53 protein-coding genes (1 of these 53 cut by a window edge) are annotated in these 57671 nt (G+C 51.5%); 34 read left to right on the forward strand and 19 right to left on the reverse strand.

What is annotated here, in order from left to right:
* The 3 genes from DFR42_RS09335 to dnaA form a co-directional block, all read right to left on the reverse strand.
* Window positions 1–2368 (reverse strand): DNA gyrase subunit B (locus DFR42_RS09335; protein ID WP_110254681.1); only part of this gene is annotated, 2368 nt, incomplete at its 3' end.
* A gap of 242 nt (window positions 2369–2610) precedes the next feature.
* Window positions 2611–3717 carry a DNA polymerase III subunit beta gene (gene dnaN, locus DFR42_RS09340; protein WP_110254682.1) on the reverse strand — a complete coding sequence of 369 codons (1107 nt, stop codon included), beginning with the start codon at window positions 3715–3717 and terminating at the stop codon, window positions 2611–2613.
* 311 nt (window positions 3718–4028) lie between these two features.
* Entirely contained in the window at window positions 4029–5423 is a 1395-nt protein-coding gene (dnaA, locus tag DFR42_RS09345; RefSeq protein WP_110254683.1) for a chromosomal replication initiator protein DnaA, read from the reverse strand.
* Window positions 5424–5902: 479 nt separating this feature from the next.
* Between dnaA and rpmH the strand changes: the two genes are divergently transcribed.
* The 6 genes from rpmH to DFR42_RS09375 all read left to right on the forward strand — a co-directional run bounded on the left by rpmH (window position 5903) and on the right by DFR42_RS09375 (window position 11069).
* On the forward strand, window positions 5903–6037 hold the full coding sequence (gene rpmH / locus DFR42_RS09350; RefSeq protein ID WP_061535510.1) for a 50S ribosomal protein L34: 135 nt from the start codon (window positions 5903–5905) through the stop codon (window positions 6035–6037).
* Between the two features lie 38 nt (window positions 6038–6075).
* Entirely contained in the window at window positions 6076–6522 is a 447-nt protein-coding gene (gene rnpA / locus DFR42_RS09355; RefSeq protein WP_110254684.1) for a ribonuclease P protein component, read from the forward strand.
* A 16-nt stretch (window positions 6523–6538) separates the two neighbouring features.
* Window positions 6539–6835, forward strand: coding sequence for a membrane protein insertion efficiency factor YidD (gene yidD / locus DFR42_RS09360; RefSeq protein WP_110254685.1), 297 nt, complete (start codon window positions 6539–6541; stop codon window positions 6833–6835).
* Window positions 6836–6844: 9 nt separating this feature from the next.
* A complete protein-coding gene (gene yidC / locus DFR42_RS09365; RefSeq protein WP_110254686.1) occupies window positions 6845–8506 on the forward strand; it encodes a membrane protein insertase YidC in 1662 nt (553 codons plus the stop codon).
* 314 nt (window positions 8507–8820) lie between these two features.
* A complete protein-coding gene (mnmE, locus tag DFR42_RS09370) occupies window positions 8821–10227 on the forward strand; it encodes a tRNA uridine-5-carboxymethylaminomethyl(34) synthesis GTPase MnmE (RefSeq protein ID WP_110254687.1) in 1407 nt (468 codons plus the stop codon).
* 11 nt (window positions 10228–10238) lie between these two features.
* Window positions 10239–11069 (forward strand): AraC family transcriptional regulator, encoded by an 831-nt coding sequence (locus tag DFR42_RS09375; protein WP_110254688.1) that lies wholly within the window; start codon window positions 10239–10241, stop codon window positions 11067–11069.
* A gap of 11 nt (window positions 11070–11080) precedes the next feature.
* Here the strand turns inward: DFR42_RS09375 and DFR42_RS09380 are convergent, their stop codons facing one another.
* The 4 genes from DFR42_RS09380 to DFR42_RS09395 all read right to left on the reverse strand — a co-directional run bounded on the left by DFR42_RS09380 (window position 11081) and on the right by DFR42_RS09395 (window position 14038).
* Entirely contained in the window at window positions 11081–11671 is a 591-nt protein-coding gene (locus DFR42_RS09380) for a LysE family translocator (RefSeq protein WP_110254689.1), read from the reverse strand.
* Between the two features lie 84 nt (window positions 11672–11755).
* Window positions 11756–12469: a DUF6058 family natural product biosynthesis protein gene (locus DFR42_RS09385; RefSeq protein WP_110254690.1), complete on the reverse strand. Its 714-nt coding sequence runs from the start codon at window positions 12467–12469 to the stop codon at window positions 11756–11758.
* Window positions 12470–12491: 22 nt separating this feature from the next.
* Window positions 12492–12836 carry an antibiotic biosynthesis monooxygenase family protein gene (locus DFR42_RS09390; RefSeq protein ID WP_110254691.1) on the reverse strand — a complete coding sequence of 115 codons (345 nt, stop codon included), beginning with the start codon at window positions 12834–12836 and terminating at the stop codon, window positions 12492–12494.
* A complete protein-coding gene (locus tag DFR42_RS09395) occupies window positions 12833–14038 on the reverse strand; it encodes a cytochrome P450 (RefSeq protein WP_110254692.1) in 1206 nt (401 codons plus the stop codon). The genes DFR42_RS09390 and DFR42_RS09395 overlap by 4 nt, the downstream gene beginning before the upstream one ends.
* A gap of 86 nt (window positions 14039–14124) precedes the next feature.
* Here DFR42_RS09395 and DFR42_RS09400 point away from each other — a divergent pair, with 86 nt between their 5' ends.
* Window positions 14125–14841 (forward strand): ArsR/SmtB family transcription factor, encoded by a 717-nt coding sequence (locus tag DFR42_RS09400; RefSeq protein WP_110254693.1) that lies wholly within the window; start codon window positions 14125–14127, stop codon window positions 14839–14841.
* 78 nt (window positions 14842–14919) lie between these two features.
* Here DFR42_RS09400 and DFR42_RS09405 read toward each other — a convergent pair whose 3' ends face one another.
* Both DFR42_RS09405 and DFR42_RS09410 read right to left on the reverse strand, forming a co-directional pair.
* A complete protein-coding gene (locus DFR42_RS09405; protein ID WP_110254694.1) occupies window positions 14920–15255 on the reverse strand; it encodes a hypothetical protein in 336 nt (111 codons plus the stop codon).
* 125 nt (window positions 15256–15380) lie between these two features.
* Complete coding sequence (locus tag DFR42_RS09410) at window positions 15381–15677, reverse strand: YciI family protein (protein WP_110254695.1); 297 nt, start codon at window positions 15675–15677, stop codon at window positions 15381–15383.
* Between the two features lie 89 nt (window positions 15678–15766).
* Between DFR42_RS09410 and DFR42_RS09415 the strand changes: the two genes are divergently transcribed.
* Together DFR42_RS09415 and DFR42_RS09420 are read left to right on the forward strand one after the other, a co-directional pair.
* The gene (locus tag DFR42_RS09415; RefSeq protein WP_110254696.1) at window positions 15767–16558 is read left to right on the forward strand and encodes a class II glutamine amidotransferase; all 792 of its coding nucleotides are present in this window, start codon (window positions 15767–15769) and stop codon (window positions 16556–16558) included.
* A complete protein-coding gene (locus DFR42_RS09420) occupies window positions 16555–17481 on the forward strand; it encodes a LysR family transcriptional regulator (protein WP_211324215.1) in 927 nt (308 codons plus the stop codon). The genes DFR42_RS09415 and DFR42_RS09420 overlap by 4 nt, the downstream gene beginning before the upstream one ends.
* Window positions 17482–17552: 71 nt before the next feature.
* Here the strand turns inward: DFR42_RS09420 and DFR42_RS09425 are convergent, their stop codons facing one another.
* The 6 genes from DFR42_RS09425 to DFR42_RS28975 all read right to left on the reverse strand — a co-directional run bounded on the left by DFR42_RS09425 (window position 17553) and on the right by DFR42_RS28975 (window position 24046).
* Entirely contained in the window at window positions 17553–18044 is a 492-nt protein-coding gene (locus tag DFR42_RS09425) for a GNAT family N-acetyltransferase (RefSeq protein WP_110254697.1), read from the reverse strand.
* 155 nt (window positions 18045–18199) lie between these two features.
* Window positions 18200–19357, reverse strand: a complete 1158-nt coding sequence (locus DFR42_RS09430) for a BMP family ABC transporter substrate-binding protein (RefSeq protein WP_110254698.1) — start codon at window positions 19355–19357, stop codon at window positions 18200–18202.
* A 69-nt stretch (window positions 19358–19426) separates the two neighbouring features.
* Window positions 19427–20347 carry an ABC transporter permease gene (locus DFR42_RS09435; RefSeq protein WP_110254699.1) on the reverse strand — a complete coding sequence of 307 codons (921 nt, stop codon included), beginning with the start codon at window positions 20345–20347 and terminating at the stop codon, window positions 19427–19429.
* A 6-nt stretch (window positions 20348–20353) separates the two neighbouring features.
* Entirely contained in the window at window positions 20354–21421 is a 1068-nt protein-coding gene (locus tag DFR42_RS09440) for an ABC transporter permease (protein WP_110254700.1), read from the reverse strand.
* Window positions 21414–23030, reverse strand: coding sequence for an ABC transporter ATP-binding protein (locus DFR42_RS09445; RefSeq protein ID WP_245936902.1), 1617 nt, complete (start codon window positions 23028–23030; stop codon window positions 21414–21416). Before DFR42_RS09445 ends, DFR42_RS09440 begins: the two co-directional genes overlap by 8 nt.
* A gap of 482 nt (window positions 23031–23512) precedes the next feature.
* Window positions 23513–24046: a hypothetical protein gene (locus DFR42_RS28975; protein ID WP_146218812.1), complete on the reverse strand. Its 534-nt coding sequence runs from the start codon at window positions 24044–24046 to the stop codon at window positions 23513–23515.
* A gap of 154 nt (window positions 24047–24200) precedes the next feature.
* On the opposite strand from DFR42_RS28975, the gene DFR42_RS09455 reads away from it, so the two are divergent.
* The 9 genes from DFR42_RS09455 to DFR42_RS09500 all read left to right on the forward strand — a co-directional run bounded on the left by DFR42_RS09455 (window position 24201) and on the right by DFR42_RS09500 (window position 35119).
* Window positions 24201–25028, forward strand: a complete 828-nt coding sequence (locus tag DFR42_RS09455; protein ID WP_110254702.1) for an AraC family transcriptional regulator — start codon at window positions 24201–24203, stop codon at window positions 25026–25028.
* A 600-nt stretch (window positions 25029–25628) separates the two neighbouring features.
* Complete coding sequence (locus DFR42_RS09460; RefSeq protein WP_110254703.1) at window positions 25629–26366, forward strand: AzlC family ABC transporter permease; 738 nt, start codon at window positions 25629–25631, stop codon at window positions 26364–26366.
* The gene (locus tag DFR42_RS09465) at window positions 26363–26683 is read left to right on the forward strand and encodes an AzlD domain-containing protein (protein WP_110254704.1); all 321 of its coding nucleotides are present in this window, start codon (window positions 26363–26365) and stop codon (window positions 26681–26683) included. Before DFR42_RS09460 ends, DFR42_RS09465 begins: the two co-directional genes overlap by 4 nt.
* Window positions 26684–26729: 46 nt before the next feature.
* Window positions 26730–27908 carry a serine hydrolase domain-containing protein gene (locus DFR42_RS09470; protein WP_211324217.1) on the forward strand — a complete coding sequence of 393 codons (1179 nt, stop codon included), beginning with the start codon at window positions 26730–26732 and terminating at the stop codon, window positions 27906–27908.
* A 15-nt stretch (window positions 27909–27923) separates the two neighbouring features.
* Window positions 27924–29339 (forward strand): metallophosphoesterase, encoded by a 1416-nt coding sequence (locus tag DFR42_RS09475; protein ID WP_170133465.1) that lies wholly within the window; start codon window positions 27924–27926, stop codon window positions 29337–29339.
* A 436-nt stretch (window positions 29340–29775) separates the two neighbouring features.
* The gene (locus tag DFR42_RS09485; protein WP_110254707.1) at window positions 29776–30969 is read left to right on the forward strand and encodes a hypothetical protein; all 1194 of its coding nucleotides are present in this window, start codon (window positions 29776–29778) and stop codon (window positions 30967–30969) included.
* A gap of 54 nt (window positions 30970–31023) precedes the next feature.
* Window positions 31024–31395 carry a type 2 periplasmic-binding domain-containing protein gene (locus DFR42_RS09490; RefSeq protein WP_425450877.1) on the forward strand — a complete coding sequence of 124 codons (372 nt, stop codon included), beginning with the start codon at window positions 31024–31026 and terminating at the stop codon, window positions 31393–31395.
* Between the two features lie 201 nt (window positions 31396–31596).
* Window positions 31597–33309, forward strand: coding sequence for a methyl-accepting chemotaxis protein (locus DFR42_RS09495; protein WP_110254709.1), 1713 nt, complete (start codon window positions 31597–31599; stop codon window positions 33307–33309).
* A 91-nt stretch (window positions 33310–33400) separates the two neighbouring features.
* Window positions 33401–35119, forward strand: coding sequence for a methyl-accepting chemotaxis protein (locus DFR42_RS09500; protein WP_110254710.1), 1719 nt, complete (start codon window positions 33401–33403; stop codon window positions 35117–35119).
* Between the two features lie 118 nt (window positions 35120–35237).
* On the opposite strand, the gene DFR42_RS09505 is transcribed toward DFR42_RS09500, so the two are convergent.
* The 3 genes from DFR42_RS09505 to DFR42_RS09520 form a co-directional block, all read right to left on the reverse strand.
* Window positions 35238–35849 (reverse strand): ATP-dependent Clp protease proteolytic subunit, encoded by a 612-nt coding sequence (locus DFR42_RS09505; RefSeq protein ID WP_281275154.1) that lies wholly within the window; start codon window positions 35847–35849, stop codon window positions 35238–35240.
* A gap of 65 nt (window positions 35850–35914) precedes the next feature.
* Entirely contained in the window at window positions 35915–37111 is a 1197-nt protein-coding gene (locus DFR42_RS09510) for a M20 aminoacylase family protein (RefSeq protein WP_110254712.1), read from the reverse strand.
* 259 nt (window positions 37112–37370) lie between these two features.
* Window positions 37371–37835 (reverse strand): hypothetical protein, encoded by a 465-nt coding sequence (locus DFR42_RS09520; RefSeq protein WP_110254714.1) that lies wholly within the window; start codon window positions 37833–37835, stop codon window positions 37371–37373.
* Window positions 37836–38072: 237 nt separating this feature from the next.
* Between DFR42_RS09520 and DFR42_RS09530 the strand changes: the two genes are divergently transcribed.
* From DFR42_RS09530 to DFR42_RS09555, 6 genes are all read left to right on the forward strand, one after another.
* The gene (locus DFR42_RS09530; RefSeq protein ID WP_110254716.1) at window positions 38073–39050 is read left to right on the forward strand and encodes an ABC transporter permease; all 978 of its coding nucleotides are present in this window, start codon (window positions 38073–38075) and stop codon (window positions 39048–39050) included.
* A 5-nt stretch (window positions 39051–39055) separates the two neighbouring features.
* On the forward strand, window positions 39056–39967 hold the full coding sequence (locus DFR42_RS09535) for an ABC transporter permease (RefSeq protein WP_110255003.1): 912 nt from the start codon (window positions 39056–39058) through the stop codon (window positions 39965–39967).
* A gap of 14 nt (window positions 39968–39981) precedes the next feature.
* Window positions 39982–40968, forward strand: coding sequence for an ABC transporter ATP-binding protein (locus DFR42_RS09540; protein ID WP_110254717.1), 987 nt, complete (start codon window positions 39982–39984; stop codon window positions 40966–40968).
* Window positions 40961–41965 carry an ABC transporter ATP-binding protein gene (locus tag DFR42_RS09545; RefSeq protein ID WP_110254718.1) on the forward strand — a complete coding sequence of 335 codons (1005 nt, stop codon included), beginning with the start codon at window positions 40961–40963 and terminating at the stop codon, window positions 41963–41965. The genes DFR42_RS09540 and DFR42_RS09545 overlap by 8 nt, the downstream gene beginning before the upstream one ends.
* Before the next feature lie 40 nt (window positions 41966–42005).
* Complete coding sequence (locus DFR42_RS09550; protein ID WP_170133466.1) at window positions 42006–43100, forward strand: DUF418 domain-containing protein; 1095 nt, start codon at window positions 42006–42008, stop codon at window positions 43098–43100.
* 564 nt (window positions 43101–43664) lie between these two features.
* Window positions 43665–44165 (forward strand): hypothetical protein, encoded by a 501-nt coding sequence (locus DFR42_RS09555; RefSeq protein WP_110254720.1) that lies wholly within the window; start codon window positions 43665–43667, stop codon window positions 44163–44165.
* Between the two features lie 318 nt (window positions 44166–44483).
* Here the strand turns inward: DFR42_RS09555 and DFR42_RS09560 are convergent, their stop codons facing one another.
* Entirely contained in the window at window positions 44484–45329 is an 846-nt protein-coding gene (locus tag DFR42_RS09560) for a DUF817 domain-containing protein (RefSeq protein WP_110255004.1), read from the reverse strand.
* Between the two features lie 357 nt (window positions 45330–45686).
* On the opposite strand from DFR42_RS09560, the gene puuE reads away from it, so the two are divergent.
* The 10 genes from puuE to DFR42_RS09610 form a co-directional block, all read left to right on the forward strand.
* Window positions 45687–46640 carry an allantoinase PuuE gene (gene puuE, locus DFR42_RS09565; protein ID WP_110254721.1) on the forward strand — a complete coding sequence of 318 codons (954 nt, stop codon included), beginning with the start codon at window positions 45687–45689 and terminating at the stop codon, window positions 46638–46640.
* Window positions 46641–46769: 129 nt separating this feature from the next.
* Window positions 46770–47861 (forward strand): porin, encoded by a 1092-nt coding sequence (locus DFR42_RS09570; protein ID WP_110255005.1) that lies wholly within the window; start codon window positions 46770–46772, stop codon window positions 47859–47861.
* A 94-nt stretch (window positions 47862–47955) separates the two neighbouring features.
* Window positions 47956–48870 (forward strand): RNA polymerase sigma factor SigJ, encoded by a 915-nt coding sequence (sigJ, locus tag DFR42_RS09575; RefSeq protein WP_245936903.1) that lies wholly within the window; start codon window positions 47956–47958, stop codon window positions 48868–48870.
* Between the two features lie 197 nt (window positions 48871–49067).
* Window positions 49068–49511: a carboxymuconolactone decarboxylase family protein gene (locus DFR42_RS09580; protein ID WP_110254722.1), complete on the forward strand. Its 444-nt coding sequence runs from the start codon at window positions 49068–49070 to the stop codon at window positions 49509–49511.
* Window positions 49512–49641: 130 nt separating this feature from the next.
* Window positions 49642–50538, forward strand: coding sequence for a CPBP family intramembrane glutamic endopeptidase (locus DFR42_RS09585; RefSeq protein ID WP_110254723.1), 897 nt, complete (start codon window positions 49642–49644; stop codon window positions 50536–50538).
* Window positions 50539–50656: 118 nt separating this feature from the next.
* A complete protein-coding gene (locus DFR42_RS09590; RefSeq protein WP_211324219.1) occupies window positions 50657–51136 on the forward strand; it encodes a NuoB/complex I 20 kDa subunit family protein in 480 nt (159 codons plus the stop codon).
* A gap of 460 nt (window positions 51137–51596) precedes the next feature.
* A complete protein-coding gene (locus DFR42_RS09595; RefSeq protein ID WP_211324221.1) occupies window positions 51597–55109 on the forward strand; it encodes a response regulator in 3513 nt (1170 codons plus the stop codon).
* Entirely contained in the window at window positions 55099–55917 is an 819-nt protein-coding gene (locus DFR42_RS09600; RefSeq protein WP_110254725.1) for a CheR family methyltransferase, read from the forward strand. The genes DFR42_RS09595 and DFR42_RS09600 overlap by 11 nt, the downstream gene beginning before the upstream one ends.
* Before the next feature lie 11 nt (window positions 55918–55928).
* Window positions 55929–56510 (forward strand): chemotaxis protein CheB, encoded by a 582-nt coding sequence (locus tag DFR42_RS09605; RefSeq protein WP_110254726.1) that lies wholly within the window; start codon window positions 55929–55931, stop codon window positions 56508–56510.
* Window positions 56507–57671, forward strand: the 5' portion of a protein-coding gene (locus DFR42_RS09610) for a hybrid sensor histidine kinase/response regulator (protein WP_110254727.1). 26 nt of this gene lie beyond the right edge of the window; 1165 of the gene's 1191 nt are visible here — the first part of the coding sequence; it begins with the start codon at window positions 56507–56509; its stop codon lies off the right edge, out of view. Before DFR42_RS09605 ends, DFR42_RS09610 begins: the two co-directional genes overlap by 4 nt.

Raw genomic sequence — 57671 nt, forward strand, 5'->3', positions numbered from 1 at the left:
GCAGGCGGCGGACTGTGGGGTCCATGGTGGTTTCCCAGAGTTGGCTTGGGTTCATTTCGCCCAGACCTTTATAGCGTTGTTTGCTGACGCCGCGTTCGGCTTCGTCGCGTAGCCAGAGCATGGCCTGGTGGAAGTCGTGGACTGCGATTTCCTTGGCTTTTTCGCCTTCGCCGCGGCGGATGAATGCGCCTTCTGTGAGCAGGCCTTTGAAGGTGGTGGCGGCGTTTTCCAGCACTTTGTAGTCTGCGCCATCAACAAAGTCGGCGTCGATACTGCTGACCTTGATGTTGCCGTGGTACAGGCGTTCTATGCGCAGGCTGAAGGCGCCTGAGAGTTCGTCGCTGCGTACCACTGCTTTGACTGCATTGTCGCCAATGGCGGCAGTCAGGGCGATGGCGGATGCTTCTGCGTTTTCTGCGTTATCCAGTTTCAGCGTGACGCCGGTCATGATGGCGGTAAGGGCGGCGCGGTCGATGACGCGGGTCAGGCGCATCATGATGGCGTTAGCCAGGTTGTACTGGCGTACCAGTTCGCCCAGGGCTTCGCCAGTGATGGGGGCTGCGCCTGTGCCTGGCGTCAGGGATGCGCCAGTCAGGGCCACGGTCATCATGTAGGTGGCTTCTTCCGCATCATCTTTCAGATAGCGTTCATCGCGGCCTGCCTTGACTTTGTAGAGTGGTGGCTGGGCGATGTAGATGTGGCCGCGTTCTACCAGTTGTGGCATCTGGCGATAGAACAGGGTCAGCAGCAGGGTGCGGATGTGGGCGCCGTCGACGTCCGCATCGGTCATGATGATGATGCGGTGGTAGCGCAGTTTGTCGGCATTGAATTCGTCCGGGCCTATGCTGGTGCCCAGGGTGGCGATCAGGGTGGTGATCTGCTCACTGGACAGCATTTTTTCAAAGCGGGCTTTTTCTACGTTGAGGACCTTACCGCGCAGTGGCAAGATGGCCTGGAACTTACGGTCGCGGCCTTGCTTGGCTGATCCACCCGCAGAGTCACCTTCGACGATGTACAGTTCGCACAGGGCTGGGTCTTTTTCCTGGCAATCTGCCAGTTTGGAAGACAGGCCCAGACCGTCCATGACGCCTTTGCGTCGTGTCAGTTCGCGGGCTTTACGGGCTGCTTCACGGGCGCGTGCTGCTTCAACGATTTTGCCGCAAATGATCTTGGCGTCGTTGGGTTTTTCCATCAAGAAGTCGGTCAGGGTCTTGGCGACTATCTCTTCTACCGGGCCGCGTACTTCGCTCGATACCAGTTTGTCTTTGGTCTGGGAGCTGAACTTTGGTTCAGGCACTTTGACGGACAAGACGCAGGTCAGGCCTTCGCGCATGTCGTCGCCGCTGACTTCTACCTTGGCTTTTTTGGCGAACTCGTGTTCTTCAATATACTTGTTGATGACGCGTGTCATCGCGGCGCGCAGACCGGTCAGATGGGTGCCACCATCGCGCTGCGGGATGTTATTGGTGAAGCACAATACCTGTTCATTGTAGGCGTCGTTCCATTGCATGGAGACGTCGACAGTGATGGTGGTGTTCTGATCAGACTGGCGCTCGCCTGTGGCCTGGAATATCGTTGGGTTGAGTATGCTTTTGTTTTTGTTGATGTATTCAACAAAGCCGCGAGTACCGCCCTCGAAGGCAAACAATTCTTCTTTGCCGGTGCGGTGGTCGTTGAGCTTGATGCGCACGCCATTATTCAGGAAAGACAATTCGCGTATGCGCTTGGCCAGGATTTCGTAATGGAATTCTACGTGGGTGAAGATTTCTTCATCAGCCCAGAAGTGGACTTCGGTGCCGCGCTTGTCTGTGTCGCCGACGACCTTGATTGGTGAAGTGAGCACGCCATCAACGGTTTCGAGTTCGCGGTTTTGCACTACACCCTTGGCAAATTCCATGGTGTGCATTTTGCCATCGCGTCGGATAGTCAGCTTGAGCAATTTGGACAGACCATTCACGCAGGAGACACCCACGCCATGCAGACCGCCGGATACTTTGTATGAGTTTTGATCGAACTTGCCACCTGCATGCAGCTCAGTCATGACGATTTCTGCGGCGCTACGTTTTGGGTCGTGCTTGTCATCCCATTTGATGCCGGTAGGGATGCCGCGGCCATTGTCAGTGATGGAGATGGAGTTGTCGCTATGGATAGTGACATTGATCTCGGTACAGTGACCTGCGAGGGATTCATCAATGGAGTTATCCAGCACTTCAAAGACCAGGTGATGCAGACCGGTGCCGTCCGAGGTGTCACCGATGTACATGCCGGGGCGTTTCCGCACGGCTTCCAGGCCTTCCAGAATCTGGATTGAGGATGCGCCGTATTGACTTGGCTGCGCTGGAGTGTTGTCTTGGGTGTTATCGGACATGGCTACCTTCTAAAAAAACGAACTGTTTTGGACAACTTTGTAAATCGCCCAATGTGAAACATATTCAAGACTGCTTTGTCATTCTGGTACAGGTGGGATCCACTGTCTACGTTGTTGATGCATCAGAGCATAACGACTAACGACACTGGAGCACCAGCCCGGTGGATTCCCGCCTGCGCTGGAATGACGGTATTAAGATCGCCGTGGATATAGTGTCCACGGCATCTGTCGATATCTACAACTTATATCCGCATCGGCATGACGACATATTTAAAGTCGGTGTTGTCGGGGATAGTGATCAGTGCGGATGAATTGGAGTCGCCCAAAGAAACCGATATCTGGTCGCATTTGAGGTTATTCAATACATCAAGCAGATAGCTGACATTGAAGCCGATGTCGACGCTGTCGCCACCGTAGTCGATTTCGATTTCTTCTATCGCTTCTTCCTGGTCGGCATTGGTAGACAAAATCTGCATGAGGCCAGGGGTAATGACGCAACGCACGCCCTTGAACTTGTCCGACGTCATGATCGCGGCACGCTGCAAAGAACGCAGCAATTGCTCGCGGCCCAAAGTGAAGCTGTTTTTATAGCCTTTGGGGATGACGCGGTTAAAGTCAGGGAACTTGCCTTCAACCAGTTTGGAAATCAGTTCGATATCGGCAAAAGTCAGTTTGACCTGGTTGTTGGCGATGTCGATTTGTACCGGGTCTTCTTTATCTTCCAGCAGGCGCTGCATCTCTATGATGGTTTTGCGCGGGATGATGACTTCATGGCGCGGGAACTCTTGCTCTACTTCGACCTGGCAAAACGCCAGACGGTGACCATCAGTTGCCACGGCGATGACGTTCTTGCCATCGACAACCAGCAGCAAGCCATTCAGGTAATAACGAATGTCTTGTTGGGCCATCGAGAAATGCACCATGTTGAACAGGTGCTTCAGGGTTTTTTGCGGCAGGTTGACGCTGGCATTGAAATGCTCGGCCTGGGCAACGGTAGGGAATTCTTCTGCTGCCAGGGTTTGCAAAGAGAAGCGTGATTTGCCTGACTGCACGCTCATCTTTTTGTTTTCAAGCTTGAGGACCACATCATTGTCATCTGGCAGGGCGCGCAAAATATCCAGCAATTTGCGGGCTGCGACTGTCGTGGCTATGCTGTCGCCGCCAGAACCTATGGCTGCCTTGGTCGTGATCTGCACTTCTATGTCTGTCGACAGGAACGACACCTGTTCACCGTCTTTGCGAATGAGGATATTGGCCAGAATCGGCAATGTATGCCGACGCTCGACAATACCACTCACAATTTGCAAAGGCCGGAGCAGGGTGTCCCGGTGGGTTTTAACCAATTGCATTTGAATATCCTCACTAAATTATGGTGACAAGGAACTTAAGTATTTCTTGCTGCTTTTATAGATTGCTTCACATATTTACTGCGGTCATGCTTGTTACTTTGGTGCGCATGGCGCACTTTACAAATTTGTTCGTCGATCTGGGCAAACGGCTCTTGCGCAAATGGATCCCAGCCTTCGCTGGGATGACGTTAATAATGTTCGTGCTGCTTTACACTGCTAGCTGCTTCAATTCGGGTCGAGTTCTCAAAACCCTGCTCATCTGCATACTACAAATTACACTTCCAATTGCACATCCTACAACATCCTACCCATCAACCCTTGAGCGTTTGCTCTAATACATGCAGTTCATGGTTGCATTCTGGGTTTTTGGTGCGGTCTGCCGCGATCTTGCGTACTGCGTGCAAGACCGTGGTGTGGTCGCGGCCGCCAAAGAGTTCGCCGATTTCTGGCAGGCTCTTTTGCGTGAGTTCCTTGGCCAGGTACATCGCAATCTGGCGTGGTCTGGCGATATTGGCCGGACGTTTTTTTGAATACATGTCGGCGACCTTGATGTTGAAAAAGTCGGCGACTGTCTTCTGTATATTCTCTACGGATATCTGGCGGTTTTGTACCGACAGCAAATCCTTCAGGGCTTCCTTGACCACGTCGATGGTGATCTCTTTACCGTGGAAGCGTGAGTAAGCCAGAATCTTGCGCAAGGCACCTTCAAGTTCGCGCACGTTGGAACGTAAATGCTTGGCGACGAAGAAGGCGACGTCATCGGAAATATTCACGCCTTCTGAATAAGCTTTCTTGAGCAAGATCGCTACGCGCATTTCCAGCTCTGGCGGTTCAATCGCGACGGTCAGGCCAGAGTCAAAGCGGGAAATCAGGCGGTCATCCATGCCGGTGATTTCTTTGGGATAAGTATCACTGGTGATGATGATTTGCTTCTTGGCGGCGATCAGTGCTTCAAAGGCATAAAAGAATTCTTCTTGCGTGCGGCTCTTGCCACCAAAGAATTGGATATCATCGATCAGCAACAAATCCAGCGAATGATAATAACGCTTGAATTCATCAAAGCCCTTGCGCTGGTAAGCGGTCACTACGTCACGCACATATTGTTCAGCGTGGATGTAGCGTATCTTGGCGTTAGGGTTATCAACCAGGATCTGGTTACCGATGGCGTGGATCAAGTGAGTCTTGCCCAGGCCTACGCCGCCATACAGGAATAGTGGGTTATAGGAAACGCCAGGATTATTTGCTACCTGAATGGCAGCAGCGCGAGCCAGCTGGTTGGCCTTACCGGTAACGAAGCTGTCAAAAGTCAGGTCGGAATTAATACGGCTTTGCTCGCGGCGCGGTGATACTTCTGGCGCGGCGGGTTCAGACATCATTTCTGGCACGCTGCCCTGGGCATCGAGGTCGGCATTCAAACCCTGCGGGCGAGGTGCGGCCGCTGCTGCGGGAGCAGTTTTTCTGTTACCACGCGGATCAAGCACGAACTGTACTTCTACGTCTTCATCCCAGTACTGGTTAGCCAGGTCGGTGATGCGGCTGGCGAACTGGGCTTTTACCCAGTCCAGTTTGAAACGGTTAGGCGCAGCGATACGCAGCTTGCCGTTTTCAAAGTCAAGCGGTACTAGCGGTTTGATCCAGGCGCTATATTGCTGTGGTGGAAGCTCTTGCTCAAGTTGGGAAGAACAGGCCTGCCAGAAATTTTCCATGTATGACTTTAATTATTAAATGCAAATGCGCGGTGCCGAATTAAATTCTACCTTCCCGATATTTAGTAAGAATTACTAAGAGGCTTGTAGCCCTATCGCTTGGTAAGTTGTCTGAAAGACATAAAACGGTGCCGCGCTAATCCGCTATTTTAACCCCGCTTGACCGAGTTATCCACAGGTTTGGGTTTAAATTTATTCTTTGCATTGCACCAATGGATGTGCCCTGATTGATTAATTTTTGCGCTAAGTGATTGACACGCAAAGCAAAAATGGTGTCTAATTCAGGGTTCCCTACCCCTCTTTTATTGGTGCGGCTTTAATTATCGGTTTTTTGATGGATTGATGCGCAACACCATGAGCAGCGGTTTTGGGGCAGTAAAGGCGAAAGGCCTGACGAAAATGTGCAAGCCGAAGTCGCACCCAAGACAGCCTTTATCCGTAATTCCGATTTTTTTTATTGCTCAATTAGCGAGACCAACATGAAACGTACTTACCAACCTTCCGTCGTTCGCCGCAAGCGCACTCACGGTTTCCGCGCACGCATGGCAACCCGCGGTGGCCGCGCTGTTCTGAACGCACGTCGCGCCAAAGGCCGTAAACGCCTGGCAGCTTGATTATCAGTTTTGGTCTGCGCCAGCCTTGCTGAATTCGCATGATCAATCATATAACTGAGCGAGTTCAGGCAGGTGCAGGTGGCGTGGATTTTGCCCGCGTTCGACGCATCATTAAAACGGATGAGTTTTCATCCGTTTTTCGTTTGCGTCCCGTGCAAAAAACCGCGCATTTTGTGCTCTACACCAGAACCAATGATTTGCCGCATGCCCGTCTGGGTGTGGTGGCCGCTAAACGGTTTGCGCCACGTGCTGTGACGCGCAATACCATCAAGCGTGTCACCCGCGAGATTTTCCGTCATTCAGCATTGCTGAATGTGGATTGCATCGTGCGGCTGTCCCGTCCTGTTAACAGCAAGGCCGGGCCGGCAACGACTGCCCAGCTCAAGCGTGAGCTGAGGGCGGAAATCCTGCGCCTGTTTGCTGCACCAGCCTGTGCGCTGGCTGGCACACCGGCTCATCATAAGCCGCCTGCTGGCAGTACATAATGATAGGGCCTGTGCGATGAAAACCCTGCTGCTCCTGTTGCTGAGATTTTATAAACTGGCAATTAGTCCCATGCTGGGGCAGAACTGTCGTTTTTATCCCAGTTGCTCTGAGTATGCGGCAGAGGCCATCAAGATACATGGTGCCGCCAGGGGTAGCTTGCTGGCAGGCAAACGCCTGTGCAAATGTCACCCATGGCACCCTGGTGGTGTGGATAACGTGCCACCCGCTAGTGAAAAATCGCAAACTGCCCCCACATCTGCCCAGTGCTGCCATGATGGCAAGCACACTGGACATTCTTCTCCCCTTTCCTGACATACACAAATGGATATCAAACGTACCGTCCTGTGGGTAATTTTCTCTTTCTCGCTGCTCATGCTCTGGAATGGTTGGGGGCAATATAACGGCAAGCCGTCTATGTTTGCTCCACCACCACCTGCAAAAATAGCAAGTGCTTCGGCTTCTGCCAGCAATAGTGCTACTGCGGCAACCGCAACATCGGCTAGCGCCACCGCAGCTACTACTGCTGGCGATGCAACTGCAGCCCCGGTGATCAAGAGCGAAACTATTACCATCACTACTGATGTCATCAAGGCTGATATTGATACCATCGGTGGCGAGCTGAAGAAACTGGAATTGCTCAAGCATAAAAATGATACTGATCATACAAAAAATGTATTCTTGTTTGATCAGTCAGCCAAGCGCACTTATCTGGCGCAAACTGGCTTGCTGGGCGGCCCTTTCCCTAACCATAAATCCGGCTTCGTTGCCAAACCAGGTGTACGTACCCTGGAAGGCGGCAATCAGGTGCAACTGGTGCTGGAATCCGAGCAAGGCGGCGTCAAGCTGACCAAGACTTATACCTTCAAAAAAGGTGAGTACCTGATCGATGTGCGCCATGATGTGACCAATACTGGTACGGCAGCAATTACGCCATCCCTGTATCTGCAACTGTTGCATGACGGCACCAAGCCTGAAAGCGGCGGCATGTTCTCTGGCAGTGGTGAATTCTATGCACCTGCTGTGTATACAGAAGCAGAAAAATTCCAGAAACTGGATTTTGAAAAAATCGCCAAGGGTAGCGATAGTCATGCCAAAGCATCGGACAATGGCTGGATAGCAATGCTGCAGCATTTCTTTGTGTCCGCCTTCATTCCGCAAGAAAAAACCAAGCGTGAAATTTTCACGAAACAGGTTGATACCAATCTGTATGCAGTTGGTAATGTCTTGCCTATGGGTACCGTCGCACCAGGTGCAACTGTCACCATGAATGCACACCTGTATTCTGGCCCGCAAGAATCTGCCAAGCTGGAAGCGATTGCACCAGGCTTTGAACTGGTGAAAGACTATGGTGTCTTGACCATCATCGCCAAGCCGCTGTTCTGGGTCATGGAACAAATCCATAAAATGCTGGGTAACTGGGGCTGGACTATCGTGGTCTTCACGATCGCCATCAAACTGGCTTTGTTCCCTTTGTCGGCTGCCGGTTATCGCAGTATGGCAAAAATGAAGGTGGTAACACCGAAGATGCAGGCCGTGCGTGAGCGTTTCAAAAACGATCCGCAAAAAATGAATCAGGCCATGATGGAGTTGTACAAAACCGAGAAAATCAATCCTCTCGGCGGTTGCTTCCCTATCCTGATTCAGATGCCTATCTTCCTGGCGCTGTACTGGGTCTTGCAAGCCAGCGTGGAAATGCGCGGCGCACCATGGGTGGGCTGGATCACGGATCTGACCGCACCTGATCCATGGTATATCTTGCCAGTGATCTATGCGATTTCCATGTATATCACGACCAAGCTGAATCCGGCCCCGGCTGATCCTATGCAGGCAAAGATGATGATGTTCATGCCATTGGCATTCTCGGTCATGTTCTTCTTCTTCCCATCCGGCCTGGTATTGTATTGGGTAGTCAACAATATCTTGTCGATCGGGCAGCAATGGGTCATCAATAATAAGCTGATCCCGCCTGAGCATAAGGTCTGAGGATAGAGCTTAAAAATTGAGCAAATGAGAAAGCCCGCAAGTTTGCTTGCGGGCTTTTTTGTTTTTACAAATAGACGCTCCAACGTAGGTTAGTTAGTTCGTAGGTTGGGCTACGGGGTATCAGCCCAACACTGGGCCTCAACAAACGTATATGTTATTTAAGCGTCGAGTGTTGGGCTGGTAAACCGTAGCCTAGCGAGGCCCGGCCCAACCTACGAGAACAGGTATTCCCGATATACGCTCTGTCGCATTTCCGTCACAAACCAGCAGACTAATTTGCACTCATAGAGTGCAAGCACAGATAGAATTTCAATATGATCTACGAACCCATTCCCATCGCTGCCATTGCCACCGCCCCCGGACGTGGTGGCATAGGGGTAGTGCGCATTTCCGGCAAGGACCTTGCCCCTGTTGTCACTGCCTTGTTTGGCACTACCCAGTTCAAGCCGCGTCATGCCAGTTATCTGCCGTTTACCCAGGCAGATGGCACGGTCATTGATCAGGGCATCGCGATTTATTTCAAGGCACCGCATTCGTATACCGGTGAAGATGTGCTGGAACTGCAAGGCCATGGTGGCCCCGTCGTCATGCAAATGCTGCTGTCGCGCTGCCTCGAAGCGGGCAAGGATGCGGGTTTGCGGCTGGCAGAGCCAGGCGAATTCACCCAGCGCGCCTTTTTAAATGACAAGCTGGATCTGGCGCAGGCTGAAGCGGTATCCGATTTGATCGAGGCATCGACTGAGGCCGCTGCCAAATCGGCATCGCAATCGCTGTCCGGTGCTTTTTCCAAAGTCATTCATGCACTGGTAGAAAAAGTCGTGCACCTGCGCATGCTGGTGGAGGCAACCCTGGATTTCCCGGAAGAAGAAATCGACTTCCTCGAAAAATCCAACGCCCGCGGCCAGTTGGCGACCATACAGACTGCTCTGCAAAAAGTGTTTGAACAGGCGGCCCAGGGTGCCTTGTTACGCGCCGGTTTGAATGTGGTGCTAGCTGGCCAGCCTAACGTCGGCAAATCATCGTTGCTGAATGTACTGGCGGGTGATGATGTCGCCATCGTCACACCTATCGCTGGTACGACCCGTGACAAGGTGACCGAGACCATTCATATAGAAGGCATACCCCTCAACATCATCGACACTGCTGGCATACGTCACGATCATGATGAACCCGAAGAAGGCCAGGTCGCCAATGCGATAGATACAGTAGAGCGCATAGGCATAGAGCGCACTTGGGCAGAAGTGGACAAGGCCGACGTGATTTTGCATTTGCTCGACGCGAGTCGCGGCCCTACACGTGCCGATGAAGCCATCGTCGCCCGTTTCCCCGATGGTGTGCCGGTCATACGCATCTGGAACAAGATAGATTTATCCGGCCATCATGCCAGCGTCGATGAAATGTCAGATGCGACGCATATTTATTTGTCCGCGCATGAACATGTAGGCATAGATCTGCTGCGCAAGGAATTACTGCGCATTGCCGGTTGGGAGCAAACCGGTGAATCACTGTACCTGGCCCGTGAACGTCATTTGATCGCTCTCAAGCATGCGCATGAGCATCTGCAGAACGCTGCTGAATATGCAGCACAAAATGACCAGTCGCTGGATTTGTTTGCAGAAGAACTGCGCCTGACACAAGACCGCCTCAACAGCATCACGGGTGAATTTACATCTGATGATTTGCTGGGTGTGATTTTCTCGCGCTTTTGTATCGGCAAATAGCGGCATCAGACATGGCGCGACTCAAAACTTTGGCAGACACTGTCCCGCGCTTCTGGCGTGATGACAGGCTGCCATTTATCGAGGCGCGTTATCTGGCAGAAGGCCGTTCAGACAGTTATGACAAACATGCACACGAAACTTTTTGCATAGGTGCTATTACTGCTGGGGCCAGCAATTTTGTCATGGCGGGTAAGCAGCATCATGTACATGCAGGCGAGCTGGTGATCATCAATCCGGGGCAGGTGCATATCTGCAGTCCCGACGATGATTTACCATGGGCTTTTTGCATGCTGTACGTTGATGCCAGCTGGTTGGCAGCTTTGCAGACTGAACTGGGGCAACAAAAAAATCCAGAATTTCAGGCCTACACCAGCCCGGTGTCTGACAATGTTTTCCTGTATGAAGGTCTGCTAGCTTTATATCAAAGCCTGACAGATACAGAAACTGAACTGCTTAGCAAACAGGGTAGTGTGATCCAGTATTTTTCTGAAGTGCACAAGCACTTGCAATCTGCTCCGGCAGAACTGCATCTGGAAAATGCCAGGCTGAAACTGGCGGCTGATTTTATCCACGAGCACTGTACGCAAGATCTGAGTCTGGATGATATTTCTGCCCACGCAGGTTTGTCTGCTTCCTATTTATTTCGCGCCTTCAGGAAACAATATGATATGACGCCGCATGCTTATCTCATCAACCGCCGCGTGCAATATGCGCAAGAAAAATTGCGGCAAGGTGCCTCCATAGCCGACGCGGCACTGGAGGCAGGCTTTGCTGACCAGGCACATTTCCAGCGTGTATTCAAACGCCTGCTGGCAGCAACGCCGGGCCAGTATCAGGCATAAAAATCACACTATCAACTCAGCACCAGATACACCGCACTAATCAAAAGCATCACAGCCAGGCTGCGGTTAAAGGCACGCATCAGTGCAGGCTTCTTGAAGAGCTGGCGCAAGGCAGTTCCCGCATAAGCCCAGGCGGCTATCGATGCATAGCAAATGAAGAAATAGATAATGGTGAAATGCCAGACCATGCTGGTATCGCCATTTGCTGCATAGGCACCCATGCCTGCGATGGACGCCAGCCAGGCTTTGGGATTAAGCCATTGCATGAGTGCGCCATACCAGGCAGAAGGCCCCTTGCCATTTTCATCGACATCCAGTCGCCCATTGTCGATAGCCAGTTTATAAGCCAGAAACAACAAGAAAGCGACGCCTGCCCATTGTATGACTTGCGTCAGCGCGGGCATGATGATCAAGAGCTCATGCAGGCCTAGTCCAGTCAGGAATAACAAAACCGTAAACCCTATGGTCGCGCCACTGACATGGGCCAGGCTGGCGCGAAAACCATATTGCGTGCCTGAACGCAAAGCCACAATGTTAACCGGGCCGGGTGAAATGGATGCGGCCAGTGCGAAGGCGGCCATGGAGAGATAGAGATTGAGCATAAACGTGTCCCGTATAAGTGAGTCGGCAGACAGATTTATACGTGAGCACACTGGAGCTGTATTGAAGAAAACTACCCTTGCTATTTATATGGCCGTCAATGCGATTGCTGCTAGCAGGCGTGGCCGCAAATCATCTACCAGACGTTTGCGGCTGGAGCGTGTATATTCTGCTGGTGAAAACCACATCGCAGCTTCTGCAAAGGCATCGACTATTGGGAGTAATTCTTTTGCCTCGGCAGAAGTGAAGTTTTCCTTGCTGCCATTCTCAGTAAGATGGGAAAGTTTTTCCTGCAAAATCTCTTTGCGCACTATCGCTGAGACAGAGACAGGGTGGGCAACACAAAGACCAAAAGTACCCAGCAAAAAGTGTTGCCATGAAAATTCTGCACGTTGCATCAGGCCAGAAACTACAGTCTGGTTGTCGCCAGTAAAACAATCATCCAGACGCCATGTGCTGTGATGCATGTCCGTCAGCGCCGCAATAAAATCCCTGATGAAATTTTCTTTCAGGATAGCTGGTGCAGCATCCCTCCCATGCTGGTCGATAAGCTGTAATGCCAGCGTATGCCAGACGACATTGGCCGGATGAAAATAAGCACCAGCACTGGTATTGTCGGCGTCCATTTCACCAAAAACAGCAGACAGGATTTTTGCATTATCTGTGACTACGTAGGACGGTGCAGCCAGTAACTGTGCCTGTATCAGTCCATCAATATCTGCTTCTGTGCATAGGCAGGCCGCGGCAAACTGTGCTTTGTTGAGGTAGTGTTTTTTCAGGTAAAGATCAAGTGCTGACATTGTGAGTTCCTGGATGAGGTAATTAGCCATGCACCTGGCGGCTGTCTGCCGGTGCCTGTTCACGCTCCAGCAAACCATAGTCACGCACGACAGATGCGATGCGCAAACGATAGCCCGCAAAGACATGGCCGCGTCCCTGCGATTGCGCCGCCCTGTGCTCTTCGGTATTGCGCCAGTTGGCGACTGCAGCTTCATCACGCCAGAATGACAGGGACAAAATCTTCGCCGGATTAATCAGGCTTTGAAAACGTTCTATGGAAATAAAACCATCCATCTCCCTGAGCAAAGGCGCAAGCCCTGCTGCGATATCCAGGTATTCCTGCTTGTTTTCTGCATGGGGTATGACTTCAAAAATCACGGCTATCATGTGTTCTCCTTGTTTTGTCTATTGTGAGTAAATACCGGGATGCGGCCATTCAGCGAAGCTCTGTAAGTCCAGCGTAGTGCAGCAAAATCAAATGTGGGGGCGCTCAGCAGATGGGAAAGACAAGTGGCTGTGATGCGCTCTGCAATGTCCTGGCCAGGGCAGGCGTGCCGACCATGTCCAAAGGTGAACACTTTTCTGTCTGGCCTGTTCAGTTGCAGTATGTCCGGATCAACATTGGCCGCAGCATCACGATTGGCGGCCGCCAGCAGGACGACGATGACATCGCCAGCTTGCAGGGATTGACCAGCAATTTCGCAATGCTGGTTGACGAAGCGTCTGGTGTTTTGTACTGATGCATCATAGCGTGCTACTTCGGCTACGAACTGGCTTAATTTTTGTGGAAGGGCAGCAGTCTCTGCGCGTAAGTCTTGCAGCAAAGTGGAATGAGTTTGCAAGGCAACGAGGCTATTGCCTGCCAGGCCAGCAGTGGCTTCATAAGTTTGCGACAGCAAGCCTATGAGGTTGGACAAGATGCCATCAACATGCTGCCAGCCACATAGCTCAGCTTCGTTTTGCAAGCCTGCCAAAAATCCATGCGGTTTTGCCTGGCTGTCTTGCAGCAGTTGGCGGAAGCTATTTTGCAAAGCCTTGGCTGCCATATGTGCAGTAGCAATTTGTTCCGTTGTACTCAAGGGGGAAAGGCAGCGTACGAAATCTGCCATCCAGTTTGCCAGGGCGGGTAGAGCATCTTCTTCAAATCCCAATACACTGCCCATGACATGAACAGGCAGGGATAACAGATATTGTGTCAGCCCGTTGCCAGTGTTTACATCATATTTGCTCGCAAGTTGAGTGGCGTGCTGCTGTGTATATGCAGCGATGCCAGACAAGTCCGGCTTGCTTAGTGAACCTTGTATTACTTGCCTGGGCAGGGCGTGCTTCGGGCCTTCATTCATGCGTATCAGGTGTGAAAAAATTTCTCCCGCCGGGCCGCTCACAATATTGCGCGGTACTGGTTCTGCCACTGGCCTGACGGTGCAAGCGGGGGATTCCAGCACTTGTTCCACGACTGCGGCGCGGCTGGCTATCCAGCATTTGAGTTCGGCATCAAAAACCAGTGCTGGTCCTGCACGCAAGCTGGCGTAGTAAGGATAAGGGTGTGGATGGCAAGGGGCATTCAGGATAGAGATTTTCTGTGTCATGGCAGGCTTATGCTAAGTTTGGTGGCTAAGTAGTGAAATGCAGTATAGGACTTGTTTGCATTGAACAATTCGTCTACCATCAAACTATGAATGCAGAAAACTCCACCCATATAGAATACGCCGACACCCAGTTAGCCAAGCTGGCAGGTGCCATCGCCGAGCCAGCTCGCGCCCGCATGCTGTGCAGCCTGATGGACGGGCGCGCCCGCACCAGTACCGAGCTGGCTGTCGTGGCCGAGGTCAGCCCCTCCACTGCCAGCGTGCACTTGAGCAAACTGCTGGAGCAACATCTGGTAAATGTGGTGGCGCAGGGCAAGCACCGCTATTACCAACTCGCCAGCAATGAAGTCGCGATTGCGCTTGAATCCCTCTTGTTGATTGCCGGTTTACCCAAATCACGCTTTGTACCCAATACCCCAGACCGCCTGCGCAAGGCGCGTACCTGCTATGACCATATGGCCGGTGAAGTGGCAGTGGGTGTGCATGATTATCTTATGCAGCAAGCCTGGATCAGGCCTGTGGACGGTGAAGAAACAGCCTATGAATTGACAAGCGTCGGCAGCAAGGCATTGGAAGAACTGGGTCTGGATATTGCCACTACCCGCAAGGCCAGGCGGCGTTTTGCCTGCTCATGTCTGGACTGGAGTGAGCGCACACCGCATCTGGGTGGCGCTTTGGGGGCGGCTTTATTGAATTTGCTGATCAACCGTTCCTGGCTGGAGCGTGACCTTGATAGTCGGGCGCTGGCACTGACCGCCAAGGGCAAACGTGAGTTTCAAAAAGTGTTTGCCATCAAAGCCTGAAACGCTAAGCCTGAAACTCTGAGCCTGAGGCTTGAAACCTCAGGCCAAAGCCGGATTAATTCCGGAGTTATTCCGCATTTACTCTTTTACGCCTAGCTTGATCTTGGCAAGCCTGTCTATGATCGCTGGCTTTAATTTGCGGAAGTACACCAGGTCTATCGCAAACATGGAAACCAGGGCCAGGCCAGCAGTCAGCACACAACTGATCCATATCGAATCCGGTGCAGCGATGCGGTTGGACAGATAAACAGCTGCAAATATTGTCAGGCCAGACATAAATTCACGCCAGAAAGGCTTGCGTGTCTTGAATGTTTTCTGCGCTGCCAGCAACACCAGGTCAGGGTAGTGTTTGGGCGCAACATCTTTTAATTCAGGTACTGCCAGTAACAAGGCGTCAGTGCTGAAGCTTTGCATGATTATCCTTTATTCACCCGTAATCAGGTCTTGTGCGAAATATTATCTGCCTCAATACAGGCTTAGTCTACGGTCAAAATGTAAAACATTTACCACAGGCATGTTGTCAGACCTTTAATTCAGGCTCAGATTCCCACCATTGTCTCTGGAAAAGCCTTGGACCATTGCAAAATTTCTACGCTTTCGCGCATGCCGTGGACCCAGAAAGGGTCGGTTTGCCACAGGCTTTCCACTTCTTCCTTGGTTTCGGCTTCAATGATCCATAAAGCACCTATGGGGTGTTCACTGGCATCATGGCGCAGTGATCCCGCCACTTTGATCTGTGCCTGACGCGCTGCCAGCCAGGCTATGTGGGCAGCCATATATTCAGTGCGGACGTGGCGCATCGTTGTTTTGTCGGTAAATCTGACAGCAAATAACATAAGCAAACTAAAAAATCTTATAAAGATGGGAATAATAAGCGGGTTTGCCTATGTTAAGGTATGGTCAAACTGTTTTCACTATATGCATCATGTGTCAATTACTAGGAATGAACTGCAATACCCCAACTGATATAGTCTTCAGTTTTACCGGGTTTGCAACACGCGGCGGTTTGACGGACGAGCACAAGGACGGCTGGGGCATCGCTTTCTTTGAAGGCAGCGGCGTACGCCTGTTTGTTGATCACCAGTCGGCGGTTGATTCGCCAGTGGCTGAGCTCATCAAGCGCTATCCCATCAAATCCAGGAATGTCATTGCCCATATACGCAAGGCTACCCAGGGCCAGGTCAGCCTGGAAAACTGTCACCCCTTTGTGCGTGAATGCTGGGGCCGTTACTGGGTATTTGCCCATAACGGCGATTTGAAAGAATTTGCGCCCGTGCTGGATGGCAGTTTCCAGCCAGTTGGCAATACTGACAGTGAAAGAGCATTTTGCTATCTGCTGCAACGCATGCGCCGTCATTTTGGTGAGCAATTACCATCCGTACAACAACTGGCCCAGTTCATGCATGAAATTACGGCAGAAATCGCCAGCTATGGCACCTTCAATATGATGCTCTCGAATGGCGAAGCCTTGTTCACCCACTGCTCGACCAAGCTCTACTACATCGTGCGTCAGCATCCCTTCACTACCGCCGCCTTGACGGATGAAGACGTGGCCGTGGATTTTTCTCAATTGACCACGCCCGCCGACAAGGTTGCCATCATCGTCACTGAACCCCTGACCACCAATGAAAGCTGGACCCAGTGTGCATCTGGCCAGATGCTGGTATTTGTTGATGGTGATGTATTGCCTCTTTCATTGCCTGGGGCCACAGCATGAGCCAGCGTTTGATGGATCAACTCGACACCAATCTCTTGCGCGTGCTGCATACCCTGCTGACCGAGCGCAGCGTTACCCGCACCGCCATGAAGCTGGGGCAATCGCAACCCGCCATCAGCAATATGCTGAAACGCCTGCGTGAAATCACAGGGGACGCCATCCTGGTACGCGGTAAGAACGGCATGACAGCGACTGAGCGCGGTGAAGAATTATTATTGCTGGCACGCCAGGGATTGAATGTACTGGAAAGTATAGCCAGCCCGGCACCGGCTTTCATGCCTGCCTCAACCCAGCGCATTTTCCACCTCGGCGCACCGGATTACCTGAGCGCCCTGCTGATCCCACTCATCATAGAAAAACTGCGCGAGCAGGCACCCAATGCTGGCCTGACCGTACATGCCCTGAATGCTGGTTTTGATTATGCTGCTGGCCTGGAGAGTGGCGAACTGGATTGCGTCATCGGTAACTGGCCTGACCTGCCACCGCACCTGCATCTGGCACAATTGTTTGAAGATGAAGTAGTGTGCATGGTGAATCGCAAACACCCGGTAGTTAGCAAGGGCTTGTCGATCAAATACTATCTGGAAATGGCTCACCTGGCCCCCACGCCTTACATGATGGGTCACCGCAGCATCATCGACACCGCACTCGCAGAGCAGGGCCTGAAACGTAAAATACAGATGACTATCCCTTACTTTGGCATGGTCCCTTACGTACTCTCAAGAACCGACCTCATCTTCACCACCAGCCGCAGCTTCGCCGTGCAATGCGCCAGAGACTGGCCTATAGAAGTCTTGCCCATGCCGATTACCGTACCCAAGATGAAGTTCTTCATGCTCTGGCATGAAAGGGCGCATGCGGCGGCGGAAGTGCAGTGGTTACGAAGGATAGTGGCGGAGGCTTCGGCCAAGGTGATGGTGTAAGAACCTGTTGACGATCTTGCCGTGCATGCTCGCTACAGATGGTACGCAGGTTTCAAAACAAACCTGCGGATCTATTCGGCATTCATCAAGTTGTCCAGCAACAGGATGAGCTGGGGTCGCACGCGCTCCGGATCACCTTCTATGGGAGCAGTAAGTTCGCCCACTCTGACAGCTCCCATGGACAGGTAGAATTTCTCTGCGTAGGGATCAGCATCTATGGTCATTTTTCGCTGACCCAGGTCACTTGCGTTCTCCATAGCGTGTTGCAACAGACTACGGCCTATTCCTTGTCCCATTGCCTCTGGTAATACAAATAGATCAGCCAGATCGCACTGAGTGTCCGCAGAGCTTAGATGATAAAAACCTAAAATTGCCTGCTCATGTTCTGCAAGCCAGACCGAATTTTCCTCAATGTGTTCTGAGGTGATAGTTAATTGCGCCTCCCATGCCTGTAGCGCGGACGCAGGATATTTCCAATGAGCTTTGGATTGACGCGCTATCAGCGTCAATGCCTGAGCTTCTTGCGGGTGGGCGCGGCGGATAATCAACAATGGCAATGTCATAAAAATGTGCACTCTCTAATATCCCGAAAATACGACCCGGTTCAATCGGGCCGTATTCTCTGAAAGCACAGAATCTACAGCTTTTTTCTGATGTGTAGCAAGGAATTCGAGCGGCATGCCGCTCGCCTGCGTATGGCAGGTAGGTTTTCCTTGAATTAACCCGGCACTTTACCTTCTACGCCTTCCACATAAAACTTGATGTCATGCAGGAACTTGTCATCCGCCACGGCATCCTTGCCCAAAACTTCCTTGCCAGTATTGTCCTTGATAGGGCCTTTCCAGATTGGGCCTGTGCCGTCGATGACGCCCTGGCGTTTGTCGGCGATGAGTTTTTTGACTTCGTCTGACAGGCTGCTGTTGAAGGCTTTCAGGTCTATCATGTTTTCTTTCAGGCCCCACCAGGTGGTTTCTGATTTCCATGTTTTGTTGAGTACTTCATCGACGCGCTTGGTGTAGTACACGCCCCAGTCAATCACGGATGCAGCAAGATGGGCTTTGGCGCCGAACTTGCTCATGTCACTGTCCCAGCCAAAGGCGTAGACGCCTTTTTCTTCGGCGGTTTGCACGACAGCGGCAGAGTCAGTGTTTTGCATGAGCACGTCCACACCCTGGCCTATCAGGGTAGTGGCAGCTTCGCGTTCCTTGCCCGGGTCAAACCATTTATTGACCCAGACTACCTTCGTCGTCGCTTTCGGGTTCACAGAGCGCGCGCCCAGCGTGAAGGAGTTGATATTGCGCAGCACTTCAGGGATAGGGATGGAACCAACCACGCCCAGCTTGCCAGACTTGCTCAGCTTGCCTGCTGCTACGCCAGCGAGGTAAGCGCCTTCATAAGTGCGCACATCATATTGCGCCAGGTTGTCGGCAGTTTTGTAGCCTGTTGCATGTTCAAACTTCACATCAGGAAAATCCTTGGCGACTTTGAGCATGGCTTCCATGTAACCAAAGGTGGTGCCAAAGATGACTTTGTTACCCTGATTGGCGAGGTCGCGGATCACGCGTTCTGCATCTGCTGCACTTTCTGGTACGTTTTCGACAAAAGTAGTTTTTACCTTATCGCCAAACTTGGCTTCCACTGCCTTGCGGCCCGCATCGTGAGCATAAGTCCAGCCTGCATCACCTACCGGGCCTACATAGATGAAGCCGACTTTCAAAGGCTCGGCTGCGGCTGGCGCTGCAGCGCTGCTGGCTGGCGCAGGCGTTGCCGCACTGGCGCTGGCGGATTTGCTTTCTTCTTTCTGGCCACAGCCAGCAAGACCGACAATAGCCAGGGACAGCGCGGCTGCCAGGGTTTTTCTGCGAGAGATTTTCATGGATAGCTTCCTTGGTTTGATTTTCAGTTGTAATCAAAAAAACGCACAGCAAATGACATTGATAGATACTTAAGCAGACCCCGGGCGGAAAGGCTTGCCCAGTGAGGCTGGCATGTTCAGGCGTATCCAGTCAGGGTTACGCGAGATCAGTACCAGCACGATAATCGTCGCCAGATACGGCAGCATGGATAAAATTTCCGATGGAAGGGCTATGCCTATCGCCTGGAAATGGAACTGCAAAATCGTCACGCTGCCAAACAGTAAAGCACCCAGCAAGACCCGTGCCGGACGCCAGGTGGCAAAGGTCGTCAGCGCCAATGCGATCCAGCCACGCCCTGCAACCAGACCTTCCACCCACATCGGTGTGTACACGACAGACAGATAAGCGCCTGCGATACCGCAGCAGGCACCGCTAAACAGCAGCGCCATATAGCGTATCTTGCGTACAGGGTAACCAAGGGCATGGGCAGATTCTGGCGATTCACCCACTGATCTCAAGACCAGGCCAGCGCGGCTGCGGTACAGGAACCAGATGATGCCGCCGCATAGCAAGAGACCAAAATACACGGCCATATGCTGGTCAAACAAGGCTTTGCCAAGGAAGGGGATGTCTGATAAAAACGGGATGCCATGCCGCCCGGCAGGCAGGGACTGGCCCACGAACGACTGCCCTATGAAGGCCGACAGGCCAGCACCAAAGATGGACAAGGCCAGGCCAGTTGCCACCTGGTTGGTCACCAGCACCAGTGCCAGCCAGGCAAACAGGGTCGCCATCAACATGCCAGCAATTGCACCAGCGACAAAACCCAGCCAAGGCATGTGGGTCTGATGGGCCACGGCAAAACCAGTGATGGCAGCCACCAGCATCATGCCTTCGGCACCAAGATTGAGCACGCCTGCACGTTCATTGATCAGCAGGCCGAGCGCCGCGATCAGTAGCGGTGTGCCGGAATTGATGGAGGCGGCGATAAGTGCAGCAAAATTTTCCATGGTCGCTTATTTCTGCCAACGCAGGCGGTAATTGATCAGGGTGTCGCAAGCCAGCAGCAAAAACAGCAGCATGCCCTGGAACAGGCCAGTGATGGCAGAAGGCAGGCCCAGGCGCGATTGCGCCATCTCACCACCGAGATAAAACAGCGACAGCACCAGGCCACCAAAGATGGTGCCTATGGGATTCAGACGACCTATGAAGGCCACAATGATGGCAGCAAAACCATAACCCGGCGAGATGGACGGCAAGACCTGGCCTATCGGCCCGGCCACTTCGAATGCACCCGCCATGCCAGCGAAACCGCCAGATATCAGTAAGGATGTCCACAAGGCGCGGCGGCTGGAGAAGCCCGCATAACGCGCTGCCAGCGGTGCGAGCCCACCTACCGTCAGGCGGTAACCAGCAAAGCTGCGATACACATACACTGCCATCAAACCACTGGCAAGCAGCATGACGATAAAACCTATATGCAGGCGGCTGCCGGAGAACAGGTGTGGCAACAGATAATCACTGGAAAATACCTTGGACTGCGGGAAGTTCATGCCATGCGGGTCTTTCAGTGGGCCATTGACGGCATACATCAGCAGCAATTGCGCGATATAGGTCAGCATCAGCGATACCAGAATTTCATTGGCATTGAAGCGGTCACGCAATAAGGCGGTGATGGATGCCCACAAGCTGCCACCAACTACCCCAGCGCAAGTTGCCAGCAGCAAGACCATGCCGCCCGACAGGCCTGGCGTGCCAGTATCAAAAAATAGTATGGTGCTGCCAGCGGCCAGACCACCGGCGATCAACTGCCCCTCGGCACCGATGTTCCAGACATTGGCGCGGTAACAGACTGACAGCCCCAGCGCACACAAGACCAGCGGCGTGGTCTTCAATAGCAGTTCGGCGATGGCTGCCTTGTTGCGTATCGGTTCTATCAAAAATACCTGCAAGCCAGTCCAGGGGTTTTTGCCCAGTGCCATGAATAACAGGGCACCGAAAAAGATGGTCAGCAATAAAGCCAGTACAGGAGAAAGATAGGCCATGCTGCGCGAGCTGGCGGCACGCAATTCCAGCTTAAGCATGCTCACCCCGCTCGTTGCTGTATGGTTTCTTTTTGCGGCTACCGTTGCTACCGGTTTTACCGAGTGACACGGTTTCTGCCGTTGTCCATTCTTCCCACAAACCACTCATCCACAATCCTATCTTTTCTCTGGTCGCGCTGGCAGTTGCTATTGATGGCGACAAGCGGCCCTTGGCGATCACATGCATGCGGTCACATAATTCAAATAATTCATCCAGTTCTTCCGAGATAACCAGCACCGCACAACCAGCCTGCTTGAGCTTGCGTATCTCATCATGGATTTGCGCTGCCGCTCCCACATCCACGCCCCAGGTCGGCTGGGCGACGATGAAAACTTCCGGCAGGCGCGTGATTTCACGACCCACGATAAATTTTTGCAGATTGCCACCCGACAGGCTGCGCGCCAGTGCCGCAGGCCCGCCAGCCTTGACGCGGAAGCGGGCGATGATATCTGCTGCCGCCTGTATCGTATGACGAAAATTGATCATGCCCCTGTTGACGAAAGGCGCATGCTGATGCGACAACAGCATATTGGCAGTCAGGCTCATTTCTGGCACTGCGCCACGGCCCAGGCGCTCTTCCGGCACCAGGCTCTGGCCCAGCTTGCGCCTGCTCTCAGGGCCACGGTTGCCTACTGGCTTGCCTTTGAGCTCTATCATCTGCGGCGATGCACGCCTGTCTTCACCAGACAGGGCCGCCAGCAATTCTTGCTGGCCATTGCCGGATACACCAGCGATGCCAACAATTTCACCACCAAATAATTCCAGCTGTATGTCTTCGAGCGCCGTAGCAAAGGCATGGGCCTTGGGCAGACTCAATTGATGTATGCGCAAACGCGATTCACCCAGGGTCACTGGCTCGGTATGGGCAGATGGTGGCAAGTCTTCACCTATCATCATGCGCGACAGGCTGGCAGCAGTTTCCTGCGCCGGGTCACAATGCCCGGTGACTTTGCCCGCACGCATGACGGTGGCGCTGTGGCAGAGTTCACGTATTTCATCGAGTTTGTGGCTGATATACAGGATGCTGCAACCCTCAGCGGCAATCTTGCGCAGGGTGACAAACAGTTTTTGTACTGCTTGCGGCGTCAGTACCGAGGTTGGCTCATCAAGGATCAGCAATTGCGGTTTGGTCAGCAGGGCGCGCACGATTTCCACGCGCTGCCTTTCACCGACTGACAAGGTGTGCACATGGCGGTGTGGTTCCAGTTCCAGGCCATAGTTTTCACCAGTCTGGGCGATTTGCTCAGCCAGCTCCAGCATATTCACATTCTGGTCCAGACCCAGGGCAATATTCTCGGCCACGGTCAGGGTATCAAACAAAGAGAAATGCTGGAACACCATGGCGATGCCCAGTTTGCGTGCATCCTGTGGTGTCGCTACTCTGACTTCCTGGCCATTCCACCGCACCGTGCCTGAATCTGGCTTGACGGCACCAAAGATGATTTTCATCAGCGTTGATTTGCCCGCACCATTTTCACCCAGCACTGCATGGATTTCACCGGGCGCCACCTGCAGATTGACACCATCATTGGCGACCACCGCTGGATAGCGTTTGCAGATGTTGTTCAGTTCCAGCCTGGGTACTATGGGCGCATCAGCAGAAGTCACTTTGATTTTTCCATCCGGTATTCAAGATTCTAGAGTAGGGAGTAAGCCTGTTGCTGTACATCACGACAACAACATGGCGGACATACGCCTGACATTATAAGTGGCGGCAGCGCACAATTTCAAAATCTATCTGTCATTTAGTACAAGATGAAATTTGTTCGCCCGATATCAAATTGGAAGAAATCGTTTAAATTTTTCATGTGATGGCTATGCGTTGTTTTCCAGCATCAACAGCATTGCCTGCGCACAAAATTTTGTGGGTGCGCTATTTGGCACCTGCTTGTCAAGGCAAGTGATGCAAACTTAGCTTTAGAGGCTGGCCATATAGGCAGAAGGAAGAAGAGAAACATCCATGCTGATGTTTCTCTTCTGTGCGGCTAACGGGAATGTGTAGCAAACAGGGCGTAAATGCTTGATAGAAGCTGCACTCTGCTTTAAGCCTGCAAACCAGTTTTCGATGCAGTCAGAAGCCTGTTTTTGCTTTATTGCTTGACAAAAACGGGCTGGTCTACCAGGCCTACTCCAGGTGTAAATACAGATGCGGCTGTATTTATCCTCTTGGCAGGCGTGCTGCCATCTGCGCCGGTATTAGGGTTGGGTAAAGGCAATTTAAACTTGTTGCCCAGCAAAGCATAGCCCGTGTATTGAGTAGAACCACCGGAAGTGATATCCAGCGTTTTGTAGGATTCAGTACCAGAAGTCAAATAAATGTCGCCCGTTTTGAAAGTCCCCGTCATGCTGTCATTTTGAATGAAGCCTCCAGTGTTACCGGTAAGGATGGCGCAAGCTTCCTTCTTGCCTGTGATTGTGTTACCTGAGAAAGTAAAAGTTGTACGTGCCTCATACCCGCCACGAAGGTCTAAGCCGCAGGCAGTTCCAGTGGTATGGCTCCCTGTGGAGTAGACCCATGTTCCTTCAAGTTCGGAGACAACTGGAGTTGCCGCAGTGTTAGAAGAAGATGAACCTCCGCCACAGGCGCTAAGACAGGCAAGGAATAGAAGAGAGAATTTTTTCATAGGGCGGGTATAAATACGAAGTGGCAAATGTTAAATAAATTAGCATGCAAAATGTATCATATATCAGCAGAAATGGCGCTGATGCGCGTCAATATTCTTGCTTGGGTATAGAATAATCCTCAATAATCAAAGGATTTACCGTATTTTCTAGCACATGGACAAGCCAGCCACCTTCCGTGACGACGCCCATTTCTGGCGCAGCCCGCTGCTGCCAGACGCTGAGTTGCTGACGGCTGAATACTTTGCCCAAGAGTTTGCCCCGCACTGGCACGAAGGCTTTTCCATCCCCGTCATACAGTCTGGCGCGCAAACTTACCGATATCGCGGCAGCCGTTGCCTGGCCTCGGTTGGCTGCATCGCTGCCATTAATCCCGGCGAAGTGCATACGGGTGAAAGGGCAACCGAGCATGGCTGGGCCTATCGCGCCTTTTACCCCTCAGTAGACTGGATGCAGCAACTAGCCAGCGACATGGCAGGCAGCGCTGTCGGTATCCCCTGGTTACCTGATGGAGTAATCGAGGATGCCGAAGTCTCTGCACAACTAGCCTTTGCACATCGCCTGCTGGAAGCGGGCAGTGATCCGCTCGCTGCCGAAAACGCCCTGACCGCAGGCTTTGCCCTGATGCTGTCACGTTATGCCCGCAGCCGTCCGGCCATACAAAGTATCTTGCCTGATGCGGTCAGGGTAGAAATGATGAAATCGAGACTCAGTGCAGACCTCAGCGCCGCCATCAGCCTGACTGAACTGGCGCAAGAGGTAGGCCTGTCGAGCTTCTACGCTGCGCGTCTATTCTCCCGCACGACAGGTATGCCGCCACATGCATGGCGCAATCAACTGAGGCTGAACCGTGCCCAGAGTCTGCTGCGCCAGAATCTGTCTGTGACCGAGATTGCGACGATGACAGGCTTTGCGGACCAGAGTCATTTCACACGGCATTTTAAGAAGGCGTTTGGGGTGGCGCCGGGGAGATGGCGGGTTTGAATGGATTATCTTTAGATAAGCATTCTTGTAATCATGTGAATATGGGTTGTATTGACGTTGCTGTTGATTTTGACTTTTCGCAGTTCCCATGTGTAGCCGCCGTTTGTGCAGTACAGAAAATGGATTAAGAAGAGCCGCTGTCTGAGCCGCAGGCGAGTTTCGGATCTTCCCATTTTTTGTACTGCACAAACGGGAACCCCTTTAGGGGCGGCTATGCCTGGGTCGCCTTCTTTTGCTTCCTTTTCTTGGCGACGACAAGAAAAGGGAGTAGCCGCCGGGCTACCCCCGGCCTGCAATCTCAAATGACGTGTGCGGGTATTTGAAAATCTAATCCCTTAAGTCTACGATTTTGTATTTAATGGATTGCGCGGCATGCTAAGAACGCCTCTGGAGCGCCAGCCCGGTGGATTCCAGCCAAAATCACGCTGGAATGACGTAACCAGCATTTAGAATCATTTAATTTACTTTCAGCCAGGTGAGGCACGTAAGTAAATTTCTTTTTTTAAATAACGCCCCCAAACCGCAAGAACGTACAAGCCCATTCCCCAATTAACAGGCAAGATCCCATTCAATCGCCATCCGCAATATGGAATCATTCCCATGCCTAGCCCTACAAAACTAAGCCACTTCACCGCCGGCATTCGCGACACCGTCCCCATGTTGATCGGTGCAGCCCCTTTCGGCATGATCTTTGGCACACTGGTCGCCACCGCACAAATGCAAGCCTGGCAGGGGCAGTTGATGTCGCTGGCGGTGTTTGCCGGGTCCAGCCAGTTCATTGCGACTGGCCTCATTGCCAGCCATACTGGCATGCTGGTGATCTGGCTGGCGACTTTCATCGTTAATTTACGGCATATGCTGTATGCGGCTGCCCTGATGCCACATGTACGTCATTTACCAAGGCGCTGGCGCTGGGGGCTGGGGTTTTTGCTGACGGATGAAACCTTTGCCGTGGTAGACCGCTATTACCGCCAGCATCCTCAGGATGCATTGGGGCACTGGTATTTCCTGGGTTCCGGCTTATCCATGTATGTCAACTGGCAAGCCTGGACGCTGATAGGCCTGATGTTCGGGGCGATATTTCCGCAGTTGCAGACCCTGGGTCTGGACTTTGCCATGGTGGCAACCTTTATTGCGATAGTCGTACCGCAATTATTCAAGCGACCCCATTTGCTGGCTGCCATCGTCGCTGGCAGCACTGCCTATGCCTTGCAGCATCTGCCCTACAAGCTGGGTTTGCTGGTCGCGATTGCCTTTGGGGTAGCGACGGGCATGCTGGTGTCGCGCTTTAGTAGACAAGACAATAAAGAAGAACAAATCGTAGTGGAGCAGGCATGAATATCACTTTGACTATCCTGGGCATGGCCGTCATCACTTTTTTGGTCAAGGCCCTGATTTTTATCCTTGGTGACCGCGTGGCATTTTCCGGTAACCTCAAAAAGGCACTGGAGTTTGTGCCGGTGACGGTGCTGACTGCCATCATCGTCCCCATGATCTTGTCGCCGCATGGCAAGGAACTGGAACTGAGCTGGCGCAATCCACAACTGGTGGCAGCGACCGTGGCCGCCTTGCTGTGCGCGGTAACCAGGCATCAACTGACGACTATCATCGTCGGGCTGACGGTGTTCTTTAGCTGGCAATATATGTTGAGCTAAGTCCTTGCGCTAATATGTAGGCTTTGTTGCTTTCAACATTTAGCCAATGACTTACGATTTCAGCGCAGTTAACGCAGCGATGCAAAAATATGTGGACAGGCAAATCCTGTCCGGTGTCTCGACCGCCGTGCTGGTCGGGCGCGAACTGGTGCACCAGCACTGCACAGGCTGGGCCGACCGCGAAAGCCAGACGCCCATGCGTGATGACCACTTGTTCCGCGTGTTTTCGAATACCAAGCTGATCACTTCAGTAGCGGTACTGCTGCTGATGGAAGACGGCAAGCTGGAATTGGATCAGCCTGTCGAAGAATTCCTGCTGCAACTGGCGCACATGCAGGTGCTTAAACCTGGTGCGACGCGCATTGACGATACCGAGCCAGCACGCAGCAAGATCACCATCAGACATCTGCTCTGTCACACAGCCGGTCTCAGTTATGGCCTGCTCGATCATGGCACGGTGATGTACAAGGCCTACAATGAAAAGCGGGTCATGAATGCGTTTACTACCCTGGCCGAGATGATGGATGTGCTGGCCGAGTTGCCGCTGAGTTTTCATCCTGGTGAGGCCTGGGAATATTCTATCGCCACTGATGTACTGGCGCGGCTGGTCGAAGTGGTCAGTGGCATGAGCTTTGACCGCTTCCTGCAATTGCGCATACTCAATCCCCTGGCCATGCATGACACCAGCTTTGTCGTGCCTGAACATAAGCTGGACAGGCTGGCGTCTTACTATGCCGGTACAGACCCGCAAAATATCTTGCAGCGTGGCTTGCGCAAGCTCGACAAATCACCTTATCCCGGCGCTTTCACGACGCCAGTGGCACGCCTGTCCGGCGGTGGTGGCCTGGTATCAAGCATGCAGGACATGCTCTCACTGATGCGCAGTTTCATGCCTGATGGCGATACCTTGCTCAGGCCCGAGACGATCAAGCTGATGATGCAAAATCATTTGCCCGCTGGTACCGGCATTGCCTTCCCTGGTGTGGGTGATGTACCGGGCAAGGGCTTTGGACTAGGTGGTGCGGTGACACTCAAGCCTTCTTCGATAGACCCACCGGCATCGGTGGGTGAATTTGAATGGGGTGGTATTGCTGGCACGCACTGGTGGATATCACCACGCCACAATATCGCTGGCGTATTGATGACACAAAGATTGATGAGCTTCTGGCACCCGTTCTCTTTTGACTTCAAGAGACTGGCCTACGAAACATTGGGATTGAAATAAAGGATGGAGAACAATATGCACACACATAGCTTGCCAGGGCGACGACTGCTTGCTCTTGCTGCCATCAGCGGTCTGCTGGCAGCCTGTAGCAGCCTGCCTACGCAACACGATGCAAAAATTCAGGCTGCCTGGGTCGTGCTTGGGGAAAATGGCCAGGCCATAGCCCGCGCTGTGACGACAGACAATATCTGTCCTTCTCTTGTGCAGGATGGCAACCTGGTCGCAATGAACCACAGGGCAGGACCAAGTACCCTGCCTTTGCGCAAGACAGCCAGCAAACCGGAAGACAGCAAGCCTTCCGATTTTCCTGTGCTGACTTGTGAAGCGCCATTGCTGCCTGCGACCAGGACAGCCAGTGTAGGCGGACGGGATTTACCGATACCAAAACCTGTCGCACAAAAAATCATTGTCATTGGTGATACCGGTTGCCGTTTGAAAGTGGCAGACAATTATTTCCAGTCCTGTAATGACAGCGAGAAATGGGCTTTCCGTGAAATGGTGGAAACGGCAGCGCGCTTCAAGCCTGATCTGGTTGTGCATGTTGGTGATTATCACTATCGCGAAAATGCCTGTCCCGAAGGGAATAAGGAATGCGCAGGCAGCCCCTGGGGTTATGGCTGGGATACCTGGCAGGCAGATTTCTTTTCCCCTGCCACTGCTTTGCTGAAGGCCGCACCCTGGGTAGTCGTGCGCGGCAATCATGAAACCTGTGTACGCGCAGGACAGGGCTGGTGGCGTCTGATGGACCCGCGCCCTTTGAAGAGGGGACGTGACTGTGTCGATGAATCAGATGACCTGCGTGGCGACTATAGCGACCCTTATGCCGTACCGCTGGGGCGTGTAGGCAGCGAGCAGGCGCAACTGATTATCTTTGATTCAGCCAAAGTGCCTATCAAACCACTCGCAAAAACCGATGCTGCTTATCAGCTGTATATGGAGCAGTTCAAGGCCGTCAACAAGCTGGCAGAAAGTGCAGACTTTAATATCTTCATCGACCATCATCCTGTGCTGGCCTTTGCTGCTGAACGTAAAAAAGACGGGCCACTGAATATCTTCCCTGGCAATCTCGCCATGCAAGACATCATGCAAACCTTGAATACCACGCGATTGTTTCCGTCCAAAGTGCAGGCGACACTGGCAGGTCATGTGCATTTGTTCGAGACTTTGACTTTCAGCACAGATCATCCTGTGCAATTCGTTGCTGGCAATGGTGGTTCTTCGCTGGACACTCCTTTGCCGACGCCGCTGGCGGCAAATTCCACGCCCTACACAGAAGCTAAACTCGATTACTTCAGCAACTCCAATGAAGTCGGTTTCATGACCATGGAACGTGAACAGCAAAGCTGGAAAATCCAGGCCTGGAACAAGCAAGGAAAATTGATTACCGAATGTCGTACGCAAGGCAAAAAAACAGATTGCAAGAATATGTAAAGCCTGTTTTTTTATTGCAAACGAAATAGCAGAAAAAATGAAAAACCTGAGTATTTTTACTCAGGTTTTTTTTATTTCATTTAATGAATTTTGCAAAAAACCTGAACCAGCAAAGTGCGCACTGTTTTGGTTCATTCGTTCATTTGAGGTGCAGTTTTATTGTTTTGGTGTCACTGGAACTGTCTGCATTTCGCCACGAAATGTGCAAGAAATGGTGAAATGCCTTTTTGTAAGTCTGCCCATCAACTAATTTGAAAAGGCAGCCCAATATTTATGTTTCCATCAAGCATCTCCCAGTAGGCATTAAAAGAGTCGGTGTTTTATTGTTATCTGTTGAGTTGTCAGTATGTAATTTATAGAGTTGTTTCTCTAAAGAAATAGCTTAACTCTGCCCAAAAAATAAAACTTACAATGAGGAAACTTTCAAGGAGATAGCATGAAATTGAAGCCTTTTATCACACTGTTGGCTATGACATCCGCCGTATCGGCTGCCTGGGCCCAGGATACATCCAATATCACCATCAGCGGATTTGGTACTGCTGCACTTACGCGCAGCAATTCTTCTGACGCAGAATTTGCCCGCCCCAATCAATTGGCTGGCGTCACCAGTGGCGCAAAAACCGGGGTGGATTCCAACCTGGGTTTGCAGGTCACCGCAAAAATGAATGATTGGTTGTCTTTCACTGGTCAGGGTCTGGTGCGTAAAAATGTGACGGACAATTTTGGTGCAGAACTGGCCTGGGCCTTTGCCAAAGCCAAGGTATCTGACAACCTGAACATACGCGTGGGCCGCGTCGGTTTGCCTGTGTATATGATTTCTGATTACCGCAATGTTGGCTATGCCAACACCATGTTGCGCCCACCAGTAGAAATGTACACCCAGGTCACACTGGAAAGCCTGGACGGTGCCGACGTACTGTACCAGACCAATCTTGGTGATACTGCCGTGACTGCACAAGTTGCCTATGGTGTGACTGACTCGGATAACCGCGGTGGCTTTACAGCGAAATTCAAAAAGGTATCGAGTATCAATATCGTTGCTGAAAATGGCCCTTTCACTTTGCGTTTTGGCCGTGTCGATGCAAATGTCACTGTTGATAATTCCACTAACCTCAACACCCTGGTATCCGGCCTGACGAAGTTTGGTTTTGCCTCTGCTGCAAATGCCATCGCGGTGAACGACACCAAGGCATCTTTCACTTCAGTTGGTCTCGGTGTGGACTGGAAGAGCATGGTTGTGCAGGCAGAATATGGCAAACGTAAATCTGCCAGCCTGTCTATAGCTGACACGACATCCTGGTACACCATGTTTGGTTACCGCATGGGCGCCTTCCTGCCGTATTTTGTGCATGCTTCGGCAACACAGGATAGCCCACGCACTGTTGCTGGCTTGCCCAATGCGGGCCCATTGTTACCTTATACCCTGGGGGCAAATGGCCTGGCATCAGCTTCACCTATACAAACCAGCAATAGCATAGGTGTACGTTGGGACTTCCATAAATCAGCCGCATTAAAACTGCAACTCGACAGGATGTCACCAGAAAATGGACCAGGCGTATTTATTAATGCCAAGCCTGGTTTCAAAGGCCCGGTCACGGTGTTTGCGGCGGCAGTTGATTTTGTATTCTGATGGAGGCGCGCGATGAATAAGCATTTAACACACTTATTGCTGGCCGCAACTGTCATGACCAGCGCATCTATAGCCTCTGCTGCAGAGCTGGTTGTTGTCGTCAATACAGCCAACCCGGCAACAGCGATGACATCAGCCCAGGCATCCCAGTTTTTCCTTGGTAAATCGGCGATGTTCACTCCTGTGGATTTGCCTGAAAATTCACCGATTCGTGCAGAGTTCTACAAAAAAGTGGCTGACAAGGATTTATCTGAAGTCAAGACTATCTGGTCCAAACTGGTTTTTACGGGTAAGGGTACTGCACCGAAAGAAATGCATAACTATGCTGAAGTGAAAAAAGCAGTAGCTGCCAACCCTACTGGCATAGGCTATATAGAACGTTCGGCTGTCGACGCAACTGTCAAGGTAGTGACTGTTTTGCCTTGATCTTTTCTTGCTTCGTTGCTCCTGAGAAAGCTGCTCGTCAGCTTTCTTTTTTTTTGTGTGGCTTTTGCTGGATTACTACAAATTTCCAGTAAGAAGTTTGCAATCTGCAACAAATCCATCTAAAACTACATATATAGTCTAAATAAGCTTCTCATTTCCCGCCTCTGCAATTCTGTTGTTCTTTTCTATAAAGGACTTACCATGAAATTGTTCTATAACCTGAGGATTTCAGCCAAGTTGTTTGTGGGCTTTGTTTTGTTGCTGATATTGACAGCTTTTCTGGGTGGTTTTTCTGTCTTTCAATTATCCCGTGTGAATGGTACGGCACTCGAGCTGGGAACCAACTGGATGCCCAGCGTGAATGCGGCCATGGGTATCAAGGAAAGAATTTCGCGCCTGCGCACCCAGGAAATGCAGGTCGTCTTGTCGGCAGGCGATGAAGCCAATTTGAAGAAGTATGAAAAACGCTGGAATGACTATGTCGCAGAGCTCAAGAAATATGAGCAGGACTATTTCAAGCTCATCACCACAGAAGAAGAAAAAAAGATTTTTGCAGACTACAGCAAGGTATGGGAAGCGTATGTAGTCGAAGCAAAAAAACTGACTGCACAAGCCACTGCCGGCAATATGGAAGAAGCACGTACCACCTTGCGTGGCGAATCTTCAAAACTGAATGCCGACTTGCTGGCCCTGGCAGACAAGATGGTGAAGATCAACGCTGATGGCGGTGTTGCTGAATACCGTACTGGCGAACAGATTTACGCCAATTCCAGGACCCTGATACTCAGCCTGATTATCGTCACGATAGCACTTGGTCTGTTGCTGGCATACTGGATAGCCAAGGTAGTCGCTGGCCCCTTGCAAGAAGCTGTCAGGGTTGCCAAGACAGTGGCCTCAGGTGACCTGACCAGTAATATAGAAGTCAAAACCTCGGATGAAACCGGTGAACTCCTGCAAGCCCTGAAGGAGATGAATGCCAGTCTTTTGTCTGTCGTCAGCGAAGTCAGGACTGGTACTGATCTGATCGCTACGGCTTCGACAGAAATTGCCAATGGCAATATGGATTTGTCGGCACGCACCGAAAGCCAGGCAGGCTCTCTGGAAGAAACCGCTTCCTCGATGGAAGAACTGACTTCTACTGTCAAACACAATAGCGACAACGCACGCCAGGCGAATCAGTTATCGCATTCTGCATCTGCCGTGGCGCAAAAGGGAGGCAGCGTGGTGTCGCAAGTGGTTGATACCATGGGTTCCATCAGCGAATCGTCGAAAAAGATTGTCGATATCATTGCCGTTATTGATGGCATTGCTTTCCAGACCAATATTCTTGCCCTGAATGCGGCCGTTGAAGCGGCACGTGCAGGTGAACAGGGGCGCGGTTTTGCCGTGGTCGCCTCTGAAGTGCGTAATCTGGCACAGCGTTCAGCCAGTGCCGCCAAGGAGATCAAGACACTCATCAATGACTCGGTAGAAAAAGTGGATCTGGGTACACGCCTTGTTGATCAGGCTGGCGTCACCATGCAGGAAGTGGTTGATAGCGTAAGACGTGTCAGCGATATCATCAGTGAAATCACTGCCGCGGGTACCGAGCAAAGTTCAGGCATAGACCAGATCAATACTGCCATCATACAAATGGACCATGTCACGCAACAGAATGCTGCGCTGGTGGAAGAAGCCGCCGCTGCTGCCGGAGCCTTGCAGGAGCAGGCAGCCAATCTGAGCAAGGTGGTCAGTGTCTTCAAGCTGACTCATGCACATGTTGCCCCGGTTGCCCAAGCCAGGCCATCCAAGGCAGTTGCCCGGCAAGTCGGCAAACCTGCGGCAACAAGTGCCATACGCAAAGCCCCACAGATAAAGTCCGTTAGCAAAGAGAAGGAAACAGTCAAGGCTACTGATGACTGGGAAGAGTTTTAAATAGAGTTTATCTGGCCATTTTGGGGTAATTACCTGCATAGCTACCTGTGTCATTTATTTGCATATTGTCGGCCTTTTTTAAGGAGCCGTGATGAAGATGTTTTATAACTTAAAAATTTCAGCCAAGTTGTTTGTTGGATTTGGTCTGTTATTACTGCTGACGATTTTCCTGGGTGTGTTTTCCATTACCATGCTTGCCAAGGTCAATCAAAATGCCTATGAACTGGGAACCAACTGGATGCCCAGTGTGAATGCGGCCATGGGTATCAAGGAAAGAGTATCGCGCATCCGTTCTCAGGAGGCACAACTGGTCTCGGCAGAAAATCCTGAAGAGGTAGAAAAATATATAGGTCGTACCAAAGAGGCGATTTCCGGCCTCAAGGAAAATGAAACTGCTTATGCGCGTCTGATTTCTGACCCCGAAGAGAAAAAGCAGTTTGATGAATACAGTAAGTCCATGGCTGAGTATTTGCAAATCTCTGACAAAATAGCAGCACTGGCACGTGAGGGTAATAGCAAGGATGCCATGGCATTGATGCGTGGTGACTCATCCAAGCTCAATACCAAGGTCCGTACCCTGGTCGATAAAATGGTCGATACCAATGTCCAGGGTGGTATCCAGGCCTATCAGAAAGGGACGGAGTCTTATCAAACCTCACGCACTCTGATTGTTGCCGTCCTGGCCATCAGTATTTTCCTGGGTATGGTGCTTGCCTTTGTGATTGCCCGTATCGTTTCGCGGCCTTTGCAAGATGCCGTCAAAGTCGCGCAAACTGTGGCTGCAGGCGACCTGACCAGTAATATTCAATCAAATACCAGTGATGAAACTGGCTTGCTGTTGCAGGCACTGAAGGAAATGAACCAGAGCTTGCTGCAAGTGGTGACTGAGGTGCGTCAGGGGACCGATGAAATCGCTGCTGCGACCACACAAATTGCCGAAGGCAATATGGATTTGTCCAATCGTACCGAAAACCAGGCCAGCTCACTGGAAGAAACTGCATCGTCCATGGAAGAAATCACTTCCACCATCAAACACAATAGTGATAATGCACGCCAGGCCAATCAGTTATCGCATTCTGCTTCTGCGGTAGCGCAAAAGGGTGGAGATGTCGTGTCGCAAGTGGTGGATACCATGGGTTCCATCAATGAATCTTCCAAGAAAATCGTCGATATCATTGCTGTTATTGATGGTATTGCCTTCCAGACCAATATCCTGGCTTTGAATGCCGCGGTGGAGGCTGCGCGGGCTGGTGAGCAAGGGCGCGGCTTTGCCGTGGTGGCCTCGGAAGTGCGCAACCTGGCACAGCGTTCCGCAAGTGCCGCGAAGGAAATCAAGGAATTGATCAACGATTCTGTCGACAAGGTAGGGCAGGGTACGCGCCTGGTTGATCAGGCTGGTGAGACCATGAAAGAAGTGGTCGACAGTGTCAAGCGTGTCAGTGACATCATTAGTGAGATCACAGCAGCAGGAACTGAGCAAAGTGCAGGCATAGAACAAATCAATGTTGCCGTGACACAGATGGATCAAATGACGCAGCAAAATGCGGCTCTGGTGGAAGAGGCTGCCGCAGCGGCAGGGGCCTTGCAAGACCAGGCGCAAAATCTGAGCCGTATCGTCAGTGTCTTCAAACTTGACCAGACACAGGTAGTCAGCAGCAAACCAGCACCAGTGGCCAAGGCTGCACCACTAAAAAGCACGGCAGGCAAACCTGCTGTACGTAGCTTACCCAAGCCAGCAGCTAAAACCGTAAAGCCCGCTGCACCCAGGAAAGAGCCAGTAGCAGCGACAGATGACTGGGAAGAGTTTTAAGCTTGATCGATAACATTTGATCAAATCAGCGTATCAACAAAAATGCCACAGCTTGCTGTGGCATTTTTTCAGGCGAGAACTGAAGCCTTAAATAAAACTAAAACTAAAAAACGCTAGCTCAGGACAGTTCACTCTGGTTGATGATGATGCGTGACACCAGGCCATATTCTTTGGCTTCAGCAGCACTCATCCAAAAATCACGGTCTATATCGGCAGTCACTTTTTCCAATGTCTGGCCAGACTCTTTGGCGATCAGAGCAGCGATGCGTTCGCGTATCTTGACGATTTCACGGGCTTGGATAGCAATATCTGTCGCCTGGCCGCCAAAACCACCGCTAGGCTGGTGAATCAGAAAGCGGGTATTTGGCAGGCAGACACGGCGCTCTTTCGGTACCGACAGAAATACATTCACTGCTGCACTACCTACCCAGCCAGTGCCAACGATATTGACTGGCGCATCGATGAACCTGATGATGTCATGGATGACATCGCCAGATTCCACATGGCCGCCCGGGGAGGACACCAGGATAGTGATAGGTTCTTTGGACTCTGCCGACAGAGCGATCAGACGCTGAGAGATTTCCGATGCCAGTTTGTCGTTGATTGTGCCAAATACCAGCACAGTACGGGATTTAAAGGCCTTTTCTTCGAGGAAAGGGCTGCGTGCTTGTGATGCGTTATTCTCTTTTTCGTCGGCCATGAAAGTCTTCTTATCTGATCTGGTTGAAATTTGGTAATTTGTTTGGTCAATATGGGGAATGATTTTATGTCATTCCAGGCTACCTAGATGGCTGCTCAAGCAGTTTTTTTCAAGTAGGCCTCAGCCAGCCTGACCCAATAAGTTGCACCTATTGGTAGCAAATCATCATTAAAGTCATAGCTGGGGTTGTGCAAGTTGCAAGGCCCAAGACCATGACCCATGTCCCGGTGCCCACCATCGCCGTTACCCAAAAAGGCATAACAACCCGGTTTGGCTTGCAGCATGAACGAAAAATCTTCCGCCCCCATGGTCGGTTCTACCTGGTCATCGACCTTGTCTGCACCTACTACACTGCGCATCACCTCTGCGGCAAAAGCGGTTTCCCTGGCATGGTTGATCAGGGGCGGGTAATTGCGCTTGAAGCGGAAATCTACCTGGGCATCAAAAGCCGCCGCCGTGTGTTCGGCAATGGTGCGCATGCGTTTTTCTATGAGGTCTATCATTTCCGTACTGAAGGCACGCACCGTGCCTATCAGCGTCGCTTCATCCGGGATGACATTGGTAGCACTGCCGGAATGGATTTGGGTGACCGACAAAACGGCGGACTCCAGCGGGCTGGCATTGCGGCTGACGATGGTTTGCCAGCTCTGCGCCATTTGCACCGCGACCATGATAGGGTCTATGCCCTTGTGCGGTTGCGCCGCATGGGCGCCTTTGCCTCTGACGATGACTTCAAATTCATTCGACGAGGCCATCATGGGGCCTGGTGTGACACCAAAAGTGCCTACCGCTGCGCCTGGCCAGTTATGCATGCCAAAGACGGCATCCATGGGGTATTTGTCGAACATGCCGTCTTCTATCATGCGCCGCGCACCGCCACCGCCTTCTTCGGCGGGCTGGAAGATCAGATAGACCGTACCGTCAAACTCCTTGTATTTGGACAAATAATGTGCCGCCCCCAGCAGCATGGCGGTGTGGCCATCATGGCCGCAGGCATGCATTTTTCCATCGTGCTTGGAGGTATGGGCAAAGGTATTGATTTCCTGCATGGGTAGGGCGTCCATATCGGCACGCAAGCCTATGGCCCGTTCGCTAGTGCCATTCTTGAGTACGCCGACTATGCCTGTGCCTGCCAGGCCGCGAATGATGGGTATGCCCCAGGCTTCCAGCTTTTGCGCGACAACTTCAGAGGTGCGGTGTTCTTCAAAGCAAAGCTCAGGGTGGGCGTGGATATCACGCCGGATTTGCTGGATTTCTGCCTGGAATTGGACGATAGGGTCGATCAGATTCATTTTTTGTCTCCGGATTGCATCAATGCGCTGGCAATAAGCCAGTGGCAGATACGTGCAAGCTATTTTTTCAGGATGTTATCCTGTTGATAAGAAAAATGATAGTCAGCACAGTATATGTCTCAATACCTGCCAAGCACATGTTTCTTCAGTATGGAGAAAGATACCAGATTCCGGGCAAACTGGTAGTGGTCAAGCTCTCCCGGGATCGTATATCCATACTACAAAAACTGCTTTGACTAAATGCCCCGGCCAGCTTACCTTACCAGCGCATTCCAGAAATGGCACTCATGCCCGAGCCATAAATGGCCAGCACGCTCAGGATGAGACCTATGGGCCCGGACACCAGACTGCTCCACAGGCAGTTGATTGCCAGTGCCCTTTGCTCGCGCAACCAGGCAATGAGCGCCGCGGGCAGCGTGATCAAGCCCAACATGGCGGGCAATAGGAGCACGATCAGCGGAGTAGTACGGCCACTGGCGTCAAGCATGAAGAAAGTGATCGTCAGCATCGCGATCAGATGCAGCAATATCAGTCTGGCGCGGTCGCTGCGCAGGCGCGTTGTCAGGTAAGAAAAATAAGCAGGGTAACTGAGGCCTCCAAGCATGAGCATGCCAGGCACATTGCTGAGATCGGTGTGGCTGATATAGTCATACACCAAAGGTGGCAGTATCAGGACGAGCAGGATAAGGAAAAGATGCAGGGCAATATTCTTGAAGGTGGGCATGTAAGTTCGGTTTATGCGGCCAGATCCGCAGGCATGGCCCGCAACAGCTTCTTAGTGTAGCAGATAGCACAGCCCGCACGAGACCAGGGTAAAGCCTGTAAAATTCGGTAAATATCAGTAAAACCATACATATACGCAATGCAGATACTCATGAAACTTTCATGCCGGAAAACCAGCCATGGGCCAGCCCAGGCGGATTCCCTGTGTCTGCCGATAATCTCAAGGCAGGTCTGATACATGCCAGGATTCATCTTGCGCCGCCTGCTGCAAAGCCTGGCTGTTTTGCTGCTCATGTCACTGCTGGTATTTGCCGGTGTATATGCAATTGGTAATCCCATCGATATCCTGATCAGCCCTGAGGCCGACCAGGCAGAGCGCCTGCGCATCATCGCTGCCTTTGGCCTGGACCAGAGCCTGCCGCAGCAATACTGGCTATTCCTCAAAAATGCCCTGGCTGGTGACATGGGGCGCTCCTTTGCTTATGCGACACCCGCACTGGGCCTGATCCTGGAACGCATGCCAGCCACGCTGGAGCTGGCCGTATTTGCCATCTTGATTGCGATTTTGCTGGGCATACCGCTGGGTTTGCTGGCCGGTTTGCGACCTGACAGTATTGCTGCAAAAAGCATCATGGCAGTATCGATACTGGGCTTCTCCCTGCCTACCTTCTGGGTGGGGTTGATGCTGATCATGGTATTTGCCGTGCAACTGGGCTGGTTGCCTTCCAGCGGGCGTGGCGAGACTACGCTCTTGCTGGGTGTGCCCGTGAGTTTTTTGAGTATCGATGGCCTCAGGCATTTGCTCTTGCCTGCACTCAACCTTGCGCTTTTCAATATCGCCATGGTGATACGCCTGACGCGCTCTGGTGCGCAAGAAGCCCTGCTGCAAGACTATGTCCGTTTTGCCCGCGCCAAGGGTTTGCGCAATAGCCGCATCATAGGCGTGCATGTACTCAAGAATATCCTCATCCCTATCGTCACCGTGATTGCCCTGCAATTTGGTTCCATCATCGCTTTTGCGATTGTCACTGAATCCGTCTTTGCTTGGCCGGGCATGGGCAAGCTCATCATTGATTCCATACGCGTGCTGGACAGGCCGGTCATCGTTGCCTATCTGCTGTTGATCGTCAGCCTGTTCATTCTCATCAACCTGGTGGTGGATGTGCTGTATTCATTGCTGGACCCGCGTGTGCGTTTGTCAGAAAGCCGGGGCTGATGTTTATGACCGCGATGACTGAAACGATCACTCCAAAAATTGAAACGCCCCTGCAGCGTTTCTTGCGCGACTTCTTTGCCAGCCGCATCGCCAGCCTGGGCAGCCTGGTTTTATTGCTGCTGGTCTTGCTGGCGATATTTGCACCACTGATCTCGCCGCAAAATCCTTACGATCTGATGGCGCTGGATGTCATGGATTCACGCCTGGAACCTGGCAAACTGTCGTCCGATGGCAAGCAAACGTTTTTGCTCGGTACTGATGAGCAGGGGCGCGATATGCTGTCGGCCATCTTCTATGGTTTGCGTATCTCCCTCATCGTCGGTTTTTCCAGTACCGTGATTGCGCTGGCAATCGGCCTCAGTCTGGGCTTGCTGGCGGGTTATCTGGGGGGGCGTGTCGAAGCCATCATCATGCGTATTGCTGACATACAGTTATCTTTCCCGGCCATCCTGATCGCCATGATCTTGCTGGCGCTGACAGGGCAGGGCATAGGCAAGATCATCATCGCGCTGGTACTGGTGCAATGGGCTTACTATGCGCGCACGGCCCGCAGTGCAGCGCTGGTGGAAAGACAAAAGGAATATATAGAAGCGGCAGTCGGCCTGGGCTTGTCACCGGCACGCATTATCTGGCGTCACTTGCTGCCGAATTGTCTGCCGCCATTGATCGTTATCGCAGCCTTGCAGGTGGCGTCAGCGATTTCGCTGGAAGCGACGCTCTCATTCTTGGGACTGGGTTTGCCAGTGACTGAACCCTCACTGGGTTTGCTGATTGCCAATGGCTATCAATACCTGTTGTCCGGCAAATACTGGATCAGTTTTTATCCCGGCCTGGCCTTGTTGCTGACAGTGGTGTCCATCAACCTGGTGGCTGACCATTTGCGCGATGTGCTTAACCCGCGCTTGCAGACGCAATAGGTGGAACAGACATCATGACGATTGCGACTCTGGAAGTGCAAAACCTGCAGACTGAATTTGCCAGCCGTGCCGGTACTGTGCGCGCGGTAAATAATGTCAGCTTCAGCGTGCAGCCAGGCCAAATCATGGGCCTGGTCGGTGAATCCGGTTCTGGCAAATCGATGACGGCTTATTCCATCATGGGCCTGATAGAGCCACCCGGCAAAGTCGCAGCAGGCAAGGTCTTGTTCAGGGGACAGGATTTGCGCAGCCTGTCGGCAGAAGCCATGCGGCAAATCCGTGGCAACCGCATCGCCATGATATTCCAGGACCCGATGATGACCCTGAACCCGGTCTTGCGCATCGATACGCAAATGATGGAAACCATCTTTGCCCATCAGCAGGTCAGCCGTGAAAAAGCACGCGACATGGCACGCGCCGCCCTGGTCAAGGTTGGCATACCCTCACCAGATGAAAGGCTGCTGTCCTATCCGCACCAGTTTTCTGGCGGCATGCGGCAAAGGGTGGCAATCGCCATTGCACTTTTGAATGAGCCAGAGCTGATTATCTGCGATGAACCAACCACTGCGCTGGACGTGACCATGCAGGGCCAGATCCTGTATGAAATGCAAAAGCTTTGCCGCGAGTCTGGTACGGCACTGATCTGGATCACGCATGATTTGTCGGTGGTGGCTGGCCTGGCTGATACCGTCGCCGTCATGTATGCAGGTAAGATAGTCGAGAGCGGCAGTGTGCAACAAGTACTGGAACAGGCCAGGCATCCCTACACCCATGGCCTGATCGCTTCTTCACCATCTCGCAACCTGCATGGCCAAAGCCTGCGCCAGATACCGGGTTCAACACCGTCCTTGCTGAACTTGCCGCAAGGCTGTGCATTCCGCTTGCGCTGTGAACGTGCCAGTGCGGTTTGTGAACAGGAGCCGGTGACCGAAAATCTTCAGGGCCACAGTGTATTGTGCTTCCATCCCATGCACGCAGTGACAGAGGTGACGCATGACTGATATCCGCCAGCCAGCCTTGCTGGAACTGCGCCAGGTCAGCAAGCGCTTTGCCAAACCTGTAGCGCTGACTGACAAATTGACACAGCTATTTGGTGCTGACAGCAAACAGCAAATCGTCCACGCCGTTGATCAAGTCGATTTGAGTCTGCAAACGGGTGAAGTCGTCGGTCTGGTCGGTGAATCCGGTTGCGGCAAATCTACGCTGGGGCGCATGGCCGTGGGCTTGCACACTTTATCTGACGGTACCCGCTGGTGGCGTGGTGAAAACCTGGCAGACATGGATAATGCTAAACGCAGGCAAATGCAACTGGCCGTGCAAATGATATTCCAGGACCCGTATGCCTCGCTGAACCCGCGCCTGCGTGTGCAAGACATCGTCGGCGAAGCGCCGGTCGTGCATGGCATCATCAAGGCGGCAGAACAGCAGGAATACGTAGAACACCTGCTGCAAAAAGTGGGGTTGGACCCGGCTGTGCTGAAACGTTTTCCGCACCAGTTTTCTGGCGGTCAGCGTGCCCGCGTAGGCATCGCCAGAGCACTTGCCGTCAAGCCTGAAGTGCTGGTGTGCGATGAAGCGGTAGCGGCGCTGGATGTGTCTATACAGGCGCAAGTGTTGAACCTGTTCATCAAGCTGCGTGATGAACTGAAGCTGACTTATCTGTTCATCAGTCATGATCTCGGTGTCGTCAGGCATGTGTCTGACCGTGTACTCATCATGTACCTGGGACGCGTGGTTGAATCCGCCGCGACTACAGAAATTTTTGAACGGCCTACTCACCCTTACACGCAAGCCTTGCTGGCCTCTGCCCCCAGGCTGGAAGTGCGCAAGATGGAATACATCGCCATCAAGGGTGAAATTCCATCCCCGCTAAATCCGCCGACTGGCTGCCATTTCCATCCACGCTGTCCACATGCCACGTCCAGGTGTGCTGTAGAGCAGCCTGAGCTCAAAGAAGTTGCTCCTTTACATTTTTCAGCTTGCCATTTAAATACTTGATTGCTATCTTGCCATTCTTTGAGCCGTGAATGGAATGCAAGTGAAGCAACAAAGAATCCTGGGTTACGATCTGGCGCGTGCATTTGCCATCCTTGGCATGATCATCGTGAATTTCAAAGTCGTCATGCATGCGCAAGCTGTCAAAGAGGGGCATGAATCCTGGTGGATCAGCATCTTTGCCCATCTTGATGGCCGTGCCTCTGCATTGTTTGTGATACTGGCGGGTGTGGGTATCAGTCTCATGACAAATGCCGCCAGACTTGCAGGGGATACAACAGCTTTGCGTCAGCAGAGAATAAGTTTGTTGAAACGCGCTGCTTTTCTGTTTGGCTTAGGTTTACTGTATATCTGGATATGGCCTGCCGACATACTGCATTATTATGGGGTGTATATCGTATTGGCAGCGGCCTTACTGACAGTATCATCCCGTTTGCTATTGATACTGGCAGCAGCTTTTTGCCTGATCTTCACTGCCCTGTTTTTCAGTGTTGACTATAGCCAGAACTGGAATTGGGACTTGCTGCATTATTCGAGTTTCTGGACAGTCCCTGGCTTTCTGCTGAATCTGTTTTTCAATGGTTTCCATCCTTTCTTTCCCTGGGCTGGTTTCTTGCTGGTGGGCCTGGTGATAGGGCGGCTGGATATGCATGCGCCCGCCACGCGCAGACGGGTTTTGCTGGCTGGTGTGACAGCGATGATCGTCGCTCAGTTGTTAGCTTGGGTATTGTTTTATGCCCTGGGTAACTGGGAGCAGACCGCCAGTCTGCGCTACCTGTTCAGCAAAACTGATCCCATGCCGCCCTTGCCTGTGTATATGATCTCAGCCGCTGGCAGTGCCTGCATAGTCATCGTTTTGTGCATTTATCTGGCAGAAAAATTTGCGAAGGCCCTGGTCATGCGTGCTATGGTGCATACTGGGCAACTGGCACTTAGCCTCTATCTTGCGCATGTGTTGCCGGGCATGGTTGTGCTGGAAGAACTGGGTTATCTGGAAGGCCAGACCCTGGGCACTGCAGTAGCTGCTGCCTTCATCTTTTTCGCATGCGCTCTGGTATTTTCTCATCTGTGGAGACGCAAATTTTCACAAGGCCCACTGGAATGGCTGTTGCGCCGTCTCACGACTCATCAAAACTAAGCTTTCTATATCTGGCACTGAAGCTGTCAGTGTCAGATAAGGCAGATCAGACATAGATGAAAGCGTGTGTTTTTCAACAAGATATTGGATATGGTGATAACTGGTATACCAAAAATAAAGAAGCTTTATTTGCTGCGGTGCGATAAAGTAGTACCTGTCTCCTCCAACACCTCCTAAGGTTTGGATTTAACCCGCAACCGCAAGGTCGCGGGTTTTTTTTTGCCTTTTGACGGACTTAGCTATAAACGCGATGTTGATTTTATTAATTTCAATTCTGACAGGAAATATTTTGATCAAGATTGATATGCGATTTGTGAATGATCGATATGTGAAAATAGATCTTGGTGAATTTGTTGCGCTGCGATATAGTTACACCTGTCTCCTCCAACACCTCCTAAGGTTTGGATTTAAACCCGCAAATTTTGCGGGTTTTTTTTTGCCTGTTCAGGCTGGCAGATATCAACGCCATTGCCGGGGATTCCCCGGCACTTGTAAAAACATGCAGTGTGCGTAAGATCTGCTTTCCGTATCTGTTTCCCGTATCCGCTTATTTCCCCTGCATTTATGTTTTTGAAAACTGCATTTATTTATCGCGCCTTCCTCTTGTGCTTGCTGGCTTTAACTTGTTTGCAAGTGAATGCCATGGATAAGGCAAGCCATGCCGTAGCAGATAGCATTAGCCATAAACCGCGTATAGACAAAAATATGCGCCTGGCCTTGCAACAGTTTGTCAGCCAGTACGCATCGCATCCCAAAAACGCAGTGCAGCATATCCATATTGCCAGGGTAAAAACCGACACTGGTGAAACGGCCTTGTATGGTTACTGGAAAGAAGATCAATCCATCCTCATCGTGCATTTTTTTGCCCATCCCTCAGAAGAAACGGGTTTGTCATGGCTGCATCACAAAGCCAGGATAGATTTGAAAACTGACGTGGTAGCTACAGAGGAGGAAATGAGCGGCAGTAATTATCTGGTCACCCGCGCCTGGGCCGACCATATAGTCAATACCTGTGTGCAGCAAGGCCAGTTGCTGCTCCTGAAGCGCAAGCCTGCGCGCAAATAAGTCACCAGCACCCGGACCACATTCGCCAGTATAACAAGCTGAGTAATCCCTCTAGTAATGGTTAAATCATCACTGGTATTTATCTTCCAGCAGAGTCTCGCAGGAAGATAAATTGAGTGGTCTTACGCATTGATAAGATATTCAAAATATGTATACCTGATATATGCATAATAAAGCATACAGATATGCTGCAGCGCATTAAAGTAGTACCTGTCTCCTCCAACACCTCCTAAAGGTTTGGATTTAAGCCCGCGAATTTAGCGGGCTATTTTTTTGTCTGCTCACTTAGCAGACTCACTTACCAGAAAAAGTACGGGCTTATTCTGCGATATGGATATGTCGCTTGATGTGCTTTAGATGGGCGACGATGGTAAAAGTCATGATAACCAGCAAAGACCATGAACTCCATTTACCCAAGTGCACGGTAGACCAGGCTCCCAGCTGATTGGGATAACGCCAGATACCAAAGAAGGTTCCCATATTTTCAGCCAGCCAGATAAAGAAACCGATCAGGACGAAGGACAGTAGCAGAGGCATGCTGCGGTCACGGTCCAGCGGACGAAATACCACCGATGAACGCGCATACAAACCCAATGCGCAAGCCGCCAGATACCAGCGATAATCACCGATATAGTGGTGCGTAAAAAAATTCAGGTAAATCAGTATGCCTATCAGCGCAGCCATCCAGTAAGGTGGATGATGGCGTATCCGTAAATCAAACAAGCGCCAGGCCTGGATGATGTAACTGCCTATGCTGGCATACATGAAGCCGCTGAACAGTGGCACGCCCCATAACTTGGTATAGCCAAATTCTGGATAAGCCCAGCTCTGTATCTGGCCCGATACCTTGAACACTTCCAGCGCAAAACCTACCAAGTGGAACAGGGTCACGGCTTTCAATTCATCGACAGTTTCCAGCTTGCTCCAGACCATGCCACCCTGTATCAGCAACGCAATCACAAACAGCACATCGTAGCGCGGCAAGCCAAACAGTCCTGCCTTGGGCACGATCAGTATCGATGCAAAAAACAAACCGACAAACAGGCAGGCACGTATCTCCTTGATACCGAAGTACCAGAACTCCAGTAAAAAACGACGGAAACCTGCCAGGTTTTCAGGCTGGGGAGGCTGGATGAGGAATTGGTCTATGGATTGCAGGCGCATGGGCTGCATTGTAACAAGCCTGCCGCGCTTGTCGTCACGAAGATGAGATGCTTGCTTTTGTTACACGGCGCTTACACAGCATTTAATGACCAGGCTTGACCGCGATTCATTTGTTGCGAAAAATACTATGTTGTTTAATTGATGCGTAATAGAACATATACTAAAAGCAGTATATCTAAGCTTGAAAAATTGCTGACAATCGTAGACGAATTTGAAAAATGATTTAGTGCAAATGCAAAGATGGCACGTCACTTGCATTCCCATTCCTTAAATCAGTTTCAGCGAATCAGTTTCAACGCTAAACAAGAATAATGGGCATCCACTTGCCCGAGTATTATGCATACGGAGAATAAAAGTATGACGCAGTCCCCGCAATTTAGTGACTACCCTCGCGACCTCATAGGCTATGGCCGCCATGTCCCGCATGCGCAATGGCCGGGTCAGGCCAGGATAGCCCTGCAATTTGTCCTGAACTATGAAGAGGGTGGTGAAAACTGTGTACTGCATGGTGACCGTGCGTCCGAGCAGTTTTTATCCGAGATTGTTGGTGCAGCAGCGTATGAAGCGCGCCATATGTCGATGGAGTCTATTTACGAGTATGGTTCCCGCGCCGGTGTCTGGCGCATCTTGCGTGAATTTGAAAAACGCCAGTTGCCGCTGACCGTGTTTGGTGTTGCGATGGCCTTGCAGCGCCATCCTGAACTGACCCAGGCCTTTGGCGAGCTCGGTCATGAAATCGCCTGTCATGGTCTGCGCTGGATACATTATCAAGGCCTGGATGAAACCATAGAGCGTGAACATATGCAGCAAGCCGTGCAAATCATGCGCGAGCTGACTGGCAAAGCGCCGCTGGGCTGGTACACCGGACGTGATTCACCGAATACCCGCAAGCTGGTGGTGGAGCATGGCGGCTTTGCCTATGACGCTGATTACTATGGCGATGACCTGCCTTTCTGGACTCAGGTGACGACCAGCGATGGTCAGCAACACCCTCACCTAGTTGTGCCCTATACCCTGGACAGCAATGACATGCGTTTCGCTACACCCCAGGGTTTTAATACGGGTGAGCATTTCTATGATTACCTCAAAGACAGTTTCGACCTCCTGTATGCCGAAGGTGATCCTGAGGGCGACAATGCACCAAAAATGCTATCCATAGGCATGCATTGCCGCTTGCTGGGGCGGCCCGGGCGTTTCCGTGCCTTCCAGCGCTTTCTGGATTATGTACAGTCGCATGACAAGGTCTGGGTCTGCCGCCGCATCGATATCGCAGAACACTGGAAACAAGTACATCCCTATGTTGTTAAATAAATGCAGCGCCTGCTGACTGGCCGGATGCACCCAAGTCCTGCCTGCACTTGATTGAGCTGACAAAGTTTGATTTGCCACCACGCTGAAAAAAATCGTTGTTAAACCTGAGAGAAGGAAGAAAAGATGAAAATGCAGATGAAATTCATAGTTTTGGCGGTCGCTTCTTGTTTGTGTGCAGGCAGTGCGCTGGCGCAATCCAGTGTCACCGTGCAAGGCCTGGTGGATTTGTCGGTAGGCTCGGTCAAAATGAGTGGCGATAAGGCCAGCACGGCTGCTATCACACCCGGTGGCATGACCACGTCCTGGTTTGGTTTCAAAGGGGTAGAAGACCTCGGTGGTGGGCTCAAGGCAGAATTTGCACTGACAGCTTTCCTGCGCCCTGATACCGGTGAGTCTGGCCGTTTTGGTGGCGATACCCTGTTTTCTCGCGATGCCAATGTTGCCTTGTCTGGCAGCTTTGGACGAGTCTCGCTGGGGCGTGATCTGGCACCGAGCTTTTTGCCTGTGGTGATTTTCAATCCCTTTGGTGATTCCTTTGACGTTTCGCCTTTGGTGCTGCACTGGTATGTACCATCTGGTGGTTTTGCTTCACGTACCTGGGCCAACTCAGCCGCGGGTGACTCGGGCTGGAGCAATGAAATCATTTACAGCACACCCAATTTCTCAGGTTTCAGTGCCAATATGCACTATCAGTTCGGTGAAAAAGCCGGTGATACAGGCACGCGCAATATAGGCCTGAATGCTCTGTACTTCAATGGTCCGCTGGCCCTGAGCGCCTTCTACCAAAAGGTCCAGGTATCAAATCCCCTTGGTGGTTCGGCGATTGTGGATGCCACATCCGCACCTGTGAATTTTGCTTCCATCAATAACCAGACCGCTTACTTTGTCGGTGCCAGCTATGACCTGACAGCCGCTAAACTGTATGCGACTTATACCTCCAGCAAAAATGACAATGCCGCAGGCAAGCAGATGGATGACAAGATTTATAGCCTGGGTGCCAAGATCCCGGCAGGTGGTGGCGATATCTTGCTGGCTTATGCGAATACCAAACGCAATGGCACGCTGACCGCCAATACAGAATACAAGCGCGATACCCTGTCGGCTGGTTATGACTACAACCTGTCCAAACGTACCGACGTCTATGCAGTGCTGATGAGTGACAAGATCAGTACGGCGGACCGTGCTACCAGCGTCATTGCTGGCATACGCCATAGATTCTGACTTGTTTAAGTTGACGAAAAAACCGCATATTGAAAGATTTGCGGTTTTTTTCTATTTGCTGTCACAAACGCTAAGTCTGATTCGTCTTATCATCATGTACCTACTGGATGCCGCCATGATGAACCGCCTGCAAAGCTTTACTGACCATAGACCCCGCCTGTTTGGCATTGCCTACCGCATGCTGGCGTCCCGGGCCGAGGCAGAAGACCTGGTGCAAAACACTTATCTGCGCTGGCATGCGCTCAGCGATGAAGAGTTATTGCAGATTCGCGAACCCCAGGCCTGGCTGGTGACTGTCATCAGTCGTCTTTGTGTCGACAGGTTGCGGGTACTCAAGCGCGAGCGCGAAAACTACACTGGCCCCTGGTTGCCAGAGCCCGTGATAGAAGTCGATGAGCAGACGCCAGAACTGATGGCAGAGTTCAGCAGTGATGTCTCGCTGGCCTTCCTGACCATGCTCGAACGATTATCGGCAGAAGAACGTGCAGCATTTCTTTTGCACCAGGTATTCGATGTCGATTACCCGGAAGTCGCAGGCATGCTTAACAAGACGGCAGCCGCCTGCCGCCAATTGGTACACCGCGCAAAAGAAAGGGTGTTGCAAGAAAAACCGCGCTTCCAGGTCAGTCGCGATCACCACAGACAATTGCTGCAGCGTTTTAGTCTGGCAGCACAAAGCGGTAATTTAAAAGAACTCAGTGCCTTGTTTGCCGACGATGCACAAATGGTAGGGGATGGCGGCGGTAAGGTCGCCTCTGTCAATCGCATCCTGCATGGCGCAGCCCGCATCGCACGCCTCTACCATGTCGTCGCCAGAACTTACCCGCAGCGTATGCAGTTTGTCGAAGTCAGTATCAATGGCGAGCCAGGTTTGCTGCGCTTTATCGATGGCAAACTCGATGCGACTATCTCCATCGTCAGCGATGGTGAAAAAATCCTGGATCTGTACACCATACGCAATCCGGATAAATTGCAGGCATATCAGGGGATGAGTATCGCGCTTTTGTAGGAGCGGCTTCAGCCGCGAACAGCAGGCTGTGTCGCTTATCTTTCGTGTGCTGAGGGTTCGCGGCTAAAGCCGCTCCTACAGAATAGGCAAAGGGTAGCAGGATTTTTTTCAATCACCTGTCACAAACCAGTTTCCTCCAGCGTCTTATAGATGAAGAAAGCAATTTCGCTGACTCATTTTAAAACTGGAGAATTATCATGACACTCAAACTCAATTTCCCTGGCCTGGCACCTGCTGCTTATCAAGCCCTTGCGGGTGTCAACACGGTGCTGGATGCCAGCAGCCTAGGCAAATCCCTTATTGACCTGGTGTTCTTGCGGGTATCGCAAATCAATGGCTGCGCCTTTTGCGTAGACAAGCATGCGCATGACTTGCTCGAACATGGCGACACTTTCCAGCGTCTCAACAGCCTCGTATGCTGGCGCGAAGCACCTTGTTTCAGTGAGAAAGAAAGGGCTGCACTGGCCTGGAGTGAAGCCTTGACCAATATCGCAGGCAGGCATGTCGATGAAGCGCTGCAACAGGAATTGCCCAAACATTTCACAGAGAAAGAACTGGTAGACCTGGCATTTGTCATTGGTCTCATGAATGCCTGGAACAGGGTGGCGATAGCTTGTGGGAAAAGTTTCAGCGTGCGCTAATTCGTAGCAGTAGTCGTCAGTTAGGCTAGGACAAGTACAAGCCCAGGGATAAATATTGACATTTTTATAAAATTATTTATCCTTGGCGATCTTGTATGACCTGAACAATCGCCTGACAGGATTATTTCCCATGACTACAGTGCCTGAGTTGCCATTCCTCCAGATACTTCCCTATCTATTCTTGTATGCAGCTATCGCGGCAGCCTGGTTACCTGCAATAGTGTTGGCCGGGCCTGTCAAAAACCTGGTACCCGGTCACCTGCTTGCTGCACTGGCAGGAATACTGGCTTTGATCAGCGGTCTCATCTCACCCGTGGCAGCGCTGGTATTGCTGGTGTTGGCATTTTTGCTGTGGGCGAGCGTCAGGAATACTTTTCCGCTTGCCTTGCGCATAGTCGCTGGCGTGCTGGCACTACTGGTGGCGCTGCTACTGGCTATGCACAAAGTGCCCGGCTTTCACAATATCCTGCTGCTGGACAAAGTCAGGTTCAGCGATGATGCCATCCCTTTTACCCTGTATGCCAATTTTGATAAAGGCATGGCAGGCTATCTGTTGTTGAGTCTGTTTTGTTCGCATGCCGGTAGCTGGAAGCAATTCCTGGCAGATGGCAAGCGCATTGCCCTGCCAGCCTTGCTGACGATCGCCGTCCTCACAGGCCTGGGTCTGGCGACGCAATTTTTCCGCTTTCTTCCCAAGTTGCCAGAGGCGACTTTGCTCTTCTTTGCCGTGAACCTGGTGCTGACTTGTGTGGCAGAAGAGGCCTTTTTCCGTGGCCTGATCCAGGAATCCATCTACCGTCTGGGTAACAAGCCAGCCTATGGCTATCTGGCGATAGCCATGTCGGCAATCCTGTTTGGCCTGGCACATCTGGGCGGCGGTATGCAATATGCTGCGCTGGCCACGGTTGCCGGACTTGCTTACGCCATCATCTATCACCGTACTCGCAGACTGGAGTGGGTGATACTCACGCATGCGGCTTTTAATCTGTATCACTTCGTTTTATTCACCTATCCAAGGTTGGCCTGATGGTGGCCTGATATTTTTTTGCCAGCATGACGTGTCGGTACAAATTCGTCGTACTGGTACAAGTATGGATTAATTGTCATGACTAGACTGCTCCCTGTCATTAATGAAGGGAGTCATGATGGAAGAGCTGGAAGTCATTAGAGAAGACAATGTTTTGCTGACGCGTCTCGACGACGTCAGTAAACTGATACAAACCAATAGCCTCTGGTATCTGACCTTTGGCCTGGCCTGCTGTGCCGTGGAAATGATACAGGCAGCCGCCTCACGCTATGACATGGAGCGATTTGGCATGATACCGCGCGCCAGCCCCAGGCAGGCAGACCTGATGATTGTTGCCGGTACGCTGACCAATAAAATGGCACCCGCCCTGCGCCGCATCTATGACCAGATGGCAGAGCCGCGCTATGTCATTTCCATGGGTTCATGTGCAAATGGCGGTGGTTATTATCATTACTCATATTCGGTGGTGCGTGGTTGCGACCGTATCGTGCCGGTGGATGTGTATATCCCCGGTTGCCCACCAACCGCCGAAGCACTGATTTACGGGATCATACAATTACAGCGCAAGATACGTAGCAAGACCATGATAGAGCGCTAGCTGCTCGCCATTTCCTGCCTGAGCAAATACGGGGCATACGTCGCTTGCCCCTAATGTTCCTTATGTTCGTTATAGCGCATCAAAATGCACTTTCCTGCAGTTCCCCCACACAAATCCCCGCATCTATATTCCAGGCAAGCTGCATGGCGCGGTATGCGCTATGCGAGCTATCGCACATAAGATCCTGCATGGATTTACTACAATCTGTAATTTCTCATTGATTTCTGCTGAATGGGATTCTGATTGTAAAAACTATATAATCAAAAATTTAAGAATTTTGACATTCCCCCTGCTGTGCAAGAGTAGCCCGGCAGGGATACGGTGCTTGTTTGGTTACCGTAGCCAGGTATGCTGAATCAACACTGCGATCAGAACGAACCGGAAAACGTATGAGTATCCAAAGACCCCGTACTACGCCATATTCAGTCAACTTCTTCCCTATGCAAAGGCAGGAAAAAGCATGATGACGCCAGTCTCTCACACTGACCAGGACGATTTCAAGCGCATCCTTTTTCGCAATATTTCACTCCCGCTGGTGGTTGGTGTCATCAGTGCCGCCATCTTTGTCGGTATGATTTTCTATTTACTGTCTACGATGAAATGGGTGGAACATACTGTACAGGTGATCGCCAATATCAATGAAGCATCGCAATACTCGGTCAATTTACAAAGTGGCATGCGGGGTTATCTGGTGACTGGCGAAGAAAGTGTCCTGGCTACCTATGATGTCGACAAATCGCAAATGGCCAATCGCCTGCGCGGCCTGGCAGAGATGGTTAGTGATAATCCCGTGCAGGCTGAACGTTTCAAGCGCATACAAAGCCTGCAAACCGAGTGGGAAAAATACTCGCTGGGCATCATAGACATGAAGCGCAACAAGCAAGACTATCTGGCCGCCATTGGTGGTGGGCGTGGCCGGGCCTTGTTTACCATGATACGCAATGAGTTTGATGATGCCATTGCAATGGAGAGAAACCTGTTATTGGAGCGCAATAACGCATCCAAACAGACCGTAACGATGATTATTGGTATCTATCTGACGATTTCACTGATACTCGCAGGTTTGCTGGCCATGCTGGGCAGGCGTGATTTGCTGGGGCTGTCGACATCTTATGGCAATGCCCTCAAAAAACATGCAGATCATGCACTGGTATTGCAGCAACAGGCATGGCTGAGGTCTGGCCAGACTGAACTGACCGAGCAAGTCATAGGTCAACTGGCGACATCTGCTGTGGGGGACAGGGTACTTGAATTTCTGGCGAAATATTTGAATGTCAGTGTTGCTGCTTTTTATGTGCGTGAAGGTAGTAATGTATTGCAAAGAGTTGCGTCCTATGGCTTTGCCAATGACGAGAGTCTGGGGCGTTCATTTGTCGTCGGCGAAGGTCTGGTCGGGCAGGCTGCAAGGGAAAACAGATTGTTGAGCTTGCATGATGTTCCGGATAATTACCTGAAAGTAGCCTCCGGCCTGGGTAATAGCAAACCAAAAATGCTCGTGTTATTACCTTTCTCCAATGAAGGCAAAGTGAATGGTGTCGTGGAACTGGGTTTCATGGATGCAGTGCAGGAGCGTGATCTTGACTTGCTCAAGCTGCTTGCAGACAATATCGGCACCTCCATAGGTGCGGCACTGTACCGCCAGCAATTGCAGGACGTGCTGGCAGAAACCCAGCAATTGAACGAAGAGCTGCAGGTGCAGCAAGAAGAACTGCGTACTGCCAATGAAGAGCTGGAAGAACAGTCGCGCGTGCTGGAAGAGTCACAAGCGAATCTGGAAAATCAAAAAGCTGAGCTTGAGCAAATCAATGATCAGTTGACAGAACAGACGAGTGCACTTGACCGTAAAAATGCAGCCCTGAATACGGCGCAAGTCGAACTGGAAAAAAATGCCCAGGATTTGCAAAGAGCGAGCAAGTACAAATCAGAATTCCTGGCGAATATGTCGCATGAATTGCGCACCCCCCTGAATAGCTCACTGATACTGGCCAAGCTGCTGTCGGATAATAAAAAGGGTAATCTGGATGAAGAGCAAATCAAGTTTGCCCAGACCATTTATTCTGCTGGCAATGACTTGCTCAACCTGATCAATGACATTCTTGATATTTCCAAGGTAGAAGCTGGCAAGCTGGAACTGAGTCCGCAGCAGCTACTCTTGCGCAGAATGGCAGAAGAATTAAGCAGGACTTTCCAGCCTTTGGCCAACCAGAAAAAACTGGCTTTCACCGTTGAAATCGAACCTACAGCGCCAGAGCTGATCGTTTCTGACCCTGCACGGGTAGACCAGATATTAAAGAACCTGTTGTCAAATGCCATCAAGTTCACTGAAGCCGGGACCGTGACTTTGCGCATTGCTGCTGATCAGAATCACATGATCAGTTTTGCTGTTTCTGATTCTGGCATAGGCATAGCAGCAGAGCAGCATGAAACGATATTTGAGGCATTCCAGCAGGCTGACGGTACAATTAACCGCCGCTATGGCGGCACTGGCCTGGGCCTGTCGATTTCACGTGACCTCAGCAAATTGCTGGGTGGCAGTATCCGGGTTTGCAGTACCATAGGCAAGGGCAGTACATTTACATTGACACTGCCAGAGCAATGGCAGCCTCCCGTAGTGACAGACAATCCAACTGTGCAGCAGTCTGCTTCTGCTCCAATTTCTGCTCCATTACCGCTTGTCGCCACCCAGCCCTCGTCTTCAACGACAAGTGCATCTGAGCCTGCAACGGTCACTGTAGTTACGACTGTAGAATTCCCGGACGACAGGGCTAATCTGTCCACCCGCAACCGCACCATACTCGTCATCGAAGATGAACTGACATTTGCAGGCATCCTGTATGAGCTGGCGCATGAAATGCAGTTTAATTGCATGGTAGCGCAAAGTGCGCAGGAAGGCCTGGAACTGACGCGTCAGTTCTTGCCGGATGCTATCTTGCTGGATATCCGTCTGCCAGACCGCTCAGGCCTGACTGTTTTGCAGCAATTGAAAGAAGATTCGCTGACACGTCATATCCCTATCCATATGGTATCCGGTATGGAGCGTAGTGATGCTGCCATGCATCTGGGGGCCATAGGTTATGCCAACAAACCCGTGACACGCGAGCAGTTAAAAAATGTCTTCCAAAAACTGGAAGAGAAATTTACCCAGGAAATCAAGCGCATCCTGGTGGTCGAAGATGATGCGCGTCAAAGAGACAGCGTCATCCAGTTACTGGGTGACCTGAATGTGGAAATCACGGCAGTAGAACTGGGTGAGCAGGCTTTGCAGTTATTGCGCACCACAGTATTCGATTGCATGATTATCGATCTCAAATTGCCTGACATCCAGGGGCATGAATTATTACAGCGCATGACGCTGGAAAATATTCCATCCTTCCCGCCCGTGATTGTCTACACAGGCAGGAATCTGACGCAGGCAGAAGAAGCTGATCTGATGAAGTATTCACGCTCCATCATCCTGAAAGGCGCGCGCTCACCAGGACGCCTGCTCGACGAAGTGACGCTGTTCCTGCACAAGGTGGAGTCGCAATTGCCATCGCAGGCACAGACTATGTTGAAAGAGGTGCGCAGCCGTGACCGTATCTTTGAAGGCCGCAAGATTTTGCTGGTCGATGATGATGTCCGCAATATTTTCGCCCTGACCAGCGCACTGGAGCAAAAAGGCGTGAATGTGCAGATAGGCCGCAACGGTTTTGAAGCCATCTCCAAACTCGATGAAGTGCCGGATATTGACCTGGTCCTGATGGATGTGATGATGCCGGGCATGGATGGGTTGGAAGCAACCCGCCGCATACGGCAGGATGCGCGCTTCCAGAAACTACCTATCATCGCGGTGACAGCGAAAGCCATGAAAGACGATCAGGAACAATGCATGCAGGCTGGTGCGACTGACTACCTGGCCAAACCTATCGACCTTGACCGTCTGTATGCCTTGCTACGCATATGGATGCCACATCTGGAGCGCCATGCAGATTAGTATTAATGACATAGAGCTGCGCTTGCTGATGGAAGCTATCTATCTCAAGTACAGCTATGATTTTCGTGATTACGCTGGTTCTTCACAAAGGCGCAGGGTGTCGCACGCCATCCATCAACTGGGATGCGCGACCATTTCTGCATTGCAGGAAAAGGTCTTGCATGATCCCAAAGTGTTTTCGCAATTATTGCAATACCTGACGATACCGGTTTCATCCATGTTCCGCGATCCCACATATTTCTATGGGGTGCGTGAACAGATTTTCCCTTTCTTGAAAACCTATCCTTCTCTCAAAATCTGGATTGCCGGATGCAGCACAGGTGAAGAAGTGTATTCCATGGCCATCATGCTGCGTGAAGAAGGCTTGCTGGAACGCAGCTTGATTTATGCGACAGATATTAATCCGCAGTCACTGGAAACAGCCAAGAAGGGTATTTATCCGCTGGAAAAAATCGAGGCTTATGCCAGCAATTATATAAAATCTGGTGGCAAGCATAATCTGTCTGATTACTACACAGCCGCTTATGACACAGCCCTGTTTGACCGTAGCCTGACAGAGAATATTACTTTTGCCGATCATAGCCTGGCAACCGACAGTGTGTTTTCAGAAACGCATCTGGTGTGCTGCCGTAATGTCCTCATCTATTTTAATAAGGGCTTGCAAAACCGGGCGCTGGGTTTGTTTCATGAATCGCTTTGCCATAAAGGTTTCCTGACACTGGGTAGCAAAGAAAGCCTGGATTTTTCTGCCTATGCAGACAAGTTCACGGCATTGTCTAAGCAAGACCGCTTGTTTCGCAAGCTTTGAATCCGGCGACCATGGCCAGCACAGACAGAATAAAAGCCATCGTGATTGGTGCCTCGGCTGGGGGTATCAGTGCATTACAGGATATATTGACTGGCTTGCCTGCGGATTTTGGTTTACCGATCATTGTTTTGCTGCATTTGCCGGAAAACCGCGAAAGCAAGCTGGTTGAGCTGTTTGCGCATTTCATCAGGATGCCAGTCAGAGAAGCGCGGGATAAAGACCAGATAGTTGCCGGTACTTTGTATTTTGCTGGTTCCGGGTATCACTTGTCTGTCGAAGTGGATTATAGTTTTTCCCTTAGTTGTGAGGCGCCGGTATTTTTTTCGCGCCCATCGATTGATGTGTTGATGGAGTCTGCTGCCCATGTTTACGGTAAGGGCCTGCTGGGCATTTTGTTGACCGGTGCCAACCAGGATGGAGCAAATGGTTTAACGTGTATTGCAAATCATGGGGGATTAACGGTAGTCCAGGATCCTGGCGAGGCGCAGGTCGCCACCATGCCGAATGCCGCCATAGCGCAAATGCAGCCTGACTTGATACTGCCCTTGCATGAAATTCATCAGTTGTTATTAAGATTGAAAACCACAGTATGAACACGAACAACATAGCGAAACTTTTGATCGTTGATGACAAGCCAGAAAACCTGCAGGCGCTGGAGGCCATCATCCGTCATGAGGGGCGCCAGATTTTCCAGGCCAGCTCTGGCGACCAGGCGCTGGCATTATTGCTGGAGCATGAATTTGCCATGGCCATACTGGATGTGCAAATGCCGGACATGAATGGTTTTGAACTGGCGGAGATGATGCGCAGTACAGAAAAAACCCGGCATATTCCCATCGTTTTCGTCAGTGCAGCGGGCAAGGAACTCAATTATGCCTTCAAGGGTTATGAGACAGGTGCGGTAGATTTTTTGCATAAGCCTCTGGACATTCATGCAGTGCAAAGCAAGGTAAATGTCTTTGTCGCCCTCTACCAGCAACGCAATGAAAGCCGCAGGCAAGTGCTGGCACTGGAAATCAGCCGGGCACAGCAGGAAGCTTTATTGAAAGACTTGCATTTCGCGCAGGAAGAGTTGCAGCGCGCAGTGCGCATGCGCGATGATTTCATGTCCATGGTGGCGCATGAATTGCGCACACCCTTGAATACCCTGTTTCTGGAATCGCAATTACGCACTCTGCAACTGGACCGCAACAACACTGAGTTTTTTAATGAAGGCAATCTGCGCAAAATGGTGGAGCGTGACCGCCGCCAGATTGAAAGCATGGTACGCCTGATTGATGACATGCTGGATGTCTCGCGTATCAGAAGTGGCCAGCTCTCCATACGACGTCAACCTACCGAGCTGTCCAGTTTGTTGCAGCGTGTCGTGAATGACCTGAGTGCCCAGGCAGTATCTAGTGGCAGCACCATAGAGCTGGAAACCATAGAGCCTGTAACCGGCATGTGGGACCAGTTCCGCATAGAGCAAATGCTCATCAACCTGCTGACCAATGCATTGCGCTATGGCGCACAGAAGCCAGTTACCGTGTCTGGCGTGGTGCAGGCAGGCAGCGTGCATATCAGGGTGCAGGACCGGGGCATAGGTATCTCTGATGAAAACCTGCAGCGCATTTTTGCGCCCTTTGAGCGCGCCCTGAATTCTGATTCTTCTGGTGGACTGGGCCTGGGCTTGTACATCACCCGGCAACTGGCAGAATCACATGGGGGATTCGTCAGGGTGGAAAGCGTGGTCGACGAAGGTTCTACCTTCACTG

This window comes from Undibacterium pigrum, from assembly GCF_003201815.1.
Classification (GTDB): Bacteria; Pseudomonadota; Gammaproteobacteria; order Burkholderiales; family Burkholderiaceae_D; genus Undibacterium; species Undibacterium pigrum.

What these genes read in the sequence shown, in the direction of transcription:
- dnaN (WP_110254682.1), bottom strand. Translation starts at nt 3,717, where the DNA reads ATGCAATTGGTTAAAACCCACCGGGACACCCTGCTCCGGCCTTTGCAA.
- dnaA (WP_110254683.1), bottom strand. Translation starts at nt 5,423, where the DNA reads ATGGAAAATTTCTGGCAGGCCTGTTCTTCCCAACTTGAGCAAGAGCTT.
- rpmH (WP_061535510.1), top strand. Translation starts at nt 5,903, where the DNA reads ATGAAACGTACTTACCAACCTTCCGTCGTTCGCCGCAAGCGCACTCAC.
- rnpA (WP_110254684.1), top strand. Translation starts at nt 6,076, where the DNA reads ATGATCAATCATATAACTGAGCGAGTTCAGGCAGGTGCAGGTGGCGTG.
- yidD (WP_110254685.1), top strand. Translation starts at nt 6,539, where the DNA reads ATGAAAACCCTGCTGCTCCTGTTGCTGAGATTTTATAAACTGGCAATT.
- yidC (WP_110254686.1), top strand. Translation starts at nt 6,845, where the DNA reads ATGGATATCAAACGTACCGTCCTGTGGGTAATTTTCTCTTTCTCGCTG.
- mnmE (WP_110254687.1), top strand. Translation starts at nt 8,821, where the DNA reads ATGATCTACGAACCCATTCCCATCGCTGCCATTGCCACCGCCCCCGGA.
- DFR42_RS09375 (WP_110254688.1), top strand. Translation starts at nt 10,239, where the DNA reads ATGGCGCGACTCAAAACTTTGGCAGACACTGTCCCGCGCTTCTGGCGT.
- DFR42_RS09380 (WP_110254689.1), bottom strand. Translation starts at nt 11,671, where the DNA reads ATGCTCAATCTCTATCTCTCCATGGCCGCCTTCGCACTGGCCGCATCC.
- DFR42_RS09385 (WP_110254690.1), bottom strand. Translation starts at nt 12,469, where the DNA reads ATGTCAGCACTTGATCTTTACCTGAAAAAACACTACCTCAACAAAGCA.
- DFR42_RS09390 (WP_110254691.1), bottom strand. Translation starts at nt 12,836, where the DNA reads ATGATAGCCGTGATTTTTGAAGTCATACCCCATGCAGAAAACAAGCAG.
- DFR42_RS09395 (WP_110254692.1), bottom strand. Translation starts at nt 14,038, where the DNA reads ATGACACAGAAAATCTCTATCCTGAATGCCCCTTGCCATCCACACCCT.
- DFR42_RS09400 (WP_110254693.1), top strand. Translation starts at nt 14,125, where the DNA reads ATGAATGCAGAAAACTCCACCCATATAGAATACGCCGACACCCAGTTA.
- DFR42_RS09405 (WP_110254694.1), bottom strand. Translation starts at nt 15,255, where the DNA reads ATGCAAAGCTTCAGCACTGACGCCTTGTTACTGGCAGTACCTGAATTA.
- DFR42_RS09410 (WP_110254695.1), bottom strand. Translation starts at nt 15,677, where the DNA reads ATGTTATTTGCTGTCAGATTTACCGACAAAACAACGATGCGCCACGTC.
- DFR42_RS09415 (WP_110254696.1), top strand. Translation starts at nt 15,767, where the DNA reads ATGTGTCAATTACTAGGAATGAACTGCAATACCCCAACTGATATAGTC.
- DFR42_RS09420 (WP_211324215.1), top strand. Translation starts at nt 16,555, where the DNA reads ATGAGCCAGCGTTTGATGGATCAACTCGACACCAATCTCTTGCGCGTG.
- DFR42_RS09425 (WP_110254697.1), bottom strand. Translation starts at nt 18,044, where the DNA reads ATGACATTGCCATTGTTGATTATCCGCCGCGCCCACCCGCAAGAAGCT.
- DFR42_RS09430 (WP_110254698.1), bottom strand. Translation starts at nt 19,357, where the DNA reads ATGAAAATCTCTCGCAGAAAAACCCTGGCAGCCGCGCTGTCCCTGGCT.
- DFR42_RS09435 (WP_110254699.1), bottom strand. Translation starts at nt 20,347, where the DNA reads ATGGAAAATTTTGCTGCACTTATCGCCGCCTCCATCAATTCCGGCACA.
- DFR42_RS09440 (WP_110254700.1), bottom strand. Translation starts at nt 21,421, where the DNA reads ATGCTTAAGCTGGAATTGCGTGCCGCCAGCTCGCGCAGCATGGCCTAT.
- DFR42_RS28975 (WP_146218812.1), bottom strand. Translation starts at nt 24,046, where the DNA reads ATGAAAAAATTCTCTCTTCTATTCCTTGCCTGTCTTAGCGCCTGTGGC.
- DFR42_RS09455 (WP_110254702.1), top strand. Translation starts at nt 24,201, where the DNA reads ATGGACAAGCCAGCCACCTTCCGTGACGACGCCCATTTCTGGCGCAGC.
- DFR42_RS09460 (WP_110254703.1), top strand. Translation starts at nt 25,629, where the DNA reads ATGCCTAGCCCTACAAAACTAAGCCACTTCACCGCCGGCATTCGCGAC.
- DFR42_RS09465 (WP_110254704.1), top strand. Translation starts at nt 26,363, where the DNA reads ATGAATATCACTTTGACTATCCTGGGCATGGCCGTCATCACTTTTTTG.
- DFR42_RS09470 (WP_211324217.1), top strand. Translation starts at nt 26,730, where the DNA reads ATGACTTACGATTTCAGCGCAGTTAACGCAGCGATGCAAAAATATGTG.
- DFR42_RS09475 (WP_170133465.1), top strand. Translation starts at nt 27,924, where the DNA reads ATGCACACACATAGCTTGCCAGGGCGACGACTGCTTGCTCTTGCTGCC.
- DFR42_RS09485 (WP_110254707.1), top strand. Translation starts at nt 29,776, where the DNA reads ATGAAATTGAAGCCTTTTATCACACTGTTGGCTATGACATCCGCCGTA.
- DFR42_RS09490 (WP_425450877.1), top strand. Translation starts at nt 31,024, where the DNA reads ATGACCAGCGCATCTATAGCCTCTGCTGCAGAGCTGGTTGTTGTCGTC.
- DFR42_RS09495 (WP_110254709.1), top strand. Translation starts at nt 31,597, where the DNA reads ATGAAATTGTTCTATAACCTGAGGATTTCAGCCAAGTTGTTTGTGGGC.
- DFR42_RS09500 (WP_110254710.1), top strand. Translation starts at nt 33,401, where the DNA reads ATGAAGATGTTTTATAACTTAAAAATTTCAGCCAAGTTGTTTGTTGGA.
- DFR42_RS09510 (WP_110254712.1), bottom strand. Translation starts at nt 37,111, where the DNA reads ATGAATCTGATCGACCCTATCGTCCAATTCCAGGCAGAAATCCAGCAA.
- DFR42_RS09520 (WP_110254714.1), bottom strand. Translation starts at nt 37,835, where the DNA reads ATGCCCACCTTCAAGAATATTGCCCTGCATCTTTTCCTTATCCTGCTC.
- DFR42_RS09530 (WP_110254716.1), top strand. Translation starts at nt 38,073, where the DNA reads ATGCCAGGATTCATCTTGCGCCGCCTGCTGCAAAGCCTGGCTGTTTTG.
- DFR42_RS09535 (WP_110255003.1), top strand. Translation starts at nt 39,056, where the DNA reads ATGACCGCGATGACTGAAACGATCACTCCAAAAATTGAAACGCCCCTG.
- DFR42_RS09540 (WP_110254717.1), top strand. Translation starts at nt 39,982, where the DNA reads ATGACGATTGCGACTCTGGAAGTGCAAAACCTGCAGACTGAATTTGCC.
- DFR42_RS09545 (WP_110254718.1), top strand. Translation starts at nt 40,961, where the DNA reads ATGACTGATATCCGCCAGCCAGCCTTGCTGGAACTGCGCCAGGTCAGC.
- DFR42_RS09555 (WP_110254720.1), top strand. Translation starts at nt 43,665, where the DNA reads ATGTTTTTGAAAACTGCATTTATTTATCGCGCCTTCCTCTTGTGCTTG.
- DFR42_RS09560 (WP_110255004.1), bottom strand. Translation starts at nt 45,329, where the DNA reads ATGCGCCTGCAATCCATAGACCAATTCCTCATCCAGCCTCCCCAGCCT.
- puuE (WP_110254721.1), top strand. Translation starts at nt 45,687, where the DNA reads ATGACGCAGTCCCCGCAATTTAGTGACTACCCTCGCGACCTCATAGGC.
- DFR42_RS09570 (WP_110255005.1), top strand. Translation starts at nt 46,770, where the DNA reads ATGCAGATGAAATTCATAGTTTTGGCGGTCGCTTCTTGTTTGTGTGCA.
- sigJ (WP_245936903.1), top strand. Translation starts at nt 47,956, where the DNA reads ATGTACCTACTGGATGCCGCCATGATGAACCGCCTGCAAAGCTTTACT.
- DFR42_RS09580 (WP_110254722.1), top strand. Translation starts at nt 49,068, where the DNA reads ATGACACTCAAACTCAATTTCCCTGGCCTGGCACCTGCTGCTTATCAA.
- DFR42_RS09585 (WP_110254723.1), top strand. Translation starts at nt 49,642, where the DNA reads ATGACTACAGTGCCTGAGTTGCCATTCCTCCAGATACTTCCCTATCTA.
- DFR42_RS09590 (WP_211324219.1), top strand. Translation starts at nt 50,657, where the DNA reads ATGGAAGAGCTGGAAGTCATTAGAGAAGACAATGTTTTGCTGACGCGT.
- DFR42_RS09595 (WP_211324221.1), top strand. Translation starts at nt 51,597, where the DNA reads ATGATGACGCCAGTCTCTCACACTGACCAGGACGATTTCAAGCGCATC.
- DFR42_RS09600 (WP_110254725.1), top strand. Translation starts at nt 55,099, where the DNA reads ATGCAGATTAGTATTAATGACATAGAGCTGCGCTTGCTGATGGAAGCT.
- DFR42_RS09605 (WP_110254726.1), top strand. Translation starts at nt 55,929, where the DNA reads ATGGCCAGCACAGACAGAATAAAAGCCATCGTGATTGGTGCCTCGGCT.